The sequence below is a fragment of the Thermococcus sp. M36 genome, assembly GCF_012027355.1.
GTDB lineage: Archaea > Methanobacteriota_B > Thermococci > Thermococcales > Thermococcaceae > Thermococcus.
This window is the reverse complement of the sequence record NZ_SNUH01000003.1, coordinates 1-47465: the sequence shown is the minus strand read 5'-3', so window position 1 is coordinate 47465 and position 47465 is coordinate 1. Positions and strand designations below refer to the sequence as shown.

Annotated in this window: 49 protein-coding genes and 2 pseudogenes; 23 read left to right on the top strand and 28 right to left on the bottom strand. The window is 52.7% G+C overall.

Annotated features, from left to right (window positions below; all coding sequences use genetic code 11):
• Nucleotides 1–678: pseudogene (locus tag E3E36_RS10825) on the top strand (endonuclease MutS2); the annotation flags it as partial.
• Nucleotides 679–684: 6 nt separating this feature from the next.
• On the opposite strand, the gene E3E36_RS10820 reads toward E3E36_RS10825, so the two are convergent.
• Nucleotides 685–1353, bottom strand: coding sequence for a Kae1-associated kinase Bud32 (locus E3E36_RS10820; RefSeq protein ID WP_167895456.1), 669 nt, complete (start codon nucleotides 1351–1353; stop codon nucleotides 685–687).
• A gap of 178 nt (nucleotides 1354–1531) precedes the next feature.
• Here E3E36_RS10820 and thsB point away from each other — a divergent pair, with 178 nt between their 5' ends.
• The 3 genes from thsB to E3E36_RS10805 all read left to right on the top strand — a co-directional run bounded on the left by thsB (nucleotide 1532) and on the right by E3E36_RS10805 (nucleotide 5440).
• On the top strand, nucleotides 1532–3184 hold the full coding sequence (gene thsB, locus E3E36_RS10815) for a thermosome subunit beta (RefSeq protein WP_167895455.1): 1653 nt from the start codon (nucleotides 1532–1534) through the stop codon (nucleotides 3182–3184).
• 81 nt (nucleotides 3185–3265) lie between these two features.
• Nucleotides 3266–4138: a zinc metalloprotease HtpX gene (gene htpX, locus E3E36_RS10810; RefSeq protein ID WP_167895454.1), complete on the top strand. Its 873-nt coding sequence runs from the start codon at nucleotides 3266–3268 to the stop codon at nucleotides 4136–4138.
• Between the two features lie 159 nt (nucleotides 4139–4297).
• Nucleotides 4298–5440 carry an amidohydrolase gene (locus tag E3E36_RS10805; protein WP_167895453.1) on the top strand — a complete coding sequence of 381 codons (1143 nt, stop codon included), beginning with the start codon at nucleotides 4298–4300 and terminating at the stop codon, nucleotides 5438–5440.
• A 3-nt stretch (nucleotides 5441–5443) separates the two neighbouring features.
• Here the strand turns inward: E3E36_RS10805 and E3E36_RS10800 are convergent, their stop codons facing one another.
• Genes E3E36_RS10800 through E3E36_RS10775 form a run of 6 tightly spaced genes read right to left on the bottom strand, consistent with a single transcriptional unit; the run spans nucleotide 5444 to nucleotide 9289 of the window.
• Nucleotides 5444–5593, bottom strand: a complete 150-nt coding sequence (locus E3E36_RS10800) for a HepT-like ribonuclease domain-containing protein (RefSeq protein WP_240911852.1) — start codon at nucleotides 5591–5593, stop codon at nucleotides 5444–5446.
• Nucleotides 5590–6054, bottom strand: coding sequence for a nucleotidyltransferase domain-containing protein (locus E3E36_RS10795; protein ID WP_167895452.1), 465 nt, complete (start codon nucleotides 6052–6054; stop codon nucleotides 5590–5592). Before E3E36_RS10795 ends, E3E36_RS10800 begins: the two co-directional genes overlap by 4 nt.
• 44 nt (nucleotides 6055–6098) lie before the next feature.
• Nucleotides 6099–7046 carry a radical SAM protein gene (locus E3E36_RS10790; RefSeq protein ID WP_167895451.1) on the bottom strand — a complete coding sequence of 316 codons (948 nt, stop codon included), beginning with the start codon at nucleotides 7044–7046 and terminating at the stop codon, nucleotides 6099–6101.
• Nucleotides 7030–7845, bottom strand: a complete 816-nt coding sequence (locus tag E3E36_RS10785) for an NAD(P)/FAD-dependent oxidoreductase (protein ID WP_167895450.1) — start codon at nucleotides 7843–7845, stop codon at nucleotides 7030–7032. The genes E3E36_RS10790 and E3E36_RS10785 overlap by 17 nt, the downstream gene beginning before the upstream one ends.
• A complete protein-coding gene (locus E3E36_RS10780) occupies nucleotides 7827–8459 on the bottom strand; it encodes an isochorismatase family protein (RefSeq protein ID WP_167895449.1) in 633 nt (210 codons plus the stop codon). Before E3E36_RS10780 ends, E3E36_RS10785 begins: the two co-directional genes overlap by 19 nt.
• A 23-nt stretch (nucleotides 8460–8482) precedes the next feature.
• Entirely contained in the window at nucleotides 8483–9289 is an 807-nt protein-coding gene (locus E3E36_RS10775; protein WP_206203598.1) for an SDR family oxidoreductase, read from the bottom strand.
• A 170-nt stretch (nucleotides 9290–9459) separates the two neighbouring features.
• On the opposite strand from E3E36_RS10775, the gene E3E36_RS10770 reads away from it, so the two are divergent.
• The 3 genes from E3E36_RS10770 (at nucleotide 9460) to E3E36_RS10760 (ending at nucleotide 12809) form a co-directional block, all read left to right on the top strand.
• Nucleotides 9460–10506 carry an FAD-dependent oxidoreductase gene (locus E3E36_RS10770; RefSeq protein ID WP_167895448.1) on the top strand — a complete coding sequence of 349 codons (1047 nt, stop codon included), beginning with the start codon at nucleotides 9460–9462 and terminating at the stop codon, nucleotides 10504–10506.
• A 35-nt stretch (nucleotides 10507–10541) separates the two neighbouring features.
• Nucleotides 10542–11549, top strand: a complete 1008-nt coding sequence (locus E3E36_RS10765) for a deoxyhypusine synthase (RefSeq protein ID WP_167895447.1) — start codon at nucleotides 10542–10544, stop codon at nucleotides 11547–11549.
• A gap of 87 nt (nucleotides 11550–11636) precedes the next feature.
• Nucleotides 11637–12809 (top strand): AAA family ATPase, encoded by a 1173-nt coding sequence (locus tag E3E36_RS10760; protein ID WP_167895446.1) that lies wholly within the window; start codon nucleotides 11637–11639, stop codon nucleotides 12807–12809.
• Between the two features lie 61 nt (nucleotides 12810–12870).
• Here E3E36_RS10760 and E3E36_RS10755 read toward each other — a convergent pair whose 3' ends face one another.
• From E3E36_RS10755 to E3E36_RS10725, 7 genes are all read right to left on the bottom strand, one after another.
• Nucleotides 12871–14484 (bottom strand): ABC transporter ATP-binding protein, encoded by a 1614-nt coding sequence (locus E3E36_RS10755; protein ID WP_167895445.1) that lies wholly within the window; start codon nucleotides 14482–14484, stop codon nucleotides 12871–12873.
• A 46-nt stretch (nucleotides 14485–14530) separates the two neighbouring features.
• Nucleotides 14531–15076 carry an SPASM domain-containing protein gene (locus E3E36_RS10750; RefSeq protein ID WP_167895444.1) on the bottom strand — a complete coding sequence of 182 codons (546 nt, stop codon included), beginning with the start codon at nucleotides 15074–15076 and terminating at the stop codon, nucleotides 14531–14533.
• Nucleotides 15077–15164: 88 nt separating this feature from the next.
• A complete protein-coding gene (locus tag E3E36_RS13360; RefSeq protein ID WP_167895443.1) occupies nucleotides 15165–15869 on the bottom strand; it encodes a radical SAM protein in 705 nt (234 codons plus the stop codon).
• Nucleotides 15870–16250: 381 nt separating this feature from the next.
• Complete coding sequence (locus E3E36_RS10740; protein ID WP_342764408.1) at nucleotides 16251–16664, bottom strand: nucleotidyltransferase domain-containing protein; 414 nt, start codon at nucleotides 16662–16664, stop codon at nucleotides 16251–16253.
• 58 nt (nucleotides 16665–16722) lie between these two features.
• Complete coding sequence (gene tiaS / locus E3E36_RS10735; RefSeq protein ID WP_167895442.1) at nucleotides 16723–17997, bottom strand: tRNA(Ile2) 2-agmatinylcytidine synthetase TiaS; 1275 nt, start codon at nucleotides 17995–17997, stop codon at nucleotides 16723–16725.
• A gap of 31 nt (nucleotides 17998–18028) precedes the next feature.
• Entirely contained in the window at nucleotides 18029–19375 is a 1347-nt protein-coding gene (locus E3E36_RS10730; protein WP_206203596.1) for an alpha/beta hydrolase-fold protein, read from the bottom strand.
• A 30-nt stretch (nucleotides 19376–19405) separates the two neighbouring features.
• A complete protein-coding gene (locus E3E36_RS10725) occupies nucleotides 19406–19960 on the bottom strand; it encodes a GNAT family N-acetyltransferase (RefSeq protein ID WP_167895441.1) in 555 nt (184 codons plus the stop codon).
• A 44-nt stretch (nucleotides 19961–20004) separates the two neighbouring features.
• Between E3E36_RS10725 and E3E36_RS10720 the strand changes: the two genes are divergently transcribed.
• Nucleotides 20005–20961 carry a transcriptional regulator gene (locus E3E36_RS10720; RefSeq protein ID WP_167895461.1) on the top strand — a complete coding sequence of 319 codons (957 nt, stop codon included), beginning with the start codon at nucleotides 20005–20007 and terminating at the stop codon, nucleotides 20959–20961.
• Here the strand turns inward: E3E36_RS10720 and E3E36_RS10715 are convergent.
• Nucleotides 20954–22204 carry an HD domain-containing protein gene (locus E3E36_RS10715; RefSeq protein ID WP_167895460.1) on the bottom strand — a complete coding sequence of 417 codons (1251 nt, stop codon included), beginning with the start codon at nucleotides 22202–22204 and terminating at the stop codon, nucleotides 20954–20956. The genes E3E36_RS10720 and E3E36_RS10715 overlap by 8 nt on opposite strands.
• 82 nt (nucleotides 22205–22286) lie before the next feature.
• Nucleotides 22287–23570, bottom strand: coding sequence for a phenylacetate--CoA ligase family protein (locus E3E36_RS10710; RefSeq protein WP_167895440.1), 1284 nt, complete (start codon nucleotides 23568–23570; stop codon nucleotides 22287–22289).
• Between the two features lie 141 nt (nucleotides 23571–23711).
• Between E3E36_RS10710 and E3E36_RS10705 the strand changes: the two genes are divergently transcribed.
• The 3 genes from E3E36_RS10705 to E3E36_RS10695 all read left to right on the top strand — a co-directional run bounded on the left by E3E36_RS10705 (nucleotide 23712) and on the right by E3E36_RS10695 (nucleotide 26463).
• Nucleotides 23712–24770 (top strand): hypothetical protein, encoded by a 1059-nt coding sequence (locus E3E36_RS10705; RefSeq protein WP_167895439.1) that lies wholly within the window; start codon nucleotides 23712–23714, stop codon nucleotides 24768–24770.
• A complete protein-coding gene (locus E3E36_RS10700) occupies nucleotides 24767–25870 on the top strand; it encodes a DUF835 domain-containing protein (RefSeq protein WP_342764409.1) in 1104 nt (367 codons plus the stop codon). The genes E3E36_RS10705 and E3E36_RS10700 overlap by 4 nt, the downstream gene beginning before the upstream one ends.
• A gap of 359 nt (nucleotides 25871–26229) precedes the next feature.
• Complete coding sequence (locus tag E3E36_RS10695; protein WP_167895437.1) at nucleotides 26230–26463, top strand: hypothetical protein; 234 nt, start codon at nucleotides 26230–26232, stop codon at nucleotides 26461–26463.
• 21 nt (nucleotides 26464–26484) lie between these two features.
• Here the strand turns inward: E3E36_RS10695 and glp are convergent, their stop codons facing one another.
• Nucleotides 26485–27675: a gephyrin-like molybdotransferase Glp gene (glp, locus tag E3E36_RS10690; protein ID WP_167895436.1), complete on the bottom strand. Its 1191-nt coding sequence runs from the start codon at nucleotides 27673–27675 to the stop codon at nucleotides 26485–26487.
• Nucleotides 27676–27677: 2 nt separating this feature from the next.
• Nucleotides 27678–28193, bottom strand: a complete 516-nt coding sequence (locus E3E36_RS10685; RefSeq protein WP_167895435.1) for a molybdenum cofactor biosynthesis protein B — start codon at nucleotides 28191–28193, stop codon at nucleotides 27678–27680.
• Between the two features lie 101 nt (nucleotides 28194–28294).
• Between E3E36_RS10685 and E3E36_RS10680 the strand changes: the two genes are divergently transcribed.
• The gene (locus E3E36_RS10680) at nucleotides 28295–28885 is read left to right on the top strand and encodes an adenosylcobinamide amidohydrolase (protein WP_167895434.1); all 591 of its coding nucleotides are present in this window, start codon (nucleotides 28295–28297) and stop codon (nucleotides 28883–28885) included.
• Here the strand turns inward: E3E36_RS10680 and cobT are convergent, their stop codons facing one another.
• Nucleotides 28886–29896 carry a nicotinate mononucleotide-dependent phosphoribosyltransferase CobT gene (cobT, locus tag E3E36_RS10675; RefSeq protein ID WP_167895459.1) on the bottom strand — a complete coding sequence of 337 codons (1011 nt, stop codon included), beginning with the start codon at nucleotides 29894–29896 and terminating at the stop codon, nucleotides 28886–28888.
• A gap of 34 nt (nucleotides 29897–29930) precedes the next feature.
• Between cobT and E3E36_RS10670 the strand changes: the two are divergent.
• Nucleotides 29931–30179: pseudogene (locus tag E3E36_RS10670) on the top strand (hypothetical protein); the annotation flags it as partial.
• A gap of 154 nt (nucleotides 30180–30333) precedes the next feature.
• Here E3E36_RS10670 and E3E36_RS10665 read toward each other — a convergent pair.
• From E3E36_RS10665 to E3E36_RS10655, 3 genes are all read right to left on the bottom strand, one after another.
• Nucleotides 30334–30771, bottom strand: coding sequence for a hypothetical protein (locus E3E36_RS10665; protein ID WP_167895433.1), 438 nt, complete (start codon nucleotides 30769–30771; stop codon nucleotides 30334–30336).
• Between the two features lie 158 nt (nucleotides 30772–30929).
• Nucleotides 30930–31142, bottom strand: coding sequence for a hypothetical protein (locus tag E3E36_RS10660; protein WP_167895432.1), 213 nt, complete (start codon nucleotides 31140–31142; stop codon nucleotides 30930–30932).
• The gene (locus E3E36_RS10655) at nucleotides 31139–31693 is read right to left on the bottom strand and encodes an NTP transferase domain-containing protein (protein WP_167895431.1); all 555 of its coding nucleotides are present in this window, start codon (nucleotides 31691–31693) and stop codon (nucleotides 31139–31141) included. The genes E3E36_RS10660 and E3E36_RS10655 overlap by 4 nt, the downstream gene beginning before the upstream one ends.
• A 49-nt stretch (nucleotides 31694–31742) precedes the next feature.
• Here E3E36_RS10655 and E3E36_RS10650 point away from each other — a divergent pair, with 49 nt between their 5' ends.
• Entirely contained in the window at nucleotides 31743–32717 is a 975-nt protein-coding gene (locus E3E36_RS10650) for an MJ1477/TM1410 family putative glycoside hydrolase (protein ID WP_167895430.1), read from the top strand.
• Here the strand turns inward: E3E36_RS10650 and cobS are convergent.
• From cobS to E3E36_RS10630, 4 genes are read right to left on the bottom strand one after another with little or no spacing between them, the layout of a single operon-like run.
• Complete coding sequence (gene cobS / locus E3E36_RS10645; protein WP_167895429.1) at nucleotides 32702–33403, bottom strand: adenosylcobinamide-GDP ribazoletransferase; 702 nt, start codon at nucleotides 33401–33403, stop codon at nucleotides 32702–32704. The genes E3E36_RS10650 and cobS overlap by 16 nt on opposite strands.
• A 3-nt stretch (nucleotides 33404–33406) precedes the next feature.
• Nucleotides 33407–33817, bottom strand: a complete 411-nt coding sequence (gene cobZ, locus E3E36_RS10640) for an alpha-ribazole phosphatase CobZ (RefSeq protein ID WP_167895428.1) — start codon at nucleotides 33815–33817, stop codon at nucleotides 33407–33409.
• A complete protein-coding gene (locus tag E3E36_RS10635) occupies nucleotides 33814–34455 on the bottom strand; it encodes a diphthine--ammonia ligase family protein (protein WP_167895427.1) in 642 nt (213 codons plus the stop codon). The genes cobZ and E3E36_RS10635 overlap by 4 nt, the downstream gene beginning before the upstream one ends.
• Nucleotides 34452–34700, bottom strand: a complete 249-nt coding sequence (locus E3E36_RS10630) for a hypothetical protein (protein WP_167895426.1) — start codon at nucleotides 34698–34700, stop codon at nucleotides 34452–34454. The genes E3E36_RS10635 and E3E36_RS10630 overlap by 4 nt, the downstream gene beginning before the upstream one ends.
• 42 nt (nucleotides 34701–34742) lie before the next feature.
• On the opposite strand from E3E36_RS10630, the gene E3E36_RS10625 reads away from it, so the two are divergent.
• The 9 genes from E3E36_RS10625 to E3E36_RS10585 all read left to right on the top strand — a co-directional run bounded on the left by E3E36_RS10625 (nucleotide 34743) and on the right by E3E36_RS10585 (nucleotide 44988).
• Nucleotides 34743–35489 (top strand): uracil-DNA glycosylase family protein, encoded by a 747-nt coding sequence (locus tag E3E36_RS10625; RefSeq protein WP_167895425.1) that lies wholly within the window; start codon nucleotides 34743–34745, stop codon nucleotides 35487–35489.
• Nucleotides 35477–36361: an adenosylcobinamide-phosphate synthase CbiB gene (gene cbiB / locus E3E36_RS10620; RefSeq protein WP_167895424.1), complete on the top strand. Its 885-nt coding sequence runs from the start codon at nucleotides 35477–35479 to the stop codon at nucleotides 36359–36361. Before E3E36_RS10625 ends, cbiB begins: the two co-directional genes overlap by 13 nt.
• Nucleotides 36346–37317, top strand: coding sequence for an aminotransferase class I/II-fold pyridoxal phosphate-dependent enzyme (locus E3E36_RS10615; RefSeq protein WP_167895423.1), 972 nt, complete (start codon nucleotides 36346–36348; stop codon nucleotides 37315–37317). The genes cbiB and E3E36_RS10615 overlap by 16 nt, the downstream gene beginning before the upstream one ends.
• A 31-nt stretch (nucleotides 37318–37348) precedes the next feature.
• Nucleotides 37349–38098 carry a class I SAM-dependent methyltransferase gene (locus tag E3E36_RS10610; RefSeq protein ID WP_167895422.1) on the top strand — a complete coding sequence of 250 codons (750 nt, stop codon included), beginning with the start codon at nucleotides 37349–37351 and terminating at the stop codon, nucleotides 38096–38098.
• Nucleotides 38099–38211: 113 nt separating this feature from the next.
• Nucleotides 38212–39489, top strand: a complete 1278-nt coding sequence (cytX, locus tag E3E36_RS10605) for a putative hydroxymethylpyrimidine transporter CytX (protein WP_167895421.1) — start codon at nucleotides 38212–38214, stop codon at nucleotides 39487–39489.
• Between the two features lie 5 nt (nucleotides 39490–39494).
• Nucleotides 39495–40310 carry a hydroxyethylthiazole kinase gene (gene thiM / locus E3E36_RS10600; protein WP_167895420.1) on the top strand — a complete coding sequence of 272 codons (816 nt, stop codon included), beginning with the start codon at nucleotides 39495–39497 and terminating at the stop codon, nucleotides 40308–40310.
• Nucleotides 40307–40792 (top strand): energy coupling factor transporter S component ThiW, encoded by a 486-nt coding sequence (thiW, locus tag E3E36_RS10595; RefSeq protein WP_167895419.1) that lies wholly within the window; start codon nucleotides 40307–40309, stop codon nucleotides 40790–40792. The genes thiM and thiW overlap by 4 nt, the downstream gene beginning before the upstream one ends.
• Nucleotides 40789–42129 (top strand): bifunctional hydroxymethylpyrimidine kinase/phosphomethylpyrimidine kinase, encoded by a 1341-nt coding sequence (locus E3E36_RS10590; RefSeq protein ID WP_167895418.1) that lies wholly within the window; start codon nucleotides 40789–40791, stop codon nucleotides 42127–42129. Before thiW ends, E3E36_RS10590 begins: the two co-directional genes overlap by 4 nt.
• 204 nt (nucleotides 42130–42333) lie before the next feature.
• Nucleotides 42334–44988, top strand: coding sequence for a valine--tRNA ligase (locus E3E36_RS10585; RefSeq protein ID WP_167895458.1), 2655 nt, complete (start codon nucleotides 42334–42336; stop codon nucleotides 44986–44988).
• A gap of 44 nt (nucleotides 44989–45032) precedes the next feature.
• On the opposite strand, the gene trm10 is transcribed toward E3E36_RS10585, so the two are convergent.
• Together trm10 and E3E36_RS10575 are read right to left on the bottom strand one after the other, a co-directional pair.
• Nucleotides 45033–46145, bottom strand: coding sequence for a tRNA (guanine(9)-/adenine(9)-N1)-methyltransferase (gene trm10, locus E3E36_RS10580; RefSeq protein ID WP_167895457.1), 1113 nt, complete (start codon nucleotides 46143–46145; stop codon nucleotides 45033–45035).
• Between the two features lie 97 nt (nucleotides 46146–46242).
• Nucleotides 46243–46992, bottom strand: a complete 750-nt coding sequence (locus E3E36_RS10575) for a hypothetical protein (RefSeq protein WP_167895417.1) — start codon at nucleotides 46990–46992, stop codon at nucleotides 46243–46245.
• Nucleotides 46993–47465 lie beyond the last annotated feature (473 nt).

Here is a 47465-nt window from a genome sequence, read left to right as displayed (position 1 = left end):
AACGGGCGTCATCTTTTCATCGAGAAACCCCAGCCGGTGAGCTACGTTGTTGGAGATAAGCCGGAAGGCTTCGATGTTCCGGATTCAGGTGCCCCGGAGGATGAGAGGGTCGTCATCCTCACAGGGGTAAACAGTGGCGGAAAGACGAGCCTCCTTGAGCTAATGGCCCAGATAACCCTTCTCGCGCACATGGGCTTCCCCGTTCCGGCTGAAAAGGCGTGGGTCGTGTCCCTTGACGAGCTGTTCTTCTTCAGGCGGAAGAGGAGTTCCTACGGTGCCGGCGCTTTTGAGACCGCCCTCCGCTCCTTCGTCCGCGCGTTGAGGGGTTCGGGCAGGAAGCTAATTCTCATCGATGAGTTCGAGGCGATAACAGAGCCCGGTGCGGCAGTCAAAATAATCGGGGAGCTTTTGAAAATTGCCCACGAGAAGGGCTTTTATGTCGTCATAGTGTCGCACCTCGGCGAAGACCTGAAGGCCGAGCTGCCCTTTGCTAGAGTGGACGGGATAGAAGCAAAAGGCCTCGACGAGAACCTCAACCTCATCGTAGACAGGCAGCCGAAGTTCGGCAGGCTCGGTAGGAGCACGCCTGAGCTGATAGTGGAGAAACTCGCCAGAAAAAAGCGCGGGAGGGAGAAGGAGATTTTTGAGAGAGTTTTGGAAGCTTTCCAGGAGAAATGAAGCCGATCAGATCACCCAGCTCCTCTCCCTGTACCTACCGCGGCTTTCTATCTCCTCGATTTTTGCCTCGATTTCTTTCCTGGCCTCCTCGCCGCGAACCTCGGCATAGCCCTCCAGAACGGCCTCAAAGCCCCTTTCGAACCACGTGTAGTGCGTGCTCTCCATCGCGCGCTTGAGGAGGTGCAGGTCAACGCCCCTAGCTTCGAGAGTCGGGTCGAAGTCTGCTAAACCAAAGTCGATGAGGTAAACCTTTCCCCCGCAGAGGATCATGTTGCTCGTCGTCAAATCGCCGTGGATTATCCCCGCCTCGTGGAGCTTCCCCACCTGCCTTCCAATCTCCCTGCACAGCTTAAGCCTCTCCTCCATCGGGACGCGTTCAAGGAGCTCCTTCAGCCTGTCCCCCGTGATAAACTCCATTACTATCTTCATGTCCCTCAGATCGACCTCGTAGACGTATGGGCAGTTGACGCCGGACTCCTTCGCCCTGTGCAGCACCCGGGCCTCCCTAACGGTCCTTTCTTTCCTCAGCTTCGTATCTATCTCTTTTATGCGGTAGCGCTTCGGAATCCGGTGCTTTATTACAACCTTCTCTCCGGGCAGGAGGTCGACGCCGAAGAACTCCTCAAAGTCCGCTAGGTATATCTTTGCCTCGGCTCCCTGCTTTATCAGCTCCACTTTTTCTCACCAGCATTTGTTTTCGGGTGAGGGTTTTAGCCCTTTCCTCCATAATATAACCATATTCCTGTCAAATTGACAGGTTTATTTCGTTTTCTTGAAATATTTGAACCAAAACTTTTTATAGAGCGCTGACGAAGCGTTTCTGCAAAAAGGAATTTGATAGGAGGAATGTCAAATGGCACAGCTTAGCGGACAGCCGGTCGTTATTCTGCCTGAGGGAACCCAGAGGTACGTCGGAAGGGACGCCCAGAGGCTTAACATTCTGGCTGCTAGAATTATAGCCGAGACGGTCAGGACAACCCTCGGCCCGAAGGGTATGGACAAGATGCTCGTTGACAGCCTCGGTGACGTCGTTGTCACCAACGATGGAGCAACCATCCTCGACAGGATCGACCTCCAGCACCCTGCTGCTAAGATGATGGTTGAGGTTGCTAAGACCCAGGACAAGGAGGCTGGTGATGGAACCACCACTGCCGTTGTTATCGCTGGCGAGCTTCTCAGGAAGGCCGAGGAGCTCCTCGACCAGAACATCCACCCGAGCATCATCGTCAAGGGTTACACAATGGCGGCTGAAAAGGCCCAGGAGATACTCCAGGACATAGCCATCAAGGTCACTCCCGACGACGAGGAGACTCTCATGAAGATAGCCATGACCTCAATCACCGGAAAGAACGCCGAGAGCCACAAGGGACTCTTCGCCAGGCTCGCAGTCGATGCCGTCAGGCAGGTTGCCGAGAAGAAGGACGGCAGGTACACCGTTGACATCGACAACATCAAGATTGAGAAAAAGGCTGGCGAGAGCGTTGAGGAGAGCGAGCTCGTCCGCGGTGTTGTCATCGACAAGGAGCGCGTCCACCCGAGGATGCCGAAGAGGGTTGAGAACGCCAAGATAGCGCTCATCAACGAGGCCCTTGAGGTCAAGAAGACCGAGACCGATGCCAAGATCAACATCACCAGCCCGGACCAGCTCATGAGCTTCCTTGAGCAGGAAGAGAAGATGATCAGGGACATGGTCGATCAGATAGCGGCAACCGGTGCCAACGTTCTCTTCGTCCAGAAGGGTATTGATGACCTCGCCCAGCACTACCTGGCCAAGTACGGCATTCTGGCAGTCAGGCGCGTCAAGAAGAGCGACATGGAAAAGCTCGCCAAGGCCACCGGGGCTAAGGTCGTCACCAACGTTAAGGACCTCACCAGCGATGATCTCGGCCACGCCGACCTTGTTGAGGAGCGCAAGATAGCGGGCGAGAGCATGATATTCGTTGAGGGCTGCAGGAACCCGAAGGCCGTCACCATCCTCATCAGGGGCGGTACCGAGCACGTCATTGACGAGGTTGAGCGGGCCCTTGAGGATGCCATCAAGGTCGTCAAGGACGTCATGGAGGACGGCTACGTCCTTCCGGCCGGCGGTGCGGGCGAGATAGAGCTCAGCATCAGGCTCGACGAGTTCGCCAAGGAGGTTGGAGGAAAGGAGGCTCTCGCAATAGAAGCCTTTGCAGAGGCCCTCAAGATAATCCCGAAGACTCTCGCCGAGAACGCCGGTCTTGACACCATAGAGATGCTCGTCAAGGTCATCAGCGAGCACAAGAACAAGGGGCTAGGAATAGGCATAGACGTTTTCGCCGGTGAGCCGGCAGACATGCTCGCCAAGGGCATCATCGAGCCGCTCCGCGTTAAGAAGCAGGCTATCAAGAGCGCCAGCGAGGCTGCGATAATGATCCTCAGGATCGACGACGTCATCGCCGCTAAGGTCAGCAAGCCCGAAGGCGGCCAGGGCGGCGGAATGCCCGGCATGGGCGGAATGGGCGGCATGGACATGGGCATGTGATGCCCCTTTTCTACCCTTTCATTTAGGCACCAAAAGATTTTAATACCAAATTGTTATTTTAACCCCTGAGGGGGTGAAAGAATGGGACTGCTGATGTGGCTGAGAACCGGCCTGCTGATGGCCATACTGACGGGCCTGCTCATGGCCATAGGCTACGTCTTCGGCGGGCCGAACGTGGCCTTCTTGATGTTCCTGTTCGCTATGGCGTTTAATTTCATCACCTACTGGTACAGCGATAAAATCGTCCTGGGCTGGTACAGGGCAAGGATCGTGGACGAACACGAGGCCCCGGAACTCTATGCCATAGTCAGGGATCTCACTGAGAGGGCCGGCCTCCCAATGCCTAGGGTTGCAATAATCCCAAGCGAGACGCCAAACGCCTTCGCCACCGGGAGGAACCCCAAGCACGCCGTCGTGGCCGTTACCACTGGACTTCTCAGGATACTCAACAAGGACGAGCTTGAGGGCGTCATAGGCCACGAGCTGACCCACATAAAGAACAGGGACATCCTCATAGGGACGATAGCGGCCGCGATGGCCGGGGCCATAATCCAGCTCGCCTACTGGGCAAGGTGGATAGCCATCTTCGGGGGCTTCGGCAGGGACGAGGACGACGCCGGTAACATCCTCGCCGCGATCCTCATAGCGGTTCTTGCACCTATAGCGGCGATGCTGATACAGGCCGCGGTGAGCCGCTCCAGGGAGTTCCTTGCCGACGAGGGTGGAGCAAAGATAAGCGGCAAGCCGCACGCTCTAGCCAGTGCACTCATGAAAATAGAGCAGGCGGTCCGCTACAGGCCCATGAGGGACGGCAACCCGGCAACGGCCCACATGTTCATCGTCAACCCGTTTAGGGGCGCCAGCGTAGCGAACCTGTTCTCCACCCACCCGCCGACCGAGGCAAGGATAGAGAGGCTCAGGAAGATCGCCGAGGAGATGGGCATCTACTTCTGACCCCTTTCTTTTGGCGTTTTCCTTTGTAATCTCATGATTTGCAGTCTAACTGCAAGGGGATTTATAAATGGGTTTGCAGCTGGGTGCAAACGCCTGAATTTAACAAATACGTTAGATAGATATTTAAGCGTTCTCCCCAATCTCTTAAAGGTGGTGCCCATGAAAGCGGTCAAAGCAACCCTTCTGTACGACGGCCTCGGGAACGTCCTGAAGGACGTCTACGTCGTTTTTGACAAGGAAATAGTTGAGGTAACCAAGGAAAAACCGAAGGGAGTCGAAGTTATAGCCGAGGGCGTTGTTACACCCGCATTCATAGACGGCCACAGCCACATAGGAATGGAGCGCTACGGCGAGCCTTATCAGGAGGGCGAGGTCAACGAGCAGATGGACGCAGTTCTTCCGCTCGTTGATGCCCTCTACTCGATCTACATGGACGACAAAGCGTTTAAGCACTCGATTGAGTTTGGCGTTCTGTACTCGTCCGTCCTCCCGGGGAGCGGGAACATAATCGGCGGAAAAGCCGTTTTCATCAGGAACTACGGGCGCGACATCGAGGATGCCTTTATCCAGTACGCGGGCGTTAAAGCGGCGTTCGGCTACAACCCGCGCTCGACGAAGGAGTGGAAGGGGACGAGGCCAAGCACGAGGATGGGTGCAATAGGGATACTCCTCAGCTGGCTCATAAAGACCCAAAACACCATAGCACTCCTTGAGAAGGGCAAGAAGGAACCCGAAGAGGTCGAGCCGACCGTCGAGGCACTCATACCAGTCCTCAAGGGCGAAGTCCCGCTCCGCGTCCACGTACACAAGGAGGACGACATAGCGGCCCTGCTCATGATAAAGAGGAGGTTCGGGCTGAATATAACCATAGAGCACGCCGGCGACGTCCACAGCAGGGAGACCTTCGAGAAGATAAAGAGGGAAGGCGTTCCAATCGTTTACGGCCCCTTCGACAGCCTGCCTTACAAGGTCGAACTCAAGCACGAGGACTGGAAGAACGCCCGCTACCTTCTCGAAGTTAAACCCCTCTTCGGCCTCATGAGCGACCACCCGGTGACGTTGCAGGCCAACCTCTACCTCCAGCTCAGGCACTTCATAAGGCTCGGTATGAGCAAGGAAGAGGCGATAAAGATCATAACCCACAACAACGCGAAAATCCTCGGCGTTGACGACAAGCTCGGAAGCATAGAGAAGGGCAAGTGGGCCTCGCTGGTGGTCTGGAACGGCGATCCGTTCCACATGGAGAACTACCCAACGCACGTCTTCGCGGAGGGAGAGCTTATTCACGAGGCGGACTGGTGAGTTTTATTCTTCCAGCTTTTCATACTTTTCCACGAGCTTTATAACAATCTCGTATAGCTCATCAATTCTACTGAGGCCCTTCCTCACAGCATCGAGGTTAAGCCTGTCATACTTGTGAACAATGGCATTTCTAAGTCCGTTGTACGCCCTCAAAAGTCCGGCTTCATCTTCGGAGATAACTTTTGCTTTTCTAAGCCGTTCGATGCTTCTCTAAGTACCTTTGCCTTCTCACGGGCACGCCTCCTGAGTCTTATCTTCTCCCTCACACTCTCAAACTGGTTCTCCCTTATCCTGTGCTCCATGTCCCTCCACAGCTTTCGGAAGCGGTAGAAGTACTCGGAGAGCTCAAGCTCGTCGCCGTAAATTACTTTATGGTTCCTGATAACCTCGATCTGAACATAGAGCGGAAGCTCCTCGAAGACTTTGATATCATACTTCCCACCGAGCTTTTTGAGGACTTCCCCATATACGCCGGGCTTTGGCTTAACGAGGCAGACGTCAACGTCGCTTCTGCTTGTGGCCTCTCCCTTAGCGTGAGATCCGTAGAGGAGAATCCCCATGCACGAGTCTTTGAACTCTTGGAAGTCCCTGCGGAGCTGTGCCATGAGTTTCATTGAACCACCAGAGAGGTTGGGATGAGGAAAAGATAAGCCTTTCGTCAGCTCAAACTAAAGTCAAAGCCCCTCGCGAAGGTGTAGGCTTCTCTAAGCTCTGGCCTCTCCTTGAGGAAGCGGAGGATGTACTGGCCGCAGTTTGAGCCGATGAGGTTCTCTCTCGTATCGCCGACCGATATAATGACGTCGTAGCCGAGCCTCTTTAAATCGTCCACGAACTTCCTGTGCTTCATCGGAAGGCCCGTCTCAAGGTCAACGTCGTTAGTGAGCTTATTCTTTAGCACGCTCACTGTCGGGTTGAGCGGCGTTATCTTGATGAGGAAGTATTCCTTCGGGAAGTACTCGGCTATGACCTCTGCATCGGCCTCGTTCTCCCTCGCTAAGGCGAAGTTGAGCGTAATCTTCCTGCCGCCCTCGTCGTAGAAGGCCTTTCCGTACTCGGCTATCCTCTCGAAGTCCCACTTCCTTATTGGGATTATCTCGTCCCTCTGCTCTGGGTTGGTGGAGTGTATCGAGAACTGGAGCTGGAAGTTGGTTGGAAACATTTCCTTCTTGAGCTCGAGGAGGGCATCGAAGAACTTATCGGTTCCTATCGGGGCAACGGTGGAGAGTGATGGGTGGAAATTCTCGTAGCGCTCGCCCAAAATGCGCATCGCCTCTATCACCGCCATGTTGAAGCTTGGCTCGCCCATGCGCGCGAACTGCACCTTGAACTTCCTGGTTTTCGGCTTCCCGTTCCAGCGCTTGCTTACCGGATACTCAATCTGCTCGAGGAGCTCATCCACTGTAAGTCTGCCCTTGTAGAAGAAGCCAGCGTCGCACATCTTACAGCCCACGGGGCAGCCGTTGAGCGATGAAACTATGAGCACCCACTTTTCTTGCGGATTGTAGGTCGGAACCGACTCCACGAACTCCACTATGTTGTCCTTCGAAGTTTTCCCGATGTAAACGACCGCAACGTTCGGGTCTCCAACCTCACTCAGTATCTCCATATCTTTCCCTCCTCCATATGATCATGGCGGTCTTTATGCCGTCGGCTATGCTCAGGGCGGTCTGCCTGTAAATCCCGTTCTTCACGTCGCCGACGAGGAAAAGGTTATCGTCCTCAATCCCTTCGACGAGCTCGACGTTGGGAACCCTGCCTATCGCGCCGAGCACCAGATCAACCTCAAAATCGCCAGCGCTGGTCTTGGCTAAAAGCTTTTCTCCCCGCTCGATTTCCCGGAGCTGTCCCCGGAGAGTTGTTATGTTTGGCCTCTCAGAGACAAGCTTCTGGAGATAAGGCAATGCTTTGGGCTCGCTTCTCATGAGAATTATTACCTCATCGCTCATCTCGCTCATGGTCATAGCGTAGTCAAAGGCCACATCGCCGCCGCCAATGATGAGAACCCGCCCATAGTGCTTCTTTGGAACTTCAGCGACGTGGTAGACTATCCCCTCGAATGGAAGCTTTCTCGGTCTCGTCCCCGTCGCGACCACGAGGTATTTGAAGCGGTAAGTTCCTTTGTCCGTTTCGACCTCAAACAGCTCGCCGGTCTTTCTCACGACCTTGACTTCCTCGTAGAGGATTTTCAGGTCGTATTTTTTTACGTACTCCTCGAGGATTTCGACGACCTTTTCACCCTTGATTCCGTCGGGAAAGAACATGGTGTTTTCCACGGAGTATGCGTTCCTTATCAGCCCCCCGATTCGGTCGCGCTCGAAGATTACGCTTTCAATGCCGTAGCGCTTGAGCTGGACGGCCGTCGCTATGCCGCCGATTCCAGCCCCGATTATTCCGACGAGAGCCATTCCAACACCTCCGAGAGGAGCGGCGTAACCGCGAAGCCGTGGGAGAGGTTTCTAAGCGTCGCCTCGTGGAAGAACCTGTTCTGGGTCAGTGTCCCGTCAACGGGAAATACCACCTTAAAGCCCCTCACGAAGGCCTCCCGGGCGGTCGTCTCGCAGCAGAGGTGGGTCATGACGCCGGTGACGATTATGGTCTCCACGTGGAGTTTTCTTAGAATGCCTTCAAGTTCGGTTCCGTAGAAGGCATTGTAGGTGCTCTTCTCGATTACGGTTTCGGCAAAGGGCCTGAACTCCCCGAGGAGCTCGTTCATCGGGTCGTCCCTTTTCATCTCGTCGCCCCACCAGTGGGCCATTATGTCTTTTTCGTGGTAGTGGCGCGTGAAGATTATCGGGACTCCGAGCCTCGAAGCTTCTCCATAGAACTCCACCAGCCTCGGAACGAAGCGTCTGGTCGAGGGGAGGTAGGCTTTACTTTTCTCGCTCAGGAAGTGGCGCTGAAGGTCTATCGCGAGAACGGCGACCCTCTTGAAGGGCCGTATCTTCTCCCACTTTCTCTGCCTGAAGTACCGCTCCCTCATCTCCAAGATAAAGTCCTCGGTGAAGTAGTCTTCCTTCATGGGCGTAGGAAGGGGGAGAAGGCTTAAAGATTTATCCCCCTCGTCATCGCGCCGTCTATGACCACCGTCGAGCCGAGCATGTACTCTGCCTCATCGCTCAGGAGAAAAGCCACCAGCGAACCTAACTCGTCCCATCTGCCAGTTCTGTGGAGGGGCGTTCTGCCAAGCACTTCCCTCTCCCAGGTCTCCTCAAAGGTCTCGCCCCTCGACTCGGCAACGGCCTTGAGGTTCTCCCGTGCGCCAGGCGTATCAAAGCTGCCGAGCAGAACGCTGTAGGCCCTTATTCCGTGCTTCCCGTATGTTCTTGAAACGCTCTTCGCCAGCTGAACCAGGCCGGCCCTCGTAACGTCCGCCAGAACCAGCGGCGGCATTGGCTCCTTTATCGAGACGGAGTTGAGATAAACGAGGACTCCCTTCCTTTTCCCTTCAAGCCACGTCTGGACGAGGAGGGTCGTCAGGTAGCCTGGGGCAACTGCGTGGAGCTTCGCGGCCTCAACCCAGTCATCATAGCCCGCCTCGTGGAGGAGGCACGGCTCGCAGCGGACGTTTCCGGCATTCCAGACGAGGGCATCAATTCCACCCAAAAGCTCCCGGGACTCCTTGACGAGGTTCTCCAGGTCCCGCTGGTCGCAGAGGTTGGTCTTAACTGCGTAGACTTCTCCGAAGGGTGAGAGCTCGTCGAGGGCTTTCTTCAGGTTCTCCTCGCTCCGTGAGCTTATAACGACTCTCGCGTTCCTCTTCAACAGTTCCCGCGCCACGTTGAACCCTATTCCGCGTGATGAGGCTGTGACTATCACACCCAGGCCCTTGAGGTCTATCCCCACGCTCATGATCGTTTCTTCGCTCGTGGATTAATAAACGTTGGCTGTCATTCTGACGAAGATTACCCGAATTAGGGTAACCTAATTCGTCTCATCGTCTGCGTTTCGAGAGAAAACAACTTAAGGTGCAAAACCTTCGGTTTTAGACAGACTTCTTTAAAAATTTTGGGGGTGATTGTGTGAGGTTCTACATCTGCGGGGAGAGAGAAGAAGCTAAGCCTTTTAAAATAGGGATTATCGGAGCGGGACCTGCAGGCCTGGCCGCCGCGGGTTATCTAGCGTGCAGGGGTTATGAGGTTCACGTCTACGACAAGATGCCCGAGGGCGGTGGAATGGTGGCCTTTGGCATTCCCGAGGCAAGGATTCCAATAAGGGCCGTCAGAGAGGGCGTCGAGGCTCTTGAGCGGCTGGACGTCCACTTCCACTTCAGAACGAAGGTGGTCTATGATTCCCCAAAGGAACTCGGCGACGAGTGGGCCGAGCACTTCGTTTCGATTGAGAAGCTTTTGAGTGAATTCGATGCTCTCATAATAGCGACCGGTGCTTGGAAGCCGAGAAAGCTGAAGGTTCCTGGTGTTGAGCTTCCCGGAGTTTACGATGCCCTCAGCCTGCTCCACAGCATAAAGATGGCCCGCATAGGCTATTACTCCTGGGAAAGAATCCCTGACCTTAAGGGGAAGCATCTCGTAGTGATCGGAGCCGGCTACACAGCAGTTGATGTCGCCATGGAGGGTCGTCTTCTGGGTGCGGAAAAAATAACCATGGTCTACCGCCGCTCTCTCGAGCACAGCTACGCTAAGGCCGAGATAAGAAAGCTCATCGCAGAGGGCGTCGAGTTCGTAGAGCACGCGACTCCCGTCAGGGTACTGGGGGAAGAGAAAGTGGAGGGCGTTGAATTCGCTAAAACAAAAATAGTCGGGGGAAACGTCGTGACGACGGACGAGCACTTTGTCATAGACGCAGACGTCGTTGCCTATGCCATCGGCCAGCTACCCACGAGCCCAATAAAGGAAATCGTCTGCGCCAGCGAAAAGGTGCTGGAGGAGGCGGGAATATTCTTCGCCGGTGACGTCATAACCCCAAGGAACATAGGCACAGCCATAAGAGAGGGAAGAGCCGTCGCTGAGAGGATAGAGGAGTGGCTCCTGAGGAAGGCACCGCGCAGGGTCTTTCCCGTTGCTATGACCGGCAGGCTCATAGCGGAGGTTCTCAGCGGTAAGTGCTGAGCAAAGTTTATACGCCCTCCCCTGAACCCACTATCATGACCGAGCCAAAAGATATAGTCCTCAAGGAATCGGAAGAGATTGAGGGAACGCCCATCGAGGGGCCGTGGCTGGATGAAGTGGGAAGCCTTGAAGAGGTCATCGATTACTATCATCGCATAGGCTTCCAGGCGACGCACCTTGGAAGGGCCATCGAAATATGGAAAAAGGTGGAGGAAAAGCGCGCCAGCGGCGAAGAGGTCAGGGTCTTCCTCGGCTACACTTCCAACATGGTCTCTTCTGGCCTCAGAGAGCTGATAGCATGGCTGGTCAAGGAGGGCAAGGTGGACGTCATCGTAACAACGGCCGGCGGCGTTGAGGAGGACTTCATAAAGGCCCTAAAGCCATTCATTCTGGGCGACTGGTACGTCAACGACGCGGAGATGAGAGAGAAGGGCATAAACAGAATAGGCAACATCTTCGTGCCCAACGACAGGTACATTGAATTCGAGAAGTACATGATACCCTTCTTCGAACGGGTTCGTGAGATGGAAAAGGAGCGCGGGAAGCCGCTGACGGCGAGCGAGTTCATCTACGAGATGGGCCGCTTCATGGACGAAAAGCTCGGGAAGGAGAAGGAGCGTTCGATAATCTACTGGGCCTACAAGCGGAACGTCCCGATATTCTGCCCTGCTATAACCGACGGCTCGATAGGAGACATGCTCTACTTCTTCAAAGAGGAGCGCGGAGACAGGGAGCTTATCATAGACGTGGCCAACGACATCGTGAGGCTCAACAACCTGGCTGTCACAGCGAAGGAAACCGCTTCGATAATCCTTGGAGGTTCCCTGCCGAAGCATGCAATAATAAACGCCAACCTCTTCAGAGGAGGAACGGACTACGCGATATACATCACCACTGCCATCCCCTGGGACGGCTCGCTTAGCGGCGCGCCGCCGAGCGAAGGAGTGAGCTGGGGCAAGATAAGGGCTAAGGCTGACTACGTCGAGATATGGGCCGATGCGACGCTCGTCTTCCCGGTGCTGGTGTGGAAGGTGATGCGCTGACATTTTGTTCTTTTCTCTGAACAATATGCACGCATATCGTCCCCGCGTGAGGACAAGATTTATAAATAAAGAATCCAACTTCAAAACATGGACGAGAGGATACTCACTTCACTCATCACCACGAGCCGGAGGGTAATGGCTTGGGCGAGGAAGTTCCCAAAAAAGCGCTTTCTCTTCGACGAGCTTAAAGCTGTTGATGAGGAGTATTACGTTGGCGTTAGGGGCGTTCGCGGTGTCGGTAAGACAGTCCTTCTGCTCCAGCTGGCAAATGAAACCGAAAGGAGCGTTTACTTCTCAGCCGATTCGACCCTCATAAAGCCTTTCTCCCTCTACGAGGTGGTGAACTCCCTCGCGGAGATGGGATACAGAAATGTTTTCATTGATGAGATTCACAGGAAAGCGGACTGGGCCGAGGACTTAAAGACGCTCTACGACGAGCACGAGGTAAGGGTGTTCTTCTCAGGTTCATCGGCTATAGATTTGGTTCATTCGGGAGCTGACCTGTCAAGAAGGGTCGTCCTCAAGGAATTACCCCCCGCTTCCTTCAGGGAATGGCTCAACATAAAGAGGGACTTCGACGTTCCCAGGTACTCACTAAAAGAAGTCCTTTCCAGAGCGTTTGACCTGACAGATATGTACGCTGAACTCCATCCACTCTGGAGGGAATACATGCGCGAGGGGGGAGTGCTCTACCCGAGGAGTGGCTTCTACGATGCCCTTGACAACTCTATTCGGAAGGTAATCCTCGAAGATCTCTCCGCCCTGAGGGAGGTTAGCGTTAAGTACGAAACCGATGCATTTAAGCTTCTCTACATTGTCGCCAAATCCGCCCCATTCGAGGCCAACTACTCCCGGATAGCCAGGGCTCTCGAAGTCTCCAAGAACATGGCGATAAGGCTCGTGGAAGACCTTTCAAAGGCCGGCCTCCTGATTGCCCTTCACCCCTGCGGCAGCGGGAGGAAGGAGCCTAAACTATACCTCACCGTTCCGCTGAGGGAGTTCTTTGCCAGAAAGGGCTTTAACACCCACGAAGGTGCCCTGCGCGAGGAGTTCTTCGTGAACCACCTGCGGAACCTCGGTCTCTGCTACCTCAAAGGGAAGAGGGGTGAGAAAACCGCTGACTTCAGGATTGGCGAATGGATTATCGAGGTAGGCGGTGAATCAAAGGGTCGCTACCAGAGACCGGACTACATAGCGGTCGATGGCCTCCTCACGGGCAAGGGCAGGACCCCGCTGTTCCTGTTTGGGTTGGTGTATTGAGTCATGGTGCCCTTAGAGGACCCCATTGCAAGTCAGGCCAGTCTGTGACTCACGGCGGGGGTTAGTAAAGAGCGTTCTTGCTTTTCTCCTGCTCTTTGAACAGCTCACGGTATTTCTCGCAACTCTTAAACAGCTCTTCGTGCCTACCCCTGCACAATATCCTGCCCTCCTCAAGAACCCATATCTCTTCCATCTCTCTGATTGTTGAGAGTCTATGGGATATGGTGATAAGGGTCATCTCCATTTTTCTCAACCTTTGGAGGATTCTTGCTTCCCTCTCAGAATCCATGCCCGAAGTGGCCTCGTCCAGTATTATGATCCTGGGGTTTCTGGCCAGGGCCCTTGCTAAAGCTATCCTCTGTCTCTGACCTAGCGATAAATTTCTTCCACCTTCTTCAATCCATAAATCCGGACTTAATTCTCCAAGTTCAACGGTCTTTAAGAGCTCAGCAATTTCATCTTCAGGGATGTTTTTTCCGAGGGCAATGTTCTCTCTAATGGTTCCTTCAAAGAGATACGGCTCTGATGGAACGTAAATAAGCTCCCTGCCAAGAAGGGACTCCGGTGAACACTTCCCAATCTTAACTTCGCCCTTAGTTGGCCTGATTATCCCCGAGATTATCAAGGCCAGTGTTGTTTTTCCAACTCCTGAAGGGCCAACTATACCAAGGTTTTTACCAAAGGCGATCCTCCCGGAGATTTCCTTTAGAACCTGACTTCTTTCACGGGATAAGGATACGCCCTGCAGTTCGATATCCCAATTTTCTGGAGCACACACCGGCCTTTCAAGGGAGGGATCGATTTCAATGAACTCCCATATTCTGTCAATTACAGGGATGGCCCTGTGGTAACTGCTCCAAAAGAACGCAAACCGCTCGACCGGATAATAGACTCTGCCGAGGTATGTAAATGTTGCGATAACCGACGAGAGGGTGGCCATTCCATTCTTGACAAAAACTATGCCACTTAGGAGAACAAGAAGCGGCAGGATTGTTGATAGGTACGACTGGAGGCCGTAGCTGGCTGTGCTATAGAAGGCAACTCTCCTTGATGCATCGACCCAACGGTCAAGCCTTTCTGAGACCCTTTTGATGAGGTAATCGAACGCATCGAGGGTTTTTATATCAAGTCTTCCGTCTATTCCTTCTTTGAATGCGGTAACGCTCTCTGAGTATCTCTTTCTCTCTTCTGAGGAGGCCAGCTTGAGTTCATGAATGAATGCCCTAAGGGAGAGACCGTAGACCGGGAGTGTCAAGAGGGTAACGACACCGAGATATGGGTTCAATCTGAAGATAACCGTCACTCCAATGACCAGAGAAAAGGCCTCTATGACGATGGCCGGGATTAGGGACATCCCCATCCTACCGACGATTTCCGTGTCTGATTGGATCCTTGAGAGGGCATCACCGGGGTCGATGTTCTCCAAGAGTAAAGTTGAGATGAACAGTTTCCTTTTAAGCCAGGCAGCGGCTTTCGTTTCTGCAAAGTTGCTAACAAAACCCGAGTATAGATAGACAACCGTTGATGCGGTATACAGAAAGATTATGATCCCAATATTTTTCAAGATATCGTCAGTATCCATTCTGCCGAGGTTTTCAATGAGGCTTTGAATGTAAAAAGGCACGGCCGCAGATAGGAGGGTTGATACCGTCCCCAAAGCTATAAGGAGGAACATGTATTTTTTGTGGGCCAGTCCAATCTGAAGGACTCTGTGAAGTGTGTTATTCAATTATAGTTCCCCCCAGCGTATGTATGATGGATTTCATGTTTCTAGTGGCCATGTTATATATGATATGTTCTAGTACTTTTTGATAAGCGTTTGGATACCTTAGATAGTAGGTACCATTGACTTCCATTAGGTGGGCTTTGCAAAAACTACAGACACTAAACATCCATTGTTCGTTGTTATTTGTATAGAGATTAGACATTGCAAAATTATCTACTACGTTTTTGAACTGGCTCTGTAATGTACCCTTAAACTCTCTGTCCATTATATGTCCCAGATAGAAGCGTTTGTCTAGATACACTTGGTGGCAGGGGTATACACTACCATTGTGGAATACAGTGATTCTAGTTGGAAATTCAGGACATATGCATTTTTTAACATGGTAGACTGGATCTAAAAGCTCACGAAGGATCATGCAGATTCCCATCTCTCGTATTTGGATTTCGTCTTCCCATTTTGTAAAGAGGTAGTCTACAAGTTCTACCATCATATTTTCAACTTCTTGTTCTGTTGGTTCGTATACTTGTCGATGCCCATCCACCGTGGGTAAAACATATCCTACTATGAAAGTTTTCGAATAATTGCTGAGATAATCCAAAATCTCTGATATGGTATATTTGCCAATATAATTACGGGGCATATGTGATTTCTAATGCTAAAGGAACTTCTAGCTCATTCAGTAAGTCCACAGCTTTTAGGATATCATCATGCGTCCCCTTGCCTGTGGGGTATACTCTGTTTAAGTCGTTTATCTCCCTTGGTCCATCAATACTTATTGTGACCTCAAAATCATGTTGTTTCAGAAAATTGCCTATCTCTTTATCCATCAATGTTCCATTCGTGATTATGCCATATTTGAAGCTATATCCCTGTTTATCTCCATACTCAACTAGCTTGGAAATTAGCTCAAAATTAGTTAGTGGTTCTCCACCATAAAATTGTATACTTGTTACTCCTAGATCACTTGCAATATCAAGGGCCCGTTTTCCTATGCCTTCTTTCATAATTCCAGGGGTGTTATACGTACCGGAATGAGCATAGCAGTATTTGCATTTTATATTACAAAGTTGAGATACCATTAACACCATCATATTGGGAGATCCATCTGGTGGAAATTGTTGTTTGGAAACATTTTCACGTTTTTCAGTTAGAAAGTCAAGTATATCTTTAAGGATGTATTTTTCAGATTCCGATAGTGGAAGGCCTTTTTGAAATTTTTCTATTATATTTTTCTCTTGTCTATTTATTATTAGGACAGTTTTACTCATTGGATCGAATGCAATGTATTCATTTTCGTTAATCTGTTTTGATAGTATGTGAACCCCTATAGACACTATAACACCCCCAATGTGATGAATGTATCTGGTTAAAAATTAAAAAAATAAACTCCAAGGATTCAATTTGTGTTGACCTTGTTGCAACAGCAGTAGTTGCCCGAGCCTCCCGCACTAGGAGCCACAGGGGGAATTATTGCCTTCAACTCCAGACTCTTCATGTTCACCACCTTGCATGTTCATTATGCTTCACAGGCTCACGACTCAGCAGTTACTACTACTTATTTAAAATTTAAAAGCATTTTGAGAACCTTACGTTATGAACATTAGGTTTTAGATCCAATGCTTACCTAATAGAAAACGAAAACTAAATATATCCTATGAAGGTTTATTCCGATTAAATGGTTTAGTTGAAAATTTCTTTAGAGAACCCATAACCTCTCAAGCTTTTCCAAGTACCTTTGCCTTCTCACGGGCACGCCTCCTGAGTTTTACTTTCTCCCTCACGCTCTTGAACCGGTTCTCCTTAACACGGTGCTCCATGTCTTTCCAGAGCTTTCTGAACCGGTAGAAGTACTCGGAAAGCTCAAGCTCGTCGCCGTAGATTACCCTGTGGCTTCTGATGACCTCTATCTGGATGTAGAGCGGAAGCTCCTCAAAGACCTTAACATCATACTTTCCACCGAGCTCTTCAAGAACCCTCTCGTAAGTCCCCGGTTTTGGCTTCACCAGGCAAATATCAACGTCGCTCCGCTCCGTCGCTTCTCCCCGGGCATGGGAGCCGTAGAGGAGTATCCCCATGCAGTCATCTCTGAAGGGCCTGAAGTCCCTGCGGAGTTGCTCTATGATGGACACACTACCACCAAAGGATTTTTGGTGGGATTGCATAAAGGGTTTTTGGTTTATCATACAATCACAAAAGTCCCAAAATTTTCTCCTCCCCTCCCGGCAGGACGAGGGGCCTCGACAGGTGCTTCCTCGCGTCGGGCGGCACTTCGTAGATTTTCCTCTCCAGCTCGCGCGGGACTTCAACCGGGATGAGCTTCTTCGGCATCTTATGGCCACAGCGCTTGCACTTGAGGTAATCACCCTTGCTCTTCATCGTCCCGCCGCACTTCGGGCACTTCGGCTTCTGGTACTCGATCCTCGGGACGAGCTTCACCGGATAGAACTTTTCGAGGTTGAGCGTCAGAACGCCGTCGTGCTCCTTAATGCCTCCAGCGGCAATTATCTCATCTCCGGGGAGGAGCTTCCTCACGTAGTTCCTGAACTTCTTGGTCGGCTCGAAGGCAGCAACGCGAATCCTTCCCGTTTCATCCTCAAGCTCAAAGAATACGTGCCTTCCGCGCTCCCAGTAGGGCTTAACCACCGTTCCCCTAACCACCGCGCTGTCGTAGAGCTTCAGCTCGCCGATTTTTTTGTATGTAAGGTGGTCGTCCGTGTTCTGGTTCGTCTTGTAGAGCTGGTAAAATGTCACGGGCTCCTCAAAGCGAACCATCTCAAAGGTCTGGAGAACCTTTCCCCTGTCAATTCCCCTGATGCCAACCAGAACGGGATCCTTGCCGTGGGGTGTTATGAGGACGCTCCTCTTGTAGGGGTCAACGTTGTCGTAGGTGAAGGGATAGCTCCAGCTATCGGCCAGAAAGACACTCTCCCCGTCCACTCTCCTCGGCGTTCCCCAGTTGTCGGGCTCTCTGTAAGCTAACAGCTCGTAGGTGAACCTCTCCAGAGGGTAAGCAACCGCCGCGAGCGCGCCGATTATGCCCCTCCCGACCTTGAACTTGAAGTACTCTGCCCCAACTTCCCTCGCGACCCTTTCCGCCTCCTCGATCGTAACGTGCTCTCTCAAAGCCCTCAACGAGAACTTGCGGAGCTCTTCTGGAATATCTCCTTCAAAGAACACGACGCCGGGGTTAGTATTCTCGTGCTCGAAGTCGGCAAGCCGGTCCACGTAGAGGAGAACGGTGTTTTTAACCTCGGTTATAAGCTTCTCATCGACCTCAAAGGTCATCGCCACAGCTCCATTGCCGCGGGTCTTGTAGGGAATGTTCGGGTTGAGTCTGATCAAGCGGGGAAGGTCTATGGGCTCCGCTATCCGGGACAGCTCGCGGTAGAGGATGGCACCGAGGTAGGTAGTGCACATGCCGTTCGGTGAGTCAGTGTCGTCGATGCCGATGTGGAGCCTCATAGTTGGAAGAAAAAGGGGAGGGGTTTAAAAATCAACCGCCGAAGAGCCAGAGCAGGGCGTTGGGGAAGCGCCTCGCCCAGTAGTACTCGTTGTGCGTCGCGCCTCCATCCTCGACGACGAGAAGGTTTTCGCCCTCGACATAGCCCTTCTCCTTCAGTACACCGACCATCTTCTCGTTCGTCTCTATCATCCCGCTCGGGTCGCTGCCCTCAAGGGTCCCCCAGTCGATGTAGATTTTCTCCGGTCCTTTGGCGGCATTCTTCACGAAGTCGTATATCTCCGGGTTGAACCAGAAGGCCGAGCTCATCGCCCCGACGTAGCGGAAGATCTCTGGGTAAGCGAAGCCGGCATAGATGGCCATCAGCCCGCCGAGGGAGGAGCCCATTATTCCCGTCTCGTTCGGGAGCGTCCTATAGTGGGAATCCACGTAGGGCTTGAGGATCCCGACGATGAAGCGGACCATGGCGTCCCCTTCGCCGCCCCTTCCGTACTCTTTGTTCACCCAGGGGGCGTACTCGTCAATCCTCTTTTCTCCGCCGTTGTCTATGCCGACGACGATTATCCCAAAGCCCTCCTCCCGGAAGAGCCTCTCAAGGGTCTCGTCAACCCCCCACTCGCCTGCAAAGGACGTTGCCTTGTCGAAGAGGTTCTGGCCGTCAAACATGTAGAGAACCGGGTAACGTTTATCGGTCGTCCCGTAATCGGGCGGCAGGTATATCCAGATTCTCCTCGTCCTGTTGAGCTGGGGAATGAGCATCTTGAAAGTCGTGACGTTCCCGACTATCGTGTGCTCGCCGACGCCGACCTCCTCGACGTAATCCCTCCAGTGGTAGACGGTGAACTCGTATGTTCCGGCCTCCTTGAAGACGAAGCGCCTGTTAGATATCCCCTCACCGTTCTTGCCCTTTTCGACCATCTCCCACGAGCCGCGGGTGAACTTGAACTCTATAACCTTCCCGTAGGGGAACTCTAGCGTTATCTCCCACTTCCCGTCGTCGCGCTTCCTGAGCCTGTAGTTTTCGTCACCCGGATTCCAGCCGTTGAAGTCACCTGCGATATAGACCGAGTCGTTTTCCTGTGTGTAGTCTGGGACTGAGACGATGAATGTGACTTTGACAATCCCAGAGGCTTCTGTGGTGCTGGTAGTGGAAGTCGTCTGTATAACGGTGGTCGTTTCGGTTGCGGTGGTCTCCTCGGTTGTCTCGGTAGTGGTCGGGGATGAAATCGTGGAAGATTGGCTGCTCTGGACGGTAGCGGGGGTCTCCGTCGTTGAAGGGGTGGTTCCCGAAATCCCACCACTGCCGAGACACCCCGAAGAAAGGATGATCATCCCCACAAGCAACAGGACGAGAAACCTGGGTGGGCTGTTCCATTTCATGTGCTACACCTCTGGACTGGACGGTTTGGCCTAACTCCGTTGGTATGGTCTGGATGGCTCTCTGAACCTCTCGTAGAGGAGGACGTCGACGAAGCCCTCCCCAGGTACGTACTGGTGTCGCTTCCAGCGTCCCGCGAGGGTAAAGCCGTTCTTTTCTAGAACCCTGATGGATGGAACGTTCGGCTCGTAGACCCTCGCATAGACCTTCCTCAGGTTGAGCCACTCGAAGGCGTACTCGAGGGCAAGCTTTACTGCCTCGCTGGCGTACCCCCTGCCCCAGTATTCTCTCGCAAGGAAATAGCCCAGCTCGGCGCGGCCGTTGTGATGGTCGATCCTGTGAAGGCCTATGAGTCCGACTAGGGAGCGCGAGGAGTTCTCCACGATCGCGAAGACCTTCTCACGCTTTTTCTCCCGCCTCAGGGCCTCGTACCACTCCAGCTCGTCCTCGTAGAAGAATACCTCCTCCGGGAAGGAGAGGTACTTCCTGACCTCGCGGTCGTTGTACCAGAGCCAGACCTGCGTCAGGTCGTCCCTCAGCAGAACTCCGAGTGAAACCGGGTCGCCCTTAATGATTATTGGCCTCATGGGAACACCTTAACTTTATTAAGCCCTTTGTGTATTTAAAAATGATGGACAGGGAAAGGCTCATAAGGACGGTCGAGGCGATACTCAGGGGCACCGGCCACAAGACGGCGCGGATGGACTTCAAAGGTTCGTGCTTTGACATAGTGGCGAGCAGGCTGCTCCTCCTTCTGTTCGTCAAGGTAGCCACCAATATAGACACCGTTACCGAGGAGCAGGCGGAGGATCTCAAGAGGCTCGCCAAGTTCTTCAGGGCCTCGCCCCTCATAGTGGGCCTCAAGACGAAGAACGCAGAGCTTGAGGAGGGAGTGGTTTACGAGAGGTTCGGGGTATACGCGCTCAGACCCGAGACCCTCTACGATGTCCTCGTTGAAAACGAACTGCCGGCCATATTCGCCGAGCGCGGCGGCTTTTATGTGAGGATAAACGGGGAACTGTTGAGGGAGCTCAGGGAGAAGCACGGATACTCAATAAACGAGCTGGCCCAGATACTCGGGATTTCGAGGAAGAGCCTTATAAACTACGAACGGGGCGAGCAGGCTGTCTCACTTGAGGTTGCGATAAGGATGGAGGAGCTCTTTGACGAGCCGATAGCGGAGCCCATAGACGTCCTCCACTCCACCGTTGAAGCAAAGCTCGATGTCACCCCTGAGAGCCCCCTTGAAAGGGAAATCTTTGACCGCCTCAAGGGCCTCGGCCTCGGTGTCGTCAAGGTCAAGAAGGCCCCGTTCAACGCAGTCTCGAAGGAGGACGAGTTCAGCATCCTGACGGGGATAGACGAGAAAAAAACGCGCTCGACTGTCAGGAGGGCCGAAATGGTAACCGAGGTCAGCAGAATTATAAACAGTGACGGAGTGTTTATTCTCGAAAAGACCAAAACGGAAGTCGTTGGTGAGGTTCCCTTCATCCCGAAAGATCGCCTTCAGGAGGTCAGGGACGCCGACGAGCTCATAGAGATGATAGAAGAGCTCAAGAAGGAGATAAAGAAAGGGCTTTTCAGCTGAAGAGGACTCTTCTCCAGACTTCCCTGAGCCTCGGGACGTACTCCTTTGGCGACGCTATCAGAACCGCCCACCTAGGTGTCTGTCTCCTTTTGAGGGCGTTTGCTAGTGGCGTGACCTTTGTGAGGGGCTGAACATCTCCGTTTCCGAGGAGGACATTTATCTCGGTTGCCTTCAGCCTCGGCTCGCTGAGCATAAGGTCGGCTATGCTGAACTCCAGGATGACCTCCCCTTCGCGGGCGCCAACAGCATCCGCGAGGGCTCTCTCTATCTCCTGCCTGCGCTTAACGTTCCTGTAGGCCGTCAGGAGCTCCCTTTTCTCCTCGGCGCTTAGTTCGTCGGCACCCGCCAGAACGGCGGCCTTGTAAAGCTCGCGGTACTTTACCCTCCTCACCATCTCCGCGGGAAGGCCCTCCAGATCCTCAAGCTCGACAAGGACGCGGCAGTCTATCATCCTCCAGAAGTCCCAGAGGTGGCCCTCCTCCAGGGCGAACTCCAAAGCCCTGGTCAGCATCCCCTCGGCTATCTTGACCGTGTGGTGGAAGTAGACGCGGGAGTACATGAGGGAGCGGGCCACCATCATGCCCTCGACCGCCTCAACACCCTTCTCATCGACCACGAGCTCACCGCCGTGGACTCTCAGAACCTTCATGAGCCTTTCGAGATCTATTATCCCGTGGGCGACCCCCGTGTAGTGGGCGTCCCTCACTAGGTAGTCGAGCTGGTCGACGTCGACGTCGCCGTGGAGCATCTGGCCGAGGTAGCGCTTCTCGTGCTTTCCGAGGATTAGGTTGGCAACGTCTTTCGGCGTGAAGTCGTAGCCGTAGTTCTCTATTATCTCGGGAATTTTGCCGCCATTCTCACTTTCGGTTATATTTATTTTCCCAAGGACAATGTCCTGGCCAAGACGCATGTGGTCATGCTCCTTGACATAGTGCTTGTAGATGCTCTCAAAGGTGTGGCTGAAGGGCCCGTGGCCAATGTCGTGGAGAAGAGCGCCAACCTGAAGGAGCATGCTTTCGTCTTCACTCAGGCCAACTTCGGAGGAAAGCCTCATCGCGATGTTCCATGCACCAAGGGAGTGCTCGAAGCGGCTGTGGTTCGCACCGGGATAGACAAGGTAAGCTAAACCGAGCTGCCGTATGTTCCTCAGCCTCTGGAACTCCGGCGTTTTGACCAGGTCAAGGATGAGCCCCGTGATCTTCATGCTGCCGTGGATTCCGTCGTGAATAATCTTTCCATCCATGAACACCACCACTGGAAGTTTGAGAAGAGCCTTAAATAAATTTTCGGCATTGTGACAAAATTGAAGAGAAAAGGTGGAAGAATTAAAGATCTTTACCAACAATATATATCCTTTTGGTCTTGCCAAGCTTTCTTGGGAGGCCTTCCTTCAGCTTCTCCAGGGGAACTGCCTCGATTGTGAGCTCTGCCTGCTTTGATTCTTCCACTTCGTATCTGACAGGATTATTTGCCTCATATATAAGCTCTCTAACTTCGTCCTCAATTCCAGCAGGCTTCTCGCCACTGTATGCGACGCGGATGATGGCCTTGGGTTTTGGGTTCTTGGGTGAGAGTGGGTGGTAGATTATCACGAAATCGAGCAGGTCGGGATGGTCGAAAACGATTTCCATCACCTGATCTATGTGGAGTTTTGCCCCGGCGAGACTTATTACATCTTTAACTCTGATAATGTTTCTGACTTCACCATCGACAACCCTTGCAAGGTCGCCTATATCGTAGTTGAAGAGCGGTAAACCTGTCAGCTCGCCGTTCCTCATCACTTTTGTTATATAGATTCGCTTATACTCATCATAACCATCGCCGTTATCCTTGAGGATTACTACTGATTCTTCAAAATGGAACTCGGTTGTTTTCTTTTTCGTTATCACACGGTAGCCTGTTATTGCATCTTCAGTTGAACCAAAGTTATCTATAATAACTGCGTTTTCGAAGAGTTCTAAAGTAGCCCTCGCGAGTTCTGGGGTCAGTGTCTCGCCGCCGACAACTATCGTCTGTATGTCCTTCTTTATTGATTCTGGGAGGATGAGTCCTAGATTGTAAGCGGTTGCTGTTAGACAGAAGAGAGCTGTGGGTTTGATGTCTTGGAGCTCCTTCAAGAGCATCTCCTTGTCGAGGAGGTATTGAATGGGTATCTGGTAATATGCAGACTTGGCGTTTATGGCTTCAAATGCACCAAAGGCAAACATTCCGGATGAAGACGGAAGCGGTGGGAAGAAAGATGCTATCCTGTCTCCATTGTCCATGTACTTGCGTATCCACGGCTCTACTTGTCTGGCAGTTCTGAAGCGGTCATCGCGTGTGTACGGGATTCTCTTTGGTTTCCCCGTAGTTCCACTGGTACGCATAACAGTATAGAACACTTGAGCCTTGTGAATGTAATCTGGCCACACCTCTTCGACTTTGTAAAGGTCGTGAGGAGTTATTTTCACTGTCTCTGTCAGCTCGGCCAACTTCTCTACGTTCATTCCGTCGGGGTCTATCCCAGAAAATTTCTCCCTCCAGAACTCAGTGCTTTTCAATGCCATTTCAAGAGTATATTGGAAATCTTCCATGTCCTCCCGGCTGATTCTTCCAACAATCAAGTTCATAGACGCTCACCGATGCAATAATTTGAACTCATGATATATAACTTTTAAGGTTTTTCCAATATACTTTGTAGATTATATTATCGAAAAGATGGGATTCGAGGGAGGAAAAGGTTTTTATATAACCCGGCCTAAGAGGTCTCCATGAATTACGGGGAAATATTGGACAATCTGTATCTTAGTCCTTTGGATGTTGATGAAACTAAGACACTCGAATATCTTCGCGAGGTATTCGAGTTTCATTTCCAACGAACACCCTACTGGAAGAAGATAGCAGAGACTCTTAACTCGAACCTTGATGATATATTTCAGGGAAACCTAAAGGATGTGTTTGAGAACATTTTCAATTCAGGACTGGCCGTTGATGAAGACTTTCTGAGGAACAACTGGCTGGAGTTTGTTCCTGCCAACTACCAGGGCAGAATTCGTTTTTACCAGTCTTCTGGAACCACACGAGAACGGGCTATTGGACATTGGGACAGGCACTATCTGGAGGTTCTTCATATTTACCTCAGGCAGGCGCTTGACAAAATTTACGGTCTTGATGAAATTTACAATGAAGAGCACCAGATGAGGGCAATTGCGCACGGTCCGTACGGTTGGTACCAAGATGAGATAAGTAAACTCGTCTGGAGCTATGGTGGCATATTGTACTTCATTGGCATGGAAACTGACGGATTGAAAAAAGTCTACGCGGAGCAAGGCCTTGAAGCAGCCCTTAGGATTCTTGACCCTCTCGTTAAGTACACAAAACGCGTGATGGAAAAGGACAGAATAAACCTTGTTAGGTCTGCTCCTCCTCTCATGACACTCTTTGAGCCGTACAGTGAAACAATCGAGACTGCCATAATAAGCGGCGTTGGCATAAACCATGAGTTTTTTGAAATACTATCCCAGAAGTTTGAGAACACTACGTTAATACCCCTCTATGGCTACTATCTCTTTGGTGATCTCGTTGGTATTCATAAGGGTAATGAGTTCTGGTATTATCCCAACTACCCATTCACACTTATTTTTCCACTAAAGAATGAGGAAGATGAATATTGCATAGTTAAACATGGCGAACGGGGTAGGGTTGGCATAATAGTAGCCAGACCTGAGATTCTAGTGATTAAATTTGAAGATGAGACTGCCATTAGAGCTCCCCCTGAAGGGCCATTCAAATGGGATGGATTTGGAAATCCCCAAAGAAGTATGGGGTGAGAAAGTTGGATGGTATCCAAGCAATTGTTTTTGCAGAGGCAATAATGGTACTTATGGCGGACTTGGTGGCGGCTGGATGGATATTTAAGATATATCTCCACAATAAAAGGAAATCTGCCTTGGCATTCTCTCTGGCTTGGATTTTTGATTTTCTTGCGATTTCTTCTACGGTCTTTACAAACCCAATATTTCAGGTGCTCGGGGTTCTATCTCTTCCAGCATTTTCTGCGTTAATGTTCTACGGATCAGTAAAGTTCCTGGAAGAAGAGTCTATTGTGGCCAGACATAAAACCCTTGCTATGTTTGCATCCATGCCTGTTTTTTTCATTATTTATATGATGGGTGTCTATGCATACACTAAGGATGCCTTTTGGACCGCAACTAGCGCTGCAACACTGGGTATAAGTGGTATATTTGTGATAGCGGGTGGGTTATTACTGAAGGAGACTGAAGAGATATACAAAACTGCCATTAAGATCCTTTATGTTAGCATAATCCTCTTCGGAGTCCATCTTGTACCTGCCGCGCTGTTCGGAACTAATGAGTGGTATAAACCAATAGGATTTACCCTATCTACAGTTCTAATAGTTACTATGGTGGCCGCAATGGTAAAACTCACATCATCGGAACTCTTCAAACCCCCAAAAAGAGATGATGGTCATCCCATTAATCTTGAGCCAGGAGTTGTTTTAGTCAGTGAAACTGAATATCAAAAGATCAAGGAACAGCTAAGAGACCAGCCTGTCCTTGCATTTATTAGGAATGTGGACGACATTCCAGAGGGATGGAAATACTACTTCGTTACAACGATACCCTTCCAGGGCAAATTTGAAAACACTATAAACCCCACCAATCTCGCAAGGATAACCGAGATTTCTTACAGGTATCTTGAGGAGTTTGCAAAATCTGGCGAGCACGGGATTATTGTAATTGACTGCCTTGAATATCTCACGGTTTACAACTCGTGGGAGAGCCTCATGAAGTTCCTGTCAAAGCTGAGGGACTTTGTAATCGTCAATAATGGCACGCTCATAATCGTCCTCGGAAAGGAGAGTTTAGAACCAAGGCTCTACGCCCAGCTCAAGAAGCTCGTTGAGTGAAGGCAACTTTATATACCTCTTTTTTTAACTTCAGAATGCCCCTGCGCGAGGACCCCGGGGAGAATGAACCGGGGGGCGATGCGGGGGCTACAGCTCGGCCTCAGCGAGGTCCCCACGGGAGGGCCTTCCGCGTTACGGAGCGCAATGACCGTGGGAAACCCAGGCCGAGTACAGCTGAGGCCCGCCTGGGTTAGCCCGTCTGAGTTCGCCGTTCGGCACCAATGAAGGCGGGAGTTACGGGCGGGCCATACCACGAATTATCAGGTTTTTGAAATTCATTCAATCTTTGGAATGTGGGGCCATATTTTGGATATGGTATATAAGAAAGTTTTATTACCTCCAACCAGATATTAACAAACGTGATAAGTATGGGGGAGAATGTTGGTGTCCGTTATGATGACATTGAAGATGTTATTAGAGATATAGTACCATGGGTGAATGCGAACCCTTTGGCGGAGATTCTGAAAGAAGTGAACGAGGAAAAACGCAAGGTCTTGGAGATGGTCAGGGGCCTTTTTGAGTGTGAGTGCCTGCCTGAAGACGTCGAGATGGTGGTAAAAAGCCCGAGCATCGAGGATCTCATGGGCGAATAGATCCGGCAATCAATATAGGGGTCAATAAAGGGAAACCTCAACGGTCTCCCCTTCCAGATAACCCTCGCTGTCCTCCGGTATCTCGATGTAACCGTTGCTCTCCACGAGGGCGCTTATTATGCCGCTCCCCTTCTTTCTTATCGGCCTTGCCACACCGTCCTCGTACCGCACCTTGATGAACTCGTGTCTTCCAAGCTGGCTCGGAACCTTCTCAGCAAGTCTTGCCCTGACCCTCACCTCGTAGTCCCTAGCCCCCACCAGCTTCGCCAGAGCGTGTTTGACGTAGAGGTGGAACTGAGTAAAAACCGCCGCTGGGTAGCCGCTCATCACGAAGACCCTTTCGCCGTAGCCTATGGGCCTTCCAGGCTTTATCGTCGTCCCGTGGAAAAGCAGCTTAACGAAGCGGTGTGCGAAGTCCTTATCACCGAATGCTGAGCCCCCTGTCACAAGTACGATGTCGCACTCCCCCTTTGCCGTCTCGATGGCGTTCCTTATCCTCTCCTCGTCGTCTGGCACGACCCCGTAAAACACCGGCTCGCCAAAGTACTGCCTCACGAGGCCCCTAAGCATAACCGAGTTGCTCTCCAGGATCTTCCCCGCTCTGATGGCATCCTCGTCGAACTCCTCGATAAGCTCGTCGCCAGTGACTATGATCCCGACCAGGGGCTTTCTTTTAACCCTCACACTCCTGAAGCCGACGCTCTTGAGCAGCGCCAGATCCTGCGGCCGGAGAACATGCCCTTTCCTGAGGAGAACCTCACCCCTCTTCACGTCCTCCCCTGCGAAGGCCACGTTTTGGCCGGGCGCTACGGGGCGGAGAACCCTTATGACGTCACCTTCCCTTTCTGCCATCTCCTGCATGAGAACCGCGTTCGCCCCTTCCGGCATCTTTGAGCCTGTCATGAGCTTCACAGCTGTTCCCGGCCCGACCCTTGCCTCACTCTCGTCTCCAGCGACTATCTCGTCGATGACCTTCAGCTCCACCGGACGGTACTCCCTCGCTTGGAATGTGTCCTCTGCGCGGAGTGCGTACCCGTCCACAGCGGAACGGTCGAAGGGCGGGCTGTCTATGGGAGAAACGATGTTCTCAGCTAGAACCCTGCCGAGGGCATCATCAAGCGAGACCTCTTCAACATCGGTTATCTCCTTGAGGTCATCCAGCACTAGCCGGAGGGCTTCTCTGTAGGGGGTGAGCTTTTTGAACTCCCTCATCTTCACTCCCCCGCGTGCTTTAGCACGTGACCTGCTTCGTTCAGGATGATCTTAATGCCGGTCTTCGCCGCACCAAGGCTCCCAGGCAGGCAGAAAACGACCATTGTCCTCCCGGAGCTTTTTATTATCCCCGCAGTTGCTCTGCTCATGACCGCAGCGGTTCCAATCTCCTCGTAGCTCATAAGCCTGAATATCTCGCCGAAGCCCGTCAGCTCTTTATCAAAAAGGGGCCTTATGCTTTCAATTGTAACGTCCCTAGGGGCCACTCCGGTACCGCCGGAGGTTACGACAACGTCAGCTCCGGCCTTGAATGCTTCCACGAGGGCTCCAATTATTTCCATCTTCTCATCGGGAACGACCGAGTAGTAAACCCTCTCATGCCCAGCCTTCTCCATCTCCTCGATGAGAAACTTCCCGCTTTTGTCTTCCTTCTCCCCCCTGCTGGCGGTGTCGCTTACTGTTATGACCGCAAACTTGAACCTCTTGGGGGCTTTTTTCTTGTGTTCTTCGGCTCCCATACAACCACCCGGTTAAACTTCGTGGCGACCTTAATAACCTTTCAGCAAACGGAATCGTTTAACAGCACAAGCGTTATATCCCTTCCGGCGGATGTGCATGCATGGAGTTCAAGCACTTTATCCGGCCTTTTGACGAGCCCCTGCGGGCACTCAGCAACGCACCGCACAGGGGAGGTCTAACAGAGGCAAACGGCTTCTTCTTTATGATGGTCTCCAAGAACTACACCGGGGACTACAGGAAGGACTGCGCGGACTTTGAGAGGGAGCACGGGCTCGAAAACTTCGTGGGCTTCATGACCGCGGCCGACATTGGAAAGGTTCTTTCCGTTGCTAAAAGCGGAAGTGTAACTGCCTACGTCACGGCCGGGGTCACGAACCCTGCAATAGCGGGCGAAGTCCCTCCACCGTGGAAGCCGGGAACCATAAACATCGCCCTCGTCATCGAGGACGGCCTAACCGTTGGGGCAATGGCCAACGCGATAATGACGGCAACGGAGGCAAAGACCTACACCCTTCTCAAGCTTGGCTACAACGCCACGGGAACGACGAGCGACGGCATTGGTGTCTTCGCCTTTGAGGGAGAAACGGAGTGGGCGGGAACCGCAACGGAGCTTGGAATAAGCATCGGAAAGGCCGTTAGAGATGCCCTTGGGGAGAGCCTGCGAAAGTGGGGGAGAACAAGAGAGAGATAGCTAATTCCCTCCCTTCATTTTCATGAGCCTTCTGTAAAGCTCCTCGACCTTTCTGGAAACTTCTTTGGGCGAGAAGCCCGCCTTTACGGCGAGCCACGTAGCTCCTCCCGCTCCAACTCCTTCCTTGACGTAACCGTGCTCGTAGTTCTGGAGCCCCTTGAACCTGCTTCCCGAGAGGTCCAAATCGGCGGCGTATGTGATTATCCCTATCTCCTTTGCCGTTTCGAGGAATGTAGCACTCCTATCTTTCACGACCCACTTAGTGGTTGCTATCATGAACCTGCTTAGATCCTCGCCGAGGACCTTCAGCAGGGCAGAAACAGCCAGCATTTGAGTCCCGCCAGCAAGGACAACGTTTTTCCTGAAGCCGAGAGACAGGCCGACAACGGTGGCCAGCATCGGGTCGCCGAACTGCCTGAGTGCCTCAAGTGGGTTGTCTCTGAGCTGACCTTTCTCTATCCCGACCCTCACGAAGGCTTCACTTATGACATTCTCTTTGAGGCTCTGGGGGTTGTTTAGGGAGGCGGAAGATGTCTTAGCATCGTAGCCCAGCGCCCAGAGGACAGCCTGAGCGGTTGTTGTTCCCCCTGGGGTGGACTCGCCTATGACCAGCTCCTCGATGTTGCTTTTGTTAAGCTCTTCCCCCAAAAGCTTGGCGCGCCTTATTATCTCGCCGAATTCCGGCAGGGCGGGCTCCCTCCTGAAGTCCTTTCCTACCACGCTGCTGATGTGCACATGGGGGACGAGCGGAGCAAGGTAAGTCCCGCCCCTGACCACGAGAACAGGGAAGTTTGCAAGCTCCTTCGCGGCCTTTGTGATTATAGCCGGCGTCGGGTGCCCCTCCGGCGTAACAGGTATCGCATCAATTATCAAAGGCTTCTCATAGAACAGGTACTCGGCATCGGCCGGAGGAGTGAGCTTTGTCAGCTCCGGCGTCGCTCCGGCAACGCTTATTCCTGGGACTGTGCTTATCTCGGTGTTGCCCAAAACCAGCAGGAAGAGGCTCTTCATTTCAACCACCGCTGGAGTTTTTATCCAAGGGTTTATATGCCCTTCGTTCAACTCACGCCGGGGGGACGAGGGGAAAGGCGCTGAAAAGTCGCTACTCGTGACGGCTCTCTGCAGAATTCTCACGAATCTCGGCCACGACGTCGTTCCTTTCAAGAGCCAGAACATTAGCCTCAACTCAGCCCCGAGCATCGAGGGTGGCGAGATAGGCCGGGCGCAGTACCTTCAGGCGATAGCCTGCAGGAAGAAGCCGAGCATGAGGTTCAACCCGATTCTGCTGAAGCCTTGCCTTCACGGAAAGATCCCCGAACCTCCCTCGTGCAGAGAAGGGGCTTGAACCTGTGAATGTGAAGGTGGAGCATTGAAGAGGAAATAGAGAGGTTTACAGGGATCGTTGAGAGGAACTTCGATGTTGGGCATATCCTCTCGGAGCTCGGGTTTTAACGGTGCCTTTCTTTCCTCACTTCTATGACAGCTTCTTTTTTGGCTGGATCTTCTAAGGCATGTGCAACCTCCCCAACGTTGTCAATGGCAAGGTAGTATCTTTTTCCGCTGGCGTCGGTTATCAGCAGGCCCGTATCTGAAACCGCATATGAGAGCACGCTGCCGTAGTCGCCCTTGTATTCGCCCAAACGATATCTCCCAAATCCGAGCCCGTTGATTCTCCACCTGAGAACCTCCCGGTGGTCTTTCGGTTCAAAACTTCTGACGATAATATCTTCCCGTTTTTTCTTTGTTTCAATAATCAGCCGAGCTTTTCCGCCCTCATGCCTCATAATGACTCGGACCGGGACGTACTCATCCAGGTAGCGCTTTATCATTGCCGATACAAACAGCACCGTGAGCAGGATTGGGGTAAGCACTATTACAGTGGGCATCAGAGTGCCGCCCCCCATTTTTCATCCCAGTGATCCTTTCCAATTTGAATTTAGAGTTTTTCTCAAACTGGAGGTTGAAAACATAGGGTTGAGAAATCCGAATCCAGGAAAGCCGGATCCGGGCTGAGAGTAGTAATCAACCGCACAGGATTCTGGCTTCAGAAATAGTCTTCGGGTCCTTCGAGGACTTTTGGGGGATGCTTCTTCCTCCACCAGAGCTTCAGCCTCAGGTAAGCATAGAACCCGAGGAACAGGACAAGGACGACCGCTACGAAAACCAGTGCGAAGAGCAGAAAACCAAAGAAAAACAGCCCGCCCACGATCATGAGTCCAATGAACATTATCAGAGCCTTAACCCCCTCCAGTCTCATCGCCAACGCCTCACGAGCCTCGCTATTCTCTCCGCCAATTCTAGCTCTCCTGGGGTATTTACGTTTAATGCAAGGAGCTGATTTTCCAGCTCAAAGAACTCCTCTCCGCTAGAGCCGACTGCGTTGAGGCCCACTATGACGTAACCCCTGTAAACGAGCAGATTTGTGTCTTTTGGCACTTTTTCAACAGGTAAGACACCGGTCAAGCTCTCCCTCCCGTCGAAGGCTTTGGCGATGGAGAGAACGTCGCCCGCCTTGATAAACGGCAAATCCGAAGAGACGCTGATGAAAGGTCCGAACTCGCGGAGGAGGAAGAAAACGTCCTCAACGTAGCCTTTTCCTGGCGTTTCAACAAAGTCAATACCCTCTCGGAGGCACAGATTCTTTGTCTCTGGTGTATTCTTAGAAACTGCAACAATGACGTCGCCGGCCTTTTCTGTCTCCTCGTAAACCCAGAGTAGCATGGGCTTCCCCACTATCTTGAGGACGGGCTTCTCCCTACCCATCCTTGTAGAGCGCCCGCCGGCCATGATGATTACTGGATACCCCATGGTTGAAACTCCCAAAAAGGGTTAAAAGAAGTTTTGCCAACCCAAGTTTATGCGAGTAGCGGCAGTGCTCATTGTCTTCATTCTGCTCTCCACGGGTTGCCTGGGGAGTTCAGTCCCGCCATATACTTCTTCAAAATCTTTGACCGGCACGACCCGAAAGTTGGCGGGGACTGAAACGCTCTTCTTCGTTCATCAAAGCTGGGCCTATTGGCTCCAGAACGCAAGCTCGGAAGTTATAGCGGAGAGCGGCTTTGAGCTGGTCGTCATGGACTACTCCAGAGACGGGAGCGATGAGACGGCCTACACGCGGGAGGAAATCGAAATGATTAAGAGAGCTGGGGTAATCCCCGTAGCTTACATCAGCATTGGTGAGGCCGAAGATTATCGCTTCTACTGGAAAGATGAGTGGAAAGAAAAACCTCCTGCCTGGCTCGGACCGGAAAATCCCAACTGGGAGGGAAGCTATGCGGTAAAATACTGGGATGATGAGTGGAAGGAGATAGTGTTTGAATATTTCGACAGGATCATTGCGCAAGGCTTTGCAGGGGTTTACCTTGATAAAGTTGACGAGTTCGAGTACTGGGGCGAGAATGGCTATGATGAGAACTGGACGGCCCGGAAGATGATCGAGTTCATACTCGAAATAGCAAACTACACGCGCTCGAAGGCCGGTGAGGATTTCCTGATAATCCCCCAAAACGGTGAGCAACTCCTTGAATATGATGACGGCAGACTTTTGAAGACGATTTCCGGCTGGGCCAGTGAGGACGTCTTTTACGACGGCCTTGAGCCGAGTCCCTGGACGGGCGAAAAGGTTCCCCTCCTAGACAGGGTGGTTAAAGCCGGAAAGGTCGTTCTCGTGGGGGACTACGTTGATGACGGGACGAGGAGTCAGGAGGACATGGCGAGAATCCTCGACTTCATAAGGAGGGCCAGGGAGAGGGGCTACATACCCTACGTGGCCTTTGAGGACAGGGAACTCGATAGACTCGACGTGATTCCGGGGATTCAGCCGCCCAGGTAAGCCCCCGAAAACGCCACAACCAAAAGCGTCCCAGCCCTCGTTATCTCCGCTATTGCTCCTATGCAGTCGCCGTTTATTCCGCCGAAGTTGTCGAGGGCAACTTTGATGGTGTAACCTCCGAAGGCCAGACCGAGGAGCGAGACCAGGGCATTTTGCTCGTAGACACTTACAGGGACAAGGAGAATGGCGTAGAAGATGAGCCCGCCGAGGAGCTGGCCGCTGTTCATCCTCTCCATGAAGTAGGCCCCAAGCCCCTGGCCGAGCGGTTTCCTGGTTGCCAGCGCGAGGAGCATGGCGAGCTTTGAGTTTAGCTCCGCTAGGAAGAAGGCGTAGAAAGGAACGAGCTGGAGGGAATAGACCTGGAGGAACAGAACCATGACCACCGCGAAGAGGCCCGCTATTCCGGTGTTCAGGTCCTTCATTGCCTTTATTTTCCTCTCGCGATCGCCTTTAACCATAACTCCGTCGGCGAAGTCCGCCAGACCGTCAAGGTGGAGAAGGCCGATGGTGAAGTAGAGCGCCAAAACCGCCAGGACGTTCGAAAGGGGAAGTTTTAAGTAGAGGACGAGCGTTGGGAGCGCCGAACTCACCAAAGCAACGAGTGGAAAGGCCCAGAGCTCCTCATGAGCTTTCTCGAAGTCGCCCTTGATTGGCACCCGTGTCAGGAATGGCAGGACGTTTCTCATGGCTCAGTCCTCCGAAAGGAGCTTCGTCATGCAGCCTGCTATGAAGCCGCCTACTGCGTCGTCCAAAAAAGGCGGTAGCTCCTTCAGTATTCCGGGCTTTCTCGTGTCATAGTAGAAGAAGTTGAAAAGGGCCATTTTACCGCCGATGTATTCCGCTATGCTTATCCCGATGAGCTCATCGGCGACTAAGTTCACGGGGTCACTTTCAACCTCGAAGTTCTCCTCAAGGAGGAGCGCCGCCATGAGAAGGGACTGAACGTTGATATCATTAAGATACCTCAGCATCGTCTCCTCCAGCAGTTTTCTAACGTCTCCGGCATTTTCGCCGATATAGAGCTCCATCGCGGTGTCGAGCATCTTTTCGAGGGTTATGCCTTTTGATTCAAGTTCTCTAAGGATGTCTCCAGCTCTCATTCTCTCACCAGCCTGAACTTCAGCCACCGGTAGGTCTCGCTCTCATCCACCTTCTGCGGCTTCAGCTCAAAACTTCCCTCAAACAGCGGGCATTTTAAGACCACCGTGTGGAACTCAGCGAACTCGCCGAGGGGGTCGATGCCGGGGTTTGCGTCGAGGAAGCGCTCCAAATCCTCAACCGAGCGGAAGGTGTAGCCGAGCCATTCCTTAGAGAGCTTCTCCTTGTTGACCGCGATTATCGCGTATTCAAATCCCGCTTCGATTATCTCTCCCGCGAGCTCAAGCGTGTCCCTGCCCCATAGAGGCTCCAAGACTTTAACGCCCGCTCCTTCGGCCAGCCGTTCGATCCACTCCAGGTGGTCTTTGAGCAGCACATCCCCCGCGACGAGGTAATCAACGCCGAGCGAACCGATGAATTCAGCTAAAGCCTCGCTCCCTTTTGCCATGTCAAAGATCAGAAGCTCCTTTCCCATAGCCTCGGCGAGCTTTTCCAGTTCGCTTAGGTTCTCGTAGTGCGGCGAGAGTCCGATGGTGGTCTTCAAGACGAGGAAATACGGGATACTTATGCCGCTTTTCTGGGCCAAATAAGTTGCATAAAGTCCGTCCTTGCCGCCCGAGAAGAAGGCGATGCCCTTCAAATTGAACCCTCCAGCTTCGTCTGCTCGTACTCTTCGCGGAGGATTGAAAGCTTCTTTTCATCAACGTACGCCACAACTGCGCCGCAGTCGAGGCAGAGCCAGGGCCTGCCCTTTACTCCCGGCTTCAGGAAGCCTGTCAGTTTGCTCTTCCAGGGCGGGACCCAGAAGTACTGGGCGTGCCCCAGGAAGTCAGCTTTACTCGACACCATAGTCCCTCCGCAGAAGGGACACTTTCTCGTCTCCATGTCACCACCAGAATTATAAACGCCTTGGATGTTTTATCCTTTATGCTGCTGAAGCTTGACGAGCTGGAGCAGATTGGAAAGGTCTATGTAAATCCAAGAAACCTTAAGACTAAGCCCCTCTTCCTCAGGGACTGGCGAGACTTTCTCAACCTCGAGGAGAAGGTTTATGGCCTCTACGCGAGGACGATTTACAATCCGGAGCAGCGCTTCCTTGTCGTTGATAGGAAGGATGAGAAAGTCTCAGGAGAGCTTGAGGCCCTTTACCGGGAGTTTCTCCGTGAACCGCTGAAGTTCTGCCACGAGGAGTATTACAGCTATCAGCTCGAGGTTAGGAGTTTCGATGGTCTGCCCTTCGCCAATGGCTGGGTCGGTTCGGGTGTTGTTTTGGTCGGCGAAGCACCTGGAAGGAAGGGATGCGGATTAACTGGAATATGCTTCTATCGCGACGCCTCGGGAATGCTGCTCAGGAGGGCCCTCTTTTCCCTGGGGATTAACCCGGACTTTGTCTACATCACCAACGTCGTGAAATGCAATCCGCCGGGGAATAAGCTTAAGGGCTTCGATGAACGGGAGCTTAGTCTCCTCCAAAGGGAGCTTGAGATTCTGAAGCCAAAAGCCATTTTTGCCATCGGCAGAACTGCAGAGAAGGCCCTAAAAAGGCTTGGCTTTGATGCAACCTACTTAAGACATCCCGCCTGGTACGTGCGCAGGGGCTTGAGGGAACCCAACAAGGAGATGCTCAGTGAATACACCCAGGTAAAGGAGGCCCTCGGAGAATGGAAGCTTTAGTAACTTTTGTGGTTGCGCTCCTGTGGGATCTAATCCTCGGCGAGCCGCCCGCTTTAGTCCATCCCACCGTCTGGTTCGGCAGGCTAATCGACCTCTTTGATGGGATATACAGAAGGAGAAGCCCGATTTTGGACTTTCTCGCCGGAACCTCTGCTTCTCTCTTTGTCATCACCTTCGCCTTCATTCTCTCCAAGCTTCCGGAGCTTCTGCCAGGGTGGCTAGGTTTTGCTCTGGGCGTTTACCTTCTAAAAAGCTCCTTCGCGATTAAAAGCCTCGCCCAGCACGTGGAGAACACGGTGAGGGACAACATAGAAGAGCAGAGGAAGTACGTGGGCTGGATAGTCAGCAGGGACGTCTCAAAGCTTGATAGGGCCCATCTCAATTCAGCGGCCATAGAGAGCCTCGCCGAGAACATCACAGACAGCATCGTTGCTCCGCTCTTCTACTACCTCCTCTTTGGCCTGCCAGGAGCTTTGGTTTACAGAGCCGTTAATACGCTCGACGCGATGATAGGCTACCGCGATGAGAGGCACGAGTATTTCGGCAAGTTCGCAGCGCGTCTCGACGATTTGCTCAACTTCATCCCAGCCCGCATTACCGTTCTGCTCTTCCTGCCGCTCAGTCCGAGAAAGGTTCTCGAATACTGGAGGAAGGCGAAGTTTAAGATAAACGCCGACAAGCCCATAGCAGCAATGAGCGCCGTCCTCGGTGTCTGGCTTGAGAAAGAAGGGGTTTATCGCTTTGAAGGCCGGGAGCCGATGCTCGAAGATATAAGGCAGGCGCTGGAGATTTATCGGATTGTTGTGGGGGAGTGGGTTTTAATATGCCTGCTTCTATTCATCCTGGAGGGGTGGCTATGCTCAAACCCGTAAGCTTCAAGGCCCACCACGGCGGTGCGAGGGAAGAAGGTTTGGTCGACTTCTCGGCATCTCTGAACCCCTATCCCCCGGAATGGCTAGATGATATGTTTAACCGAGCAAAAGAGCTGAGCGGCCGTTACTTGTACTGGGAAAAGCTCGAGGAAGAGCTTTCGGAGTTAGTGGGTGAACCCCTGACGGTGACGGCCGGAATCACTGAGGCGCTCTATCTAATAGGCATCTTCGCGATGAGGGAAAAGCGCAAAGTAGTAATCCCGCGCCACACCTACGAGGAGTACGAGAGAGTAGCGAGGATTTTCGGCACGGAGGTAATCAAAGGATCGAACGATCCAGAGAGGCTTGCCGAGCTGGTTGAAAAGGGAAGCTTAGTCTTCTTCTGCAACCCCAACAACCCCGACGGTAAGTTCTACTCGCCAAAGGAGCTCAAGCCTCTTCTCGATGCCGTCGAAGACAAAGGCGCACTCCTCATACTTGACGAGGCTTTCATAGACTTTGTCAAAGGGACGAAAAGTCCTGAAGGGGAAAACCTCGTGAAGCTCAGGACCTTCACCAAGAGCTACGGCCTACCAGGGATAAGGGTGGGCTACGTCATCGGCTTCCAGGAGGCTTTTAAAAGCGTCCGCATGCCCTGGAGCATAGGCTCGCTCGGCTACGCTTTCCTGGAGTTCCTCATCGAGGACGGCTTCGAGCACCTCAAGAAAACGATGCCGCTCATCTGGGGTGAGAAGGAGCGGATGGAAAAGGTCCTGAACGTCAAAAGCGACGCCAACTTCTTCATAAAAAATGTCGGCGATGCGAGGGGAACCGTCGAACGGCTGAAGGAGAGGGGAATCCTCGTGAGGGACTGCACGAGCTTTGGTTTGCCTCAGTACGTCCGCTTCAGCGTGAGGAAGAGGGAGGAGAATGAGAGGCTTATTGAGGCATTCAGGGAGCTGGGAGAAGGGTTTTAAATCTGAAGCCCACTTCATTTTTGGTGATGCCATGCACGAGCTTTACACCCTCCTAGCGGAGTACTATGACGCCATATACCGGAGGAGGACAGAACGGGTTGGGGCAGAAATCGACTTCGTGGAAGAAACCTTCAGGGAAGATGCGGAGAGAAGTGTAAGGCGAGTCCTCGACCTCGCCTGCGGCACCGGAATTCCGACCCTTGAGCTCGCAAGGAGGGGGTACGAGGTTGTCGGTTTAGACCTCCACGAGGAGATGCTGGCCGTTGCAAGGAGGAAAGCGAAGAAGGAAGGCCTGAACGTTGAGTTCATCCAGGGTGACGCCATCGAAATAACCTTTGAGGAGGAGTTCGACGCGGTGACCATGTTCTTCTCCTCGATTATGTATTTCGATGATTCTGCAATTCAACAATTATTTAATTCAGTGAAAAGAGCTCTCCGGCCAGGAGGGGTCTTTATAGCCGACTTCCCAGCATGGCACTACGGCGGGAGGGACGGCCCGATAGTCTGGGACGAGATGAAAGGAGATGAGAGGCTAGTCATAACCGACTGGCGAGAGGTCGAGCCGGCCTTCCAGAAGCTCCACTTCAAGAGGCTCGTCCAGATAATCAAACCCGACGGGAACGTTAAGGCCGTCTTTGTGGACGACGAGCTCAACATATACACGCCGAGGGAGATTAGGCTTCTCGCCGGCGAATACTTCCCGAAGGTCAGAATCTACGGCAACCTGCGGCGTGAGCTGAGGCCGAAGGAAAGCAGGTACTGGCTGGTGGCGGTTAAGTGATAGTGCCCATACCGTTTATTTTTCGGTCTTTTTGCCTTTCGCGTTTATAACCAAGTTTTGAAATTCTACAAAAAAGTTATAAAACTGCGCCGCCAACACCCCCCGGTGGTGCTATGGGGGGGTACGACATTAAACCCATAAGAGGGAAAGAGCGAACTTTTACCCTCGCAACCCTGCTGGCCATATGGTTCGGTGCTGGAATAAGCATAGCCGAGTTCTGGGCCGGGGCGTTGCTGACGCCTGCGCTGAGCCTCGGGGCGGCACTGGCTGTTATAGTACTTGGGCACCTGCTCGGAAACGCGGTCATGGGCCTCATAGCGATAGAGGGCGAGGAAACGGGGCTGCCAACGATGGTGCTCTCAAGGGCTCCACTTGGCATCAAGGGCTCGTTACTGCCCTCGGTTCTCAACTACCTTCAGCTCATAGGTTGGACGGCCATAATGCTCATAGTCGGCGCAAGGGCTATGAACGCGGTCTCAAAGGTTCTTGGCTTCGAGAACTACGCCTTCTGGGTTCTCCTCCTCGGAATTCTCGTTACACTCTGGACGTACATCGGCCCAAAGAACTGGGAAAAACTTGAGAAGGTTGCAGCGCTTCTCCTGCTCCTCCTGAGCCTGTGGCTGACTTACATCACGCTGGAGAAGTTCTCACTGGGGGAGCTGTTCTCAAAGCCCGGAACCGGAGAGATAGGTCTGATGCTGGGCCTGGATCTGGTTATAGCGATGCCACTCTCGTGGGCACCGCTGATAGCAGACTACTCCAGGTTCGCAAAGGGAAGAAAGGCGGCATTCTGGGGGACGTACCTCGGCTACTTCGTCTCCTCAGGGCTCTTCTACTTCGTCGGCGCCCTGACGAACATAGCCGTAGGGGAAAGCGACCCGATTTCCATCATAGCCGCTTACGGCCTCGGAATACCCGTGATGCTCGTGGTGGTATTCTCCACGGTCACCACTACCTTCATGGACGTCTACTCCGCGGCTATAACCTATAAGAATGTCTCACCGAAGGCCGACGCTGAGAAGCAGGTGCTCTTGGTGGGGGCCTTGGGGATCCTGCTGGCACTCTTCTTCCCGATGGAGGAGTATGAGGGCTTCCTGCTTTTGATTGGTGGGGCATTCGTCTCTCTGACGGCAATAATGATAACAGACTACTTCCTCATTAGGGGACAATACAAAGCGGAGGAGCTGCTCGACGAGAGCGGCCCCTTTGCCGGTTACAACCTAAAGGCACTGCTCGTATGGGCGGTTGGCTTTGCTTTCTACATGGCCCTCGCTGTGGAGGGGCTCTTCGGCCTGCATGTCCCAATCCTGAGTGACCTCGGCTACAGACTGGGGTCGAGTATTCCAACTTTCACCCTCGTCAGCGCCCTGTACTACCTTTTGGAGAGGTGATTTAGATGGAGTGGATCGCCGAGGCTCTGGGGAAGGTGAGGGAAAGGAGGCCGCTGGTTCACAATATCACCAACTACGTCGTCATGAACTCAACCGCCAACGCCCTCCTCGCCCTGGGTGCCTCACCTGTGATGGCCCATGCGGAAGAGGAGCTCGAGGAGATGGTTGCCCTGGCCGATGCCCTTGTCATAAACATCGGCACCCTTGACGGCGAGAGGCTCAGGGCCATGCTGAAAGCCGTCAAAATCGCAGGAAAGCTCGGAAAGCCTGTCGTCCTCGACCCTGTTGGGGCGGGCTCAACCAAGTTCAGGACGGAGGCTTCCCTCAAGCTCCTCAATACTGGGGATATCAGCATCGTCAGGGGCAACTTCGGGGAGATTTCTGCTCTCGTGGGGAGGAGCGGCCTGACGAGGGGCGTTGATACTGCATCATACAGCCCAGAGGATGCACTGCAGGTTTCCGAGAAGGCGGCCGAGAAGTTTGGAACCGTCGTTGCCCTCACGGGCCCGGTGGACTACGTGAGCAACAGCGGAAAGACGTACGCGGTCTCCAATGGGACGCCCCTTTTCGGAAGGATAACAGGTGCGGGATGCATCTCAACGGCAATAATAGGGGCGTTTCTTGCCGTGGAGGAGCCCTTGAAGGCCGGAGTTGTGGGCCTGGCAGTCCTCGGCGTTGTAGGCGAGCTTGCCGCCGAAGAAAGCCCCCTACCGGGGAGCTTCCACATGAAGCTCTACGACTGGTTGTACCGCATTGACGGTTCCCTGCTGATGGAGAGGGCAAAGGTAGAGCCAGTTAAATCCGAGGAGGTGGTTCCATGAAAATCGAGACCCTCAATCAGAAAATTTCCTATTCGGCCGTTTTCATAGCCCTTGGAGTGGTTCTGGGAACAATGTCCTTCCCTGTTGGCCCGACAAAGGTCGCCCCCTTCCAGCACTTCATAAACGTCCTGACAGGGATACTCCTCGGCCCGTGGTGGGCCTCTTTCGTTGCCTTTGCGGTAGGCCTGCTGAGGATGTCCCTGGGGGTTGGGACAATATTCTCCCTGCCGGGAGGCATCCCCGGTGCCTTCGTCGTTGGGCTGGCTTACATGGCGCTGAAGAAGGACGTCGCGGCCTTCACCGAGCCTCTAGGCACGGTGTTCATAGGCGGAACCCTGAGTGCACTCCTCGTTGCTCCGGCAATCGGGGTTGAGAAGCCTGCCGTCTGGTTCTGGGTCGCTTTTGCTCCCAGCACCCTTGTGGGTACGAGCCTGGGGTTCATTGTTTTGAAGGCGCTCCGCAGAATGGAGGTGGTGAAATGATACGGAAGGCCCTCACCATAGCCGGCAGCGACAGCGGGGGAGGAGCCGGGATAGAGGCCGACCTTAAAACCTTCGCTGCCTTCGGCGTCCACGGGCTGGTCGCAATAACGAGCGTCACCGCCCAGAACACCCAGGAGGTCAGGGCAATCTACGACATCTCCCCCGAAGTCGTTGCGAAGCAGATAGAGGCCGTTGCAGAGGACATCGGCGTTGATGCGGCAAAGACCGGGATGCTGAGCAACGCGGACATCATAAAGGCCGTCGCGAAGACGGTCAGGAAGTACGAGTTCCCCCTTGTGGTTGACCCTGTAATGATAGCCAAGAGTGGAGCGCCCCTGCTCAGGGAGGATGCTGTGGAAGCCCTAAAAGAGAAGATAATACCCTTTGCCAAGGTAGTGACCCCCAACAGGCCGGAGGCGGAGAAGCTGAGCGGGATGAAGATTGAAAGCATCGAGGACGCCAGGAAGGCGGCCAAGTTTATAGTGGAAGAGCTGGGCGCCGAGGCGGTGATAGTTAAAGGAGGTCATCTCGGGACGAGTGAGGCCGTTGACGTCCTGTACTACCGCGGGAGTTTCAGAGAATACCGGAAGCCCTTCGTTGATGGCTGCACCCACGGAACCGGCTGCTCCTTCTCGGCGGCTATAGCGGCAAACCTTGCCAAGGGGGAAGGTCTGGAGGAGACGGTAAAAGTGGCCAAAGAGTTCGTAACGGCGGGCATCTACTACGGGCTGAGAATAGGCCACGGACACTGCCCTGTTAACCAGAACGCCTGGATAGAGATCCCCGCAGAGAGGTGGAGGACTTACGAGGCGCTCAACGGCGCACTGGGGGAACTGCTGAAGGTTGAAGGGCTCCAGCAGTACGTCCCTGAGGTCGGGATGAACTTCGTCTACGCCCTTCCAGGGATATACGCCAGGGGCAAGGCGGACGTCGCAGGGGTAAAGGGAAGGATAGTGAAGTTCGGAGAGACGGTAAAGCCGGTTGGGCCAGTTGAGTTCGGTGCCAGTGATCATCTTGCCAGGGCGGTTCTGACCATGATGGGGTTTTATCCCGAGGTTAGGAGTGCCCTGAACCTGAGGTACGATGAGTGGCTCATTGAGAGGGCAAAAAGAGCCGGCCTGAGGGTCTCTTTCTATGACAGGCGGGAGGAGCCGGAGGAGATTAAACGCCGTGAGGGCGCCACGATTCCGTGGGGCATTGAGATGGCAGTTAAAAGGCTGGGCGAAAGACCGGACATCGTCTATCACCTCGGGGACTGGGGCAAGGAATCGATGGTGCTCCTCTTTGGGGAGAACCCAGGGGACGTCATAAGAAAGCTCAGACTCCTCCTTGGGTGACTCCCTCCAAAACTTTTTTAAAGAGCGTGTGTGTTCTTATTCCTTGGTGGTGCCTATCGTCCACCGTAACCCTGATTTCAACCCCTGAGTTCCAGTCGTTTCGTCCTTCTGGGTTAGCCTTAATTCTGGCACCACCCCGGCTAAGATTTTTAAGCTGCCCTTCTGAGGGTATCCCATCTTCAAAAAACCGAAAAGGTGATGCCCATGCTCCCTAAAACCTACGACCCCAATGAGATTGAGCCCAAGTGGCAGAAGTTCTGGCTGGATGAAAAAATCTACAAATACGAGCTCGACGAGAAGAGACCAAGCTACGCAATTGACACGCCCCCGCCGTTCACGAGCGGAACCCTTCACCTTGGTCATGTGCTCAGCCACACCTGGATTGACATAGTGGCCCGTTACAAGAGAATGACCGGCTACAACGTGCTCTTCCCACAGGGCTTCGACAACCACGGCCTTCCGACCGAGCTGAAGGTGGAGAAGGAGTTCGGAATCAGCAAGGATCAGCCAGAGAAGTTCCTTCAGAAGTGTGTTGAGTGGACCTGGCAGGCCATAGAGGCCATGCGCAACCAGTTCATAAGGATAGGCTATTCCGCCGACTGGGATCTGGAGTACCACACAATGGACGACTGGTACAAGGCAACGGTCCAGAAGTCCCTCTTGGAGTTCTACAAGAAGGGAATGCTCTACCGCGACGAGCACCCCGTTTACTGGTGTCCTAGATGTAGGACGAGCCTTGCCAAGGCCGAGGTAGGTTATGTTGAGGAAGATGGCTTCCTCTACTACATAAAGCTCCCGCTTGCTGACGGCTCCGGTTACGTCCCGATAGCCACTACCAGACCGGAGCTTATGCCGGCCTGTGTTGCGGTATTTGTCCACCCTGACGATGAGAGGTATAAGGACGTTGTCGGCAAGAAGGTGAAGCTCCCGATATTCGAGAGGGAAGTGCCGGTTATAGCCGACGAGGACGTTGACCCGACCTTTGGAACCGGTGCCGTTTACAACTGTACCTACGGCGATGAGCAGGACGTCGTGTGGCAGAAGCGCTACAACCTGCCGGTCATCATAGCCATCAACGAGGACGGCACCATGAACGAAAACGCCGGCAAGTACGCGGGCATGAAGACCGAGGAGGCAAGGAAGGCCATTGCCGAAGACCTTGAGAAGATGGGCCTTCTCTACAAGAAGGAGAAGATAACCCACCGCGTCCTGAGGCACACCGAGAGAAGCTCCTGTATGGCCCCAATCGAGCTCCTGCCGAAGAAGCAGTGGTTCATAAAGGTGAAGGACTTCACGGACGAGATTGTGAAAGTGGCAGAGAAAATCAACTGGTATCCGAGCGATATGTTCCTCCGCCTCAAGGACTGGGCCGAGTCAATGGACTGGGACTGGGTTATAAGCAGGCAGCGCGTCTTTGGAACCCCAATCCCGTTCTGGGTCTGTAAGAACGGCCACGTAGTTCCTGCCAGAGAGGAAGACCTGCCCGTTGACCCGCGCTTTGACAAGCCGCCCGTTGAGAAGTGTCCAGTCTGCGGTGCCGAGCTTGAGCCAGTAACTGACGTCCTTGACTGTTGGGTGGATTCAAGCATTACGCCGCTCATCATCACCAAGTGGGGCAAGGACGAGAAGTGGTTCAAGCACAACTTCCCGACGGCTCTGAGGCCGCAGGGAACCGACATCATCAGGACGTGGGCCTTCTACACAATATTCAGGACCTACGTGCTCACCGGGGAAAAGCCCTGGGACGACATCCTCATCAACGGAATGGTGGCTGGTCCAGACGGAAGGAAGATGAGTAAGAGCTACGGTAACGTCGTTGCACCGGACGAGGTGATTCCAAAGTACGGCGCCGACGCCCTGAGACTCTGGACTGCCTTAGCGCCGCCCGGAGAAGACCATCCGTTCAAGTGGGAGACCGTCGATTACAACTACCGCTTCCTCCAGAAGGTCTGGAACATCTACCGCTTCGCTGAGAGGCACCTTGAAGGCTTTGACCCAGAGGCAGCAAAAGGAATCGAGCTGGAGCCGATTGACAGGTGGATACTGTCGAGACTCCACAGGATCATCAAGTTCGCCACGGAGGAAATGGAGAAGTACCGCTTCAACCTGCTCACGAGGGAGCTGATAACCTTCGTCTGGCACGAGGTCGCTGACGACTACATCGAGATGATCAAGTACCGCCTCTACGGCGACGACGAGGAGAGCAAGCTGAAGGCAAAGGCTGCCCTCTACGAACTGCTCTACAACATCATGCTCCTGCTCGCTCCGTTTGCGCCGCACATCACGGAGGAGCTCTACCAGAACCTCTTCAAAGAGCGCATCGGAGCGAAGAGCGTCCACCTCCTCGAGTGGCCGAAGTACGACGAAGGCAGGATTGACGAGAATGCCGAGAAGCTCGGAGATCTGGCCAGGGAGATAGTCGGTGTCATGAGGCGCTACAAGAACTCCCACGGCTTGGCGTTAAACGCCAAGCTCAAGCACGTGGCGATCTACGCTACCGACTCCTACGAGATGCTGAAGGCCATCGAAAAGGACATCGCCGGAACCATGAACATTGAGAGGCTTGAGATAATCAAGGGTGAGCCAGAGCTCGAGGAGCGCATCATCGAGATAAAGCCCAACTTCAGAACAGTAGGGCCGCGCTATGGAAAGCTCGTGCCCAAGATTACCGCCTACCTCAAGGAGAACGCCGAGGAAGTTGCCAGGGGCCTCAAGGAGAGTGGAAAGGTCGAGTTCGAGGTTGAAGGACAGAAGGTCGAGCTCAACAAGGACGACATCGTGCTGAGGAAGGCGGTTTTCAGCGAGGGCGAAGAGGTGGAAACGGCAGTCGTTGGAGATGCCGTGATTCTGTTCTTCTGAACTTTTCTTTCTCTAATTTGTCAGAGAACGGGAAAGAGGAACACTCAGCAGTTGTAGCACAGCATCGCGGCCTTCTTTAGGAGTATGACCCTGTAAAGCTTGCCGTTGATTATTCTCGGGTTGGAAATCTTGTTGAGGTGGTGCATCCGCTTCCTCTCGAGCGCGACGAGATTTAACTCGCGCAGAACCTTCACGAAGTCCTCCCAGCGTATCTTGAGCCACTTGGAGTACTCGTCAAACAGCTCCTTCTCGACAACGCGGTAAACTTTCCCGTTAATCATATAGCGCGTTGCATGCTTTGGAAGCTCCTTTCTGAGGCGCCAGCGTGCGTGAAGCGGCTCCTGCATCTCGTAAACGGCCTCGTCCATCGACTTACCCTCAGCCATCATTTTGAGGATTATGCCGAGGATCCTGTTTATCCTGTCCGGGACACCGACTACATCGCCCCTAAGGACTATTTTTCTCCTGAGGACCTTAATACCGGCGTTCTCAAGCTCCTCACCGATTTTTGGCGTGGTCTTCTTCTTTGTACCGCCGGTGTCGACGATCCCCCCGATTATGAAGGCCTTAACGTCGAAGTCCTCCTCTCCCAGAACTTCCTCCGCCCAGGGGTCGAGGAGTACGACCTCATCGATGCCCTCTTCTTTCAGGAAGTTGGCGGTAGATCCTTCGTATGTCGTTATCCTCTCAATCGGGCCGTGGAACATGGATTTGAACTCATCGTTCGCCCAGGTTACTGCCAGCTCTTTTCCCGTGAAGTAATCCCTCAGCAGGCCGTAGCTCTGAGCCACCTGGAGGCATATCTTGCCCTTTTCCTTCTGGGTGTGCTTGTCCCAGTGCATTAGGTCAATTATGAAGTAGGGCCACTCCGGAATGCGGGCCTTCAGGTCTTCAGCCCTGATTAGAACCTTGAACTTTTCTGCCATGCAGCCCGGCACGTAGGCGTAGCGCGAACCCTTAACGCGGCTCCCGTTTAAATCCCACGCAACTGCCGTTGGCTCTGGAACTTCTGCTATGACCCCCTTTCCGTTAAGGACGTCCACTGCCACATCCTGGAGCTTATTCTTTGACTTGCGGTAGCGCTTTGAAAGCACGCCGAAGCTATCTATACCCTTCTCCTGCAGAACTTCCCTGAAAACCTGGGCGAGCGTCTTCATGGCCATCGGGCGGGGAAACGGGTGAGGAGTTAAAAGCCTTTCCATCTGGTTGAGGTTAAAGAACAAAGAGAAAACTGTATTCAAAAACAATAAAGCATCAAAAGATCTGGATTCTGTGTTCCTCTGAGAGTTTTATAGTGTAGTGTCTCGGTTTGAACTCAGGAACGAGAGACTTGGGCACAAGTATCGTCTCCTCGAGGCCAGAGTTATTAGTGCTGGAGATAAACTCTATGATTTGGTCGCTAAGACTATAGAGCCATGCCGTTACATAATCAGGAACGGCATCTCTGTTCAGGAGAGAGACTGTGACAATATTGAACTTGTTTTCCCTTATTATCTCCTTTTCAAAGCTTGCAAGTGATGCCCTTATTAGGCTGTCCATGGTCTGTTTTCCGAATTCGTGATAAAGTCCTTCCAAATTTGCAGCAAGACCAACTATTATCGAGTTCTTAGGGATTTTTGATGCTATCGTGCTGTATATCTTGAGTAATTTTGGAATTCCAGTGTCGTCGCTCCAGTTTTGTATCTGAACAACATATGGTCGGTTATCAGGTATTCCGTACTTGGAACCAAAGAGGTCAATTATGTAAAGCCTTCCCGCTTTTGCTTCTTTTTCGATATCAAGTCCAACACATCTGGTTCTCAGTATAAGTTTTGAAATTGGCAGAGTTGTATTCAGTATAACTCCAATTGCTCCTTGATCAATCATGCTCTTGAAGATCTTCAGTCCAAGTATCCACCCCAAGGATCTTCTGTCGTAAGATATCAGGAGGTTCCCCATATCGACTATTCCCCCACCTAAAGCAGAGTCAATCTCTTCTATTCCAGTTTTGACAACGCCTATCATGATATCACCATTGGGAGTTCTCTCTAGGTGTTAAAAAAATTTTGGGCATTTCTTTAATAATATCCTGCAATTTATTGAGAAATTTTTAAAATCACAAAAATCTCTCGATATGCGAAAGGAGAATGTAAAAATTATTCATAAAAATGGTGAAAGGTTTAGAGATGGCCGAAAGAACGCCTGAAGTACACTGTATTTCAAGTTCATGCAGCTTTAGGTATCGTGGAACCTTTTGAGGATGGCTTATAACAGGTCTCGTTTTATTAACAGCCTGTTAAGGTGGGCTCTCTTTGGGGATGAGCCTTCTATAACGGTGAAGCTTCTTGTAGAACAGCGTTTGGGGGAATTCTGGTGCCCCGGCCGGGATTTGAACCCGGGGCGCGGGCTCGAAAGCTACAGTCCTCCTCCCAAATGCCGCTGAATACGCTTTGGTCTCTTCACAAAGAGGCTTACCAGAAATGGCTCTCCCTTAGAGT

Excerpts from the sequence above, each read along its gene's own strand:
- thsB (WP_167895455.1), top strand. The coding sequence starts at position 1,532 with ATGGCACAGCTTAGCGGACAGCCGGTCGTTATTCTGCCTGAGGGAACC.
- htpX (WP_167895454.1), top strand. The coding sequence starts at position 3,266 with ATGGGACTGCTGATGTGGCTGAGAACCGGCCTGCTGATGGCCATACTG.
- E3E36_RS10805 (WP_167895453.1), top strand. The coding sequence starts at position 4,298 with ATGAAAGCGGTCAAAGCAACCCTTCTGTACGACGGCCTCGGGAACGTC.
- E3E36_RS10795 (WP_167895452.1), bottom strand. The coding sequence starts at position 6,054 with ATGAAACTCATGGCACAGCTCCGCAGGGACTTCCAAGAGTTCAAAGAC.
- E3E36_RS10790 (WP_167895451.1), bottom strand. The coding sequence starts at position 7,046 with ATGGAGATACTGAGTGAGGTTGGAGACCCGAACGTTGCGGTCGTTTAC.
- E3E36_RS10785 (WP_167895450.1), bottom strand. The coding sequence starts at position 7,845 with ATGGCTCTCGTCGGAATAATCGGGGCTGGAATCGGCGGCATAGCGACG.
- E3E36_RS10780 (WP_167895449.1), bottom strand. The coding sequence starts at position 8,459 with ATGAAGGAAGACTACTTCACCGAGGACTTTATCTTGGAGATGAGGGAG.
- E3E36_RS10775 (WP_206203598.1), bottom strand. The coding sequence starts at position 9,289 with ATGAGCGTGGGGATAGACCTCAAGGGCCTGGGTGTGATAGTCACAGCC.
- E3E36_RS10765 (WP_167895447.1), top strand. The coding sequence starts at position 10,542 with ATGACCGAGCCAAAAGATATAGTCCTCAAGGAATCGGAAGAGATTGAG.
- E3E36_RS10760 (WP_167895446.1), top strand. The coding sequence starts at position 11,637 with ATGGACGAGAGGATACTCACTTCACTCATCACCACGAGCCGGAGGGTA.
- E3E36_RS10755 (WP_167895445.1), bottom strand. The coding sequence starts at position 14,484 with ATGTTCCTCCTTATAGCTTTGGGGACGGTATCAACCCTCCTATCTGCG.
- tiaS (WP_167895442.1), bottom strand. The coding sequence starts at position 17,997 with ATGAGGCTCCACATCGGCATCGACGACACTGACTCACCGAACGGCATG.
- E3E36_RS10730 (WP_206203596.1), bottom strand. The coding sequence starts at position 19,375 with ATGAAATGGAACAGCCCACCCAGGTTTCTCGTCCTGTTGCTTGTGGGG.
- E3E36_RS10725 (WP_167895441.1), bottom strand. The coding sequence starts at position 19,960 with ATGAGGCCAATAATCATTAAGGGCGACCCGGTTTCACTCGGAGTTCTG.
- E3E36_RS10720 (WP_167895461.1), top strand. The coding sequence starts at position 20,005 with ATGGACAGGGAAAGGCTCATAAGGACGGTCGAGGCGATACTCAGGGGC.
- E3E36_RS10715 (WP_167895460.1), bottom strand. The coding sequence starts at position 22,204 with ATGGATGGAAAGATTATTCACGACGGAATCCACGGCAGCATGAAGATC.
- E3E36_RS10710 (WP_167895440.1), bottom strand. The coding sequence starts at position 23,570 with ATGAACTTGATTGTTGGAAGAATCAGCCGGGAGGACATGGAAGATTTC.
- E3E36_RS10705 (WP_167895439.1), top strand. The coding sequence starts at position 23,712 with ATGAATTACGGGGAAATATTGGACAATCTGTATCTTAGTCCTTTGGAT.
- glp (WP_167895436.1), bottom strand. The coding sequence starts at position 27,675 with ATGAGGGAGTTCAAAAAGCTCACCCCCTACAGAGAAGCCCTCCGGCTA.
- E3E36_RS10685 (WP_167895435.1), bottom strand. The coding sequence starts at position 28,193 with ATGGGAGCCGAAGAACACAAGAAAAAAGCCCCCAAGAGGTTCAAGTTT.
- E3E36_RS10680 (WP_167895434.1), top strand. The coding sequence starts at position 28,295 with ATGGAGTTCAAGCACTTTATCCGGCCTTTTGACGAGCCCCTGCGGGCA.
- cobT (WP_167895459.1), bottom strand. The coding sequence starts at position 29,896 with ATGAAGAGCCTCTTCCTGCTGGTTTTGGGCAACACCGAGATAAGCACA.
- E3E36_RS10665 (WP_167895433.1), bottom strand. The coding sequence starts at position 30,771 with ATGCCCACTGTAATAGTGCTTACCCCAATCCTGCTCACGGTGCTGTTT.
- E3E36_RS10660 (WP_167895432.1), bottom strand. The coding sequence starts at position 31,142 with ATGAGACTGGAGGGGGTTAAGGCTCTGATAATGTTCATTGGACTCATG.
- E3E36_RS10655 (WP_167895431.1), bottom strand. The coding sequence starts at position 31,693 with ATGGGGTATCCAGTAATCATCATGGCCGGCGGGCGCTCTACAAGGATG.
- E3E36_RS10650 (WP_167895430.1), top strand. The coding sequence starts at position 31,743 with ATGCGAGTAGCGGCAGTGCTCATTGTCTTCATTCTGCTCTCCACGGGT.
- cobS (WP_167895429.1), bottom strand. The coding sequence starts at position 33,403 with ATGAGAAACGTCCTGCCATTCCTGACACGGGTGCCAATCAAGGGCGAC.
- cobZ (WP_167895428.1), bottom strand. The coding sequence starts at position 33,817 with ATGAGAGCTGGAGACATCCTTAGAGAACTTGAATCAAAAGGCATAACC.
- E3E36_RS10630 (WP_167895426.1), bottom strand. The coding sequence starts at position 34,700 with ATGGAGACGAGAAAGTGTCCCTTCTGCGGAGGGACTATGGTGTCGAGT.
- E3E36_RS10625 (WP_167895425.1), top strand. The coding sequence starts at position 34,743 with ATGCTGCTGAAGCTTGACGAGCTGGAGCAGATTGGAAAGGTCTATGTA.
- cbiB (WP_167895424.1), top strand. The coding sequence starts at position 35,477 with ATGGAAGCTTTAGTAACTTTTGTGGTTGCGCTCCTGTGGGATCTAATC.
- E3E36_RS10615 (WP_167895423.1), top strand. The coding sequence starts at position 36,346 with ATGCTCAAACCCGTAAGCTTCAAGGCCCACCACGGCGGTGCGAGGGAA.
- E3E36_RS10610 (WP_167895422.1), top strand. The coding sequence starts at position 37,349 with ATGCACGAGCTTTACACCCTCCTAGCGGAGTACTATGACGCCATATAC.
- cytX (WP_167895421.1), top strand. The coding sequence starts at position 38,212 with ATGGGGGGGTACGACATTAAACCCATAAGAGGGAAAGAGCGAACTTTT.
- thiM (WP_167895420.1), top strand. The coding sequence starts at position 39,495 with ATGGAGTGGATCGCCGAGGCTCTGGGGAAGGTGAGGGAAAGGAGGCCG.
- thiW (WP_167895419.1), top strand. The coding sequence starts at position 40,307 with ATGAAAATCGAGACCCTCAATCAGAAAATTTCCTATTCGGCCGTTTTC.
- E3E36_RS10590 (WP_167895418.1), top strand. The coding sequence starts at position 40,789 with ATGATACGGAAGGCCCTCACCATAGCCGGCAGCGACAGCGGGGGAGGA.
- E3E36_RS10585 (WP_167895458.1), top strand. The coding sequence starts at position 42,334 with ATGCTCCCTAAAACCTACGACCCCAATGAGATTGAGCCCAAGTGGCAG.
- trm10 (WP_167895457.1), bottom strand. The coding sequence starts at position 46,145 with ATGAAGACGCTCGCCCAGGTTTTCAGGGAAGTTCTGCAGGAGAAGGGT.
- E3E36_RS10575 (WP_167895417.1), bottom strand. The coding sequence starts at position 46,992 with ATGATAGGCGTTGTCAAAACTGGAATAGAAGAGATTGACTCTGCTTTA.